This window comes from Saccharospirillum salsuginis (genome assembly GCF_014651855.1).
GTDB lineage: Bacteria > Pseudomonadota > Gammaproteobacteria > Pseudomonadales > Natronospirillaceae > Saccharospirillum > Saccharospirillum salsuginis.
Genome location: NZ_BMXR01000003.1, coordinates 112434 through 170104 on the forward strand (window position 1 = coordinate 112434; position 57671 = coordinate 170104).

Genomic DNA, 57671 nt, shown 5'->3' on the forward strand with positions numbered 1-57671 from the left:
CTGACCCGGGCCAGCTGATCCAGGCGCATCACCTGATCGTCCAGAGTCAGACTCTGCCGCGCCAGGCTGTCCGCTTGTTGAGCCTCGTTACGGACCCGAATCTGACTCTGATAGCTCTGGTCGCCGGTGATGCCGGCGGGACGATTCACATTCTGGCCGGCCAGCTGTTGACCGAGTGCGGACAGGGACTGGTCGGTGGACAGGTAATCGACCAGATTCAACCGCGCCTCTAACGAGCGCTCCGGCAGGCCGTTCAGGTCCACCTTGGCGATGCCGGCGGCTTTCAGGCTTTTTTCCGCGGTCTCGGCCCAGACCTGCAACTCGTCCAGCGACTGATCCCCGTAGAGCAGCACCTCGGCCACGGGTTCGTAAAACGTCTGTTGCTGGACGCTGGGTTCATCGGCCCCTTCGGGCAGGTTGACCGGTTCGATCGCCTTCTCGACGTCCGAAATGGCCTGGTCGACATCATCGACCGACTCCTTGAAGGTAATCGTCATGAAGGCGGCGCCTTCGATGGTGGTGCTGGTCAGGCGGTCGACCTCGGTCAATTGCAAAATCGACTGTTCCAGCGGAATGGTGACACCCTGCTGCACGTCCTCGGCGCTGGCCCCGGGCCAGTCGGTGTTCACCGTGGCGATCTTCAATTCGAAGTCCGGCAGGAACTGGGTGTTGAGCCGATCGAGCGCGATCAGCCCCAGAAAGATGACGATGAACATCAGGGCATTGGGCGCGATCCGGTGCCGGGCGAAGGCGGCGAGAATGGACATCATGGTTGGGCCACCTTGACGGCCAGACCCTGGGCCGCATCCTTGAGGCGCGTGGCCAGCAGGGCATCGTCGGCAGACAGGTCACCCTGCACAAGTCGCCACAGACGCCCGTCCTGATAGCGCTCACCCATCACCTGCACTGGTATCCGCCGCAGGCGGTTATCATCCAGTCGGTACACAAAGGCGTTGGAATAGACGCTGGCATCCGGCACGGCCCAGGCCGAAACCCGGGGCAGATCGAGCCAGAGCCGATAGTAGCGGTTGAGAACCAGGCCAGACCCTGTATCGGCCGGCTTGAAATAGAGTTGCAGACTGCCGCCGTCGGCCGCCGGATCATAGCCATTCAAGGTCACCGGGACGGATCCGTCGGGGCCGTCCAGGTAGCCGTCCAGTCGGGTCAGGTCGGCCACCCGATCCAGAGCCGGCGCCGCCGCCCAGGCCAGCAATTCGGTCTCGCGGTCGTCGATCAGCCGCAACAGCGGAGCGCCGGTGCTCACCCGTCCGCCGGTCTCGGCCTGTACATCCGACACTCGTCCGGCAAAGGGGGCTGTCACTGTGGCATCGTCCAGAGTGGCGCGGGCCTGGTCCAGTTGGCTGTCCAGCTCCGCGAGCTGGGCCTGGAGTTGCTGCTGCACGTTCTCGTACCGGGCGATCGCCAGTTCGCGCTGCTGCAACGCCAACAACTGGTTCTGATAGGTGCGTTCGGCCGCTTCCAGATCGGACGCGGAACTGAGATTGCGCTGCGCCAGGTTGCGCAGTCGCTCGACGCTGCGCCGGGCGATGTCGAGCAGATTGCGCTCCACCGCTACGGCCTGCTGGTCGGCCTCGTGTTGCTTGGCTTCCAGCGCCTGCCGGGCCAGAAGGTCTTGGCGACGGGCTTCCAGCTGGTTGACTTGCCTTTGCAACTCCATGCCGTCCAGCCGGACCAGCACCTGACCGGCCTCCACCCGATCTCCGACCCGGACCGGTACCGAGTCGACCTCGGTCGTGATCGGACTGGTGATCTCGATCGACCGGCGGCTCTGATAGCGCGCATAAAGTTGCAGCTGGGGGGCATGGGGACCGGCCAGGGGCGACACCGTGGTCACGGTGGCAGCGTCGGCCAGCGGGTCGGGCGTGGGCGCATCGGGGTCGGCCAGGCTGCTGGCCGGGTTGCTCACCATCAGGAAGGCGCCCCCGATGCCGGCGGAAAGCACCAGCACGGGCAGCGACCAGCGAACGATTCGGGTCATGGTATCCATACGACTGTTAGACATTGTGTCGTTACAGTACGTGGACGGGAACGATTTGGGTCAGGAACCGGCGCGGTAGCGAAAGGATTCAAAGCCTTCCGCGCGCAGGCGTTGGCGCTGTCGCGCCAATTCCGGCGACGACAGCGGCCCCAGCAGGACCCGGTGTCCGTCCTCCTGGTCGTCGAACCAGTAGCGCACATCACCGGCCCAGGCCTTGCCGGCGATTTGCCGTTTGAACCGGGCCACCGATTCGGCGGATTCAAAAAACGCCAGCTGCAAGTACTCTCCGGCGGGCAATCCCTTGTTGTCCGTCGCAGGGGTGACGGGATCCTGCGCCACCGGCATATCGGGCACCACCGGTGTGGGTTCGGCCGGGGCCCCGGATTCCTCGGCCGGGGCGGGTTCTTCCGTTTCCTCCGGCCAATCCAGCTCAATCACGACGGGTTCGTCGGACTCCATCGGTATCGCACCTTCGGGCGGGATCGGCTCGCTGGCCTGGGGACCTTCCGCATGCGCAACGGCACTGGCGAGGACCATCGCCAGAACCCACCCGCAACGGTCACCCCGGTCGCTCACTTCAACTGACCCCGCAACTCCTTGAGCACGGACTCCGGTTCCGGTTGCACGCCGCGCCAGATCTCGAAACTGACCGCCGCCTGGCCGACCAGCATGCCCAGCCCGTCGGCACACTCTTTGGCGCCCTGTTCGCGCGCCCAGCGGTTGAAGGCGGTCTCGCCCTTGCCGTACATCATGTCGTAACAGCGGGTCTCGGAGGTGATCAACCCTTCCGGCAACGGCGGCAAATGCCCGGACAGGCTGGCCGAAGTGCCGTTGATGATGATGTCGAAATGACCTTCGAGTTCGTCGAACGAGGAGGGCGCGATTTCGGGAAAATCGTCGGTCAGGTCTTCGGCCTTGGCCAGGGTTCGGTTGGCCAGCACCACCTGGGCCGGGTTGCTCTCCAGCAGGGACTCGAGGATGCCGCGCACGGCGCCGCCGGCGCCCAGAATCAGGATGTGGCTGTTTTCCAGCGACCAGCCCAGCTGTTCCTCCAGGTCGAACACGAGGCCAGCACCGTCGGTGGTGTCGCCCAGAATGCGGCCGTCTTCCAGCTGCACCAGGGTATTGACCGCCCGCGCCCGCTTGGCGCGTTCGGTCAGTTCGTCGGCGAAATCGTGGGCATCTTTCTTGAACGGTACGGTCACGTTGAAGCCACGAAAGCCGTCCCTGAACATCTGCCAGACGCGCGTCTCGAAACTGGTGACGGGCAATTCGATGGCCTCGTATTCCAGATCCTGACCGGTTTGCCTGGCAAATGCCGTATGAATCTCGGGAGACAGACTGTGCTTGATCGGATGACCTAATACCGCATAACGGTCCATGACGGATCCTTTTCTGGTTGCATGACGAAATGGCGAACGCCCGCATTGGCGGGTGGGCGATTGGCCGGCCAGATTGAATCGACTCTCACCTGAAAAAACAATAGTTGGGACCGGGGTTTTTGTCCAAGGCACCGATGACAGGGTGTGACCTGATCGGCCCCGGATTCGTATGGCGAATCCGGGTTCAGGCGTTACAGGCGTTGACCACTGCGGCTGTCGAACAGATGCCAGGCATCCTCCGGCCAGCTCAAACCCAATTGAGGCTCATCATGCCGTTCGAACTTGGGCAGATTCAACACCACCTCGGCGTCGGCCACCTGGCCATGCAGCAACTGGCTGACCCCGAGTTCCTCGCCCATGCCCACGTCGAACGTCACCAGCCCGTCCCGCACCGTCTCGGTGACCGCGATCTGCTCGGGACGAACCCCGAGCGTGATGTCCGTGACCCCATTCAATGCGGGTCGCTGTTCAGCCGGCAAGGTCAGTCGCTGGCCATCGGTCAACACCAGATCGCCGCCATCGACGCGTGTACTGAAAAAATTCATCGCCGGCGCGCCCATGAAACTCGCCACAAACAGACTGGCCGGCCGATGGTAGACATCGCGCGGTGTGCCCACCTGTTCGATCTCGCCACCGTTCAACACCACGATGCGGTCGGCGAGCGTCATCGCCTCGACCTGATCGTGGGTGACGAAGATCGACGTCGCGCTCAACTTACGCTGCAGTTTCTTGATCTCCAGGCGCATGTGGGCGCGCAACTTGGCGTCCAGATTCGACAGCGGTTCGTCGAACAGAAACAGTTGCGGGTCGCGCACGATGGCGCGGCCCATGGCCACGCGTTGGCGCTGGCCGCCGGAGAGTTGCTGCGGTTTGCGATCGAGGTAGTCGTTGATCTGCAGCAGATCCGCTGCTTCGCGCACCTTGCGATCGATTTCGGTCGCCTCGACACCCCGGTTTTTCAGCCCGTAGGCCAGGTTTTTATAGACCGTCATGTGCGGGTAGAGGGCGTAATTCTGGAACACCATGGCAATGTCGCGCTTGGCCGGCGGTTCGGTGTCCACCCGCCGATCACCGATGTGGATCTCGCCCCCCGTCAGGCTTTCCAGCCCGGCGATGGACCGCAGAATGGTGGACTTGCCGCACCCGGAGGGACCGACCAGAACAACGAATTCTCCCGGTTCGATGTCCAGCGACAGGCCTTTCACCGCCCGGTGGCCGTTGGGGTAGGTTTTCTCGATGGAAGTGAGGGTCAATGCACCCATGACTGCGTTTACTCCGTTATTTTTCCGATTCCACCAGTCCCTGGATAAACCAGCGCTGGAACAAGACGACCACCGCAACCGGCGGCAGCATGGCGAGGATGACCAGGGCGAAGGCGACGTTGTATTCCGGCACCCGGCCTTCGCGAACCACGCTCAGAATGTGCTTCAGGCCCATGACGATGGTGTAGTACCCCTCTTCGGTCGTCATGATCAGCGGCCACAGATACTGGTTCCAGCCGACCACGAACATGATGATGAAGATGGCGGCCATCATGGTGCGCGACAGCGGCACCAGGATGTCCTTGAAGAAGCGCCAGGGGCCGGCGTTGTCCAGCGTGGCCGCTTCGAGCAGTTCATTGGGCACCGTCTTGTAGAACTGGCGGAAGTAGAAGGTGGCGGTGGCCGAGGCGATCAGCGGTACGATCAAACCGGTGTAGCTGTTCAACAGGTTCAGGTCGCTGACCACTTCGTAGGACGGCACGATGCGCACCTCCAGCGGCAGCAACAGCGTGCAGAAAATCGCCCAGAACAGGAACGTCGCCAGCGGAAACCGGAAATACACCAGGGCATAGGCGGCCGCCATCGAGACGATGATTTTGCCCACGGCGAAACCGACGCCCATGATCATCGAATTGATCAGCATGCGCAGGCCGGTGGCGGTATCGGTAAAGCCGGACGCCGTGGTCAGCGCCTGGCCATAGGGCGCCAGCCCTTCGCCTCCGGGCAACCACTGCAGCCCTTCGCGAATCAGGGTGTCGACGGAATGGGTGGAGCTGGCGAACAGCAACCACAGGGGCGTCAGCAGGAAGAGCACGCCGACGATCAGAATCAGGTGATCGCTCCAATGGTCTTTGGTCACGCGCGGTCCCTCCTAGTAGTGAATCTTGCGTTCGATGAAACGGAACTGGACCACGGTCAATGCCAGTACCAACAGCATCAGCACCACGGACTGGGCCGAACTGAGCCCCAGGTCCGCGCCGAGGAAACCGTCCTGATAGACCTTGTACACCAGCGTCGTGGTCGAGCCGCCCGGACGTCCCTGGGTCAGGGTATCGATCAGGCCGAAGGTTTCGAAAAAGGCGTAGGTCACATTGATGACCAGCAGGAAAAACGCGGTCGGCGCCAGCAGCGGGAAGGTGATGGTCCAGAAGCGGCGCTGCGGGTTTTCGCAATCGATGTGCGCGGCTTCGCGAATCGATTTGGGAATGCCCTGCAAACCGGCCAGGAAGAAGACGAAATTGACCGGGATCTGTTTCCACACCGACACCAGAATCAGCATGACACTGGCGTCGAAACCGTCGGTTTCAGGGGCGAAATCCCAACCCAGGTCGTTGAACAACCCGGACAGAACACCCACCTGGCGATTGAAAATAAAATAGGCCGTAATGCCGGCGACCGCCGGCGCGATGGCATACACCCAGGTCAGCAATACCCGGTAAGGCGACTGGCCACGAACAATGTTGTTGGCCTTCACGGCCAGCAGCAGGGCAATGGCCAGTGAGAAGAACGACACCAGGGCCGAATACACCATCGTAAAAACGAAGGTTCCCAGATACTCGGGGTCGTTGAACAGGATCCGGTAATTTTCGAACCCGACGAATTGACTGGACAGGCCCCAGGGATCCTCCAGCATGAACGACAGGTAAAGTGCCTGCGCCGCCGGCCAGAAGAAAAAGATCAGCACGATCAGTATTTGCGGGGCGATGAACAGATAGGGTACCGGGCTGTGCGGTAACCGTTGACGTTTATCACTCACGGAACAATCCTTTCAGATACAACGCGAACGGGGAAACCGTACAACGATTTCCCCGTCGGGTGTCGGTGTTCGCCGGCCTGCGAAACCGGCGACGCATCAACCCGGATTACTGAACAGTGCGAGCAAAACGCTTGAGGTTTTTCTCGCCGTCCTGTTCGATGGTGTACAGCGCCTCTTCGACGCTGACATCACCGGCCATCAGACGGTCCATTTCGCGGTAAATGGTTTCGCGGGTCTGCACATAGAAGCCCATGCGGTAGCCCTTGGCCCACTCGCCACCGTCCAGGCTCAGCTGCTGGATGCCGACTTCGGCGTCCGGGTTGTCCTGGTAGTAACCGTCCTGTTTGGCCAGGTCATAGGCGGCCGTGGTGATCGGCACATAGCCGGTTTCACGGTGCCAGAAGTACTGGGTTTCCGGTTGGGTCAGGTACTCGAAAAAAGCGGCGACGGCTTCGTATTCCTCGTCACTGTGACCGCTCATCGAAAACAGGGCCGCACCGCCGATAAAGGTGGTGCCGGCGTTTTCGTTGACGCTTTCCCAATAGGGCAGGTAGGTGGTGCCGAAATTGAAATCGACGGATTGCTTGAGGCCGCCGAAGGAGCCGGAGGAACCCAGCCACATGGACACGTCGCCTTTTTCGAAAGCCGACTGGTTATCGCCCCAGGCGGAACCGTAATAGCCGTAGTAGCCCGCGTCTTTCCAGTCCTTGACTTCGGACAGGTGCATGGCCAAGGCCTCGTTGTCGTACATCAGTTCGCTGGGCAGACCGGAGAAGCCATTGTCGGCATCGGTCAGTTGCAGGTTGTGACGACTGTGGAAGTTCTCGAAGAAAATCCACGGCGTGTGCGACTGGGACAAGGCGGTGTAACCCTGCTCTTTCAGTTTGGGTGCGATGCGCTCGAACTCTTCCCAGGTTTTCGGCGGTTGCACGCCGGCCTCGGCCAGGTGCTCTTTGTTGTAGTACAGCACCGGCGTGGAACTGTTGAACGGCATACCGATCATCGTGCCGTCGGCATCGGCGTAAAAGTAACGCACACCCGGAATGTAATCGTTGATGTCGAAGGCGGTGCCATACTCGTTCATCAAATCTTCCACCGGTTTGGTGGCGCCCGGTGCGTTGATGATGGTCGCGGCCCCGGCATCGAAGATCTGGATGATGTGTGGCGCTTCACCGGCACGGAATGCGGAAATGCCGGCGGTCATGGTTTCTTCGTAGCTGCCCTTGAACACCGGCGTCAGGATGTAGTCGTCCTGGCTGGCGTTAAAGTCGGTGGCGATCTGATTGACGGTTTCACCGAGGGCGCCGCCCATGGCGTGCCACCATTCGATCTCGGTGGCAGCCAAAGCGGGGGCGCTGATAACCGTTGCGGCGAATGCGGTCGTAGTCAGGAGGTGCTTCAACATGGGTCCGTCCTTTCGTTACTTGGGGTTTTTATTGAATGACTATTCAAGAATTTCCAAGACTAGCGACGAAGGATGACCGTTCGATGAAAACCAAATGGCGGCTCAATGACAGTCGATGACTTGAACCGCGCTTTGGCACAAACTTTGAGGTTTGGCACAAACCCTGTCGTTTGGCACAAACACTGCAAATAGTTTTGCTGTCGCCGGTTTACCGGGACTTAATGAGCACAAACTGCACAACTTAGGTGCACTTGTTACCGTATGAAACAGGATCTGATTTTCTTGAACAACTTCTTCCATGAAGGCTTTGCGTTGAGCGAGTGGTTCGACGAATAGCCCCTGCCTCTTCGACCGATCCTTCCATCGGTCAATCCGCGATGTGTCCTGGCCCGGGCATGTCGGCTGTCGGAATAAACGGCCAAACCTAAAACAACACTGATAACACACGTCGCCCCGGACGGGCGCTTTGCTGTCTGCGTTACATCGCGGACGGAAAGCCTGTGTCTGTCCGATTCCGGGCGACTGAATGCGAGGAGTTTTTTCCATGGCACAACATCCAGTTAAAGCCACCTTGATCGGCCTGGTTATGGCCGGAACCACCCTATCGGCACAGGCCGGTGATCCGACCCTGATGTTGATCGGTGGATCGCTGAACGAGAACGCCGACATCGTCGGCCGCCTGGTCAATCTGGCCGGCGGCAACAATGGCCGCATCGGTGTCATCACCGCCGGCAGTTATCCGTACCAAAGCGATTGCGATCAGTACGGCACCAGCACCGATGGCGGCTGCAACGACCCCACCGTCAGCAACTCCAAGATGAACGGCCAGTACTATGTGGACCTGTTCCAGTCCTGGGGCATCGACGCCGAGTGGATCCCGATCGACACCGACTGGGCGGCCAACGCCAACGATCCGGCCGTACTGGATCAGATGCAGGGCATGACCGGCTTCTTCTTCGGCGGCGGCGATCAGCGGCGCTATCTGGAATCTATGATGAGCGGCACCCAGGACAGTGACGCCCTGGCTTACATTCGTCAGGAATTCACCGCCGGCGACGCCGTTGTGGCGGGCACTTCGGCCGGCGCGGCGGTGATGTCGGATGTCATGATCACCGGCGGTACCAGCTACAATGCGCTGCAATACGGCGCCTATCTGGAAGGTCAACAGGTTGATCCGGACGATCTGGCCTACACCCAACCCGGGTTCAATTTCTTCCCTTACGGCCTGGTGGACACCCACTTCTCGGCCCGGGGTCGGGCCGGGCGGATCATCGAGCTGGCACTGGCCACGAATGTACCGGTGGCGTATGGCATGGACGAGGAAACGGCCCTGTTGATCGAAGGGGTCGGGTCCACCGGGATCGATATGGAAGTGCTGGGACTGAACGGCGTGCACCGTTTTGATACGACCGACGCACGCTGGGGCGGTGGCAGCCGTTACGAACTCTACGACGTCCAGTGGAGCCATGCCACGCGCGATGAAACGCTCAATTCGGCGAACGGTGCGCTGACATCCACACGCGGTGGCACCTACGAATCCGGTTCGGCCTCCGGCAGTCGCGATGTCTTTTCGGTGAGAACGCCGCGTGAGCTGGCCAACATGGGCATCGACCTGGCCTTGAGCTCGGATACGAGCGTCACCGGCCGAACCGACCAAAACCGGCCACGCTATGAAGTGCGGCTGTACAAGGACAGCGATTTCCAGAGCTTCGGTTCCGGCTTCCCGGGCTTCGAAAGCCTGCGGCTGGACATCTTCAACAGCCGGATCAATCCGGAATACCTGCCCTAAATCCGGTGGGTAACAACGAACGGGCGCGGGCTTTTGCGCGCGCTCGTTCTTCACAGCGGGCGGTCAATTCCGGTTTTCTGCCACGACCGCCAGCTTTTTTCGATACACGCTGATCTTATGATCGGCGAGAAAATGCCGCCAGGGCAATTTCTTGATGATGAAGGCCTTCAATCGATAGACCAGGCTGACCGAGTACAGCAATCGCACTGTGCGATAATCGCCCGGCGGACAATTGGTGAGAAAGCGCATGTTGCCGGCGTGCAAATAGCCGCCAAACCGTTTCAACAACCATTGACGTGCCGGTTGCCCTACGCCCGGAATCCACCGCACCAGCCACCCCAGAAAAGACACAACCTCGGTTCCCGGCGGCAGCATGGTCACGCAGTCGGCCGAGTTGACCAGTCGGTACATCGGCGTCTTCAGGTCCGACACCCACTCCTCATCACCCACTCGCGGCGCACCGAAGGTATAGCAGGCGGCCAGGCCACCGGGATGGTTGAGATCGCGCGCGGCCAGTGTGGCCAGGGCGCCGCCCAGACTGTGGCCGGTCAGAACCAAGGGTTGATCCGGGTAGTTCGCCAGCGCCGCCTTGATGTCCATATAAATCGACTGGAACGCCTGCTGAAAACCTCGATGCACCCGTCCGCCATTGTCGGCATGGGTGGACACGGCATCCGCATCGGCCTTGATGTCCTTGATACTGGTCGCCTCGGTACCGCGAAACGCCAACACCAACCCCAGCTTGAGCTTCACCAGAATGGCCTGGGTTCCGGCTCGATCGAAAGTGGCCACCAGTTCGCCATCGAGCAACGTCAACTCCTGGATCAGTTCCTGTCGTTCTTCGTCCGGGTCATAACCCAGTTTTTCCACGAGCGCCAACAGAGCCGCCTGACGGGGTTTGTCCAGCAACCGGTCGACCTTTTGCAGCAAGGCGATTCGCTGGGTTTCGGTCATCAAAGGATTGAAGCGCAGATACGCCAGTTCGGAGAGGCAGGCCATCAACCAGGCGGTGCGGTCGCTGTAGGCCAGGCGGTAGTGGGGTGTCCCCTTGGCGAGCAGGGTAGCAAGTTGTTGCTGTTCGGTATCGGTGGTTATGAGTGGCATAAGAGCTTCCTTTGCTTGGCGGCCATCCGGTCGCTCGGCGGACCTCATCCAGCGTTATCTAACGGTAGCAGATGACACCGGTCCTGCCACACTCGGCTAATCGGCCGATCTCCACCGAAAGCCGATTCGCTGTCGATCCTGACCTGGCCGACTTACACCAGGGTGCGCAAATCCAGCCCACCGGTTTCCAGCGGGAAATCCGCATTGAATTCTTCCACACCGGCCCAGTAGCGCAGCAGTTGCTGCAGATGGGCCGGCAGAATGATCCCGGCCGAGCTGTCGTTCGGATCCGGATTCAGACTCAGATCGCTGTTGAGGCCTAGCGACTCAAACGCGTCCGTTGTACCGCCTACCCGGTTCGTCGAAAAGCCGCCGTCACGCATCAAAATGGCGCTGCCCAGCGGCCAGTGATCCTTGCCTTCACCGTCGTTGTACCAGGGCGTGCGGCCAAAGTCCGAGGCGACGACCACGCGCAGCCGACCGACCAGATTGGTGCCGAACTGCTGGTCCATGCGTGCGGCTTCCTCCCACAGGTACACCAGGCCGTCGGTCAGTTGGGTCAGGGCGCGTCCCTGATCGACATCGTGGGTGGCGTGGGTGTCGAACCCCCATTGCACCAGATCGGCCGAGACGGTCAGGCCTGCCGCCGCGGACACCAGGGCGAGTTGGATCTGCCGCAGCAACGGGTGCCAGTTACCGTCGACATCCGTGGTCGGTGCCAGTTCCTCCGGCATGTAATCGTTCAGGGCGGCCAGTTGGTCGCGGCCTGCCCGGCTGCTTTCCAGAAAGCCGGCGGCTTGTGTCAGGCGGCGGGTCAGGGCGGTGCGTGCCTGCAGCCGGTCCATTCGCGCCTGGCGCGCCTGTTCGATCAGATCCAGGCTGTCGGCGCGATGAAACCGGGTGTCGATCCAGCTCGGGTGAAACCGGTTCGGGTCGATCAGGTCGCGCAGCGCGTTCGGGTCCTGCATCAGCGTGAACTGGGTCAGGCCGGCCGTCTCGCGGTAACCGCCGTTGCTCAGAAACGCCAGCGGCAGGCCTTGCCCGTGTTGCGCGGCGGCCAGGGCCGTCAAGGCCGGGTAGCCGTCGGCGAAGCGACCGCTGAAGGTGTGGCGCACACCGGCGCTGTGGGCGTTGGTCTGGGCGTCGATGCCGTTGATCACCAGCATGCGGTCGCCCAGGGTGTCGAACAGGCGGGCGTTGTCGGCGAAGGGAGCGTAGTTCAGGCCACTGTTCGACGTTTGAACGGTGCCACCCTGTTCGGCCCAGGTGTTGATCCAGACCGACTCGCCGGTATTCGGGTTCTGCCGGGTGCCGGCCTTGGGGTCGCACAGACTGGTGACGTCCCAGCCGCCCTCGGCGAACACCGTGAAATAGATCGGCCCCTCGTAGCGGGTGCTTTCGGCCCGGGCCGGTCGGCCGAAACCGGCGGCTGTGGGCAACAGGCCGGCGGCGATCATGGCTTTCAACAGGTCGCGTCGCTGCATGGCCTCACTCCGTCAGGAACTGGATGTCGGTGAGCAGGTAGACCAGTACGCCCACCCAGGGGCGCAGTGTCTGCTCGGGGTTGTAGAAGCTGCCCAGGTTCTGGCGCGCGGTTTCCGGGGTTGACCAGTCGATGTTGTCCCAATTGATGGCGACCGTGATGCCATCGTCAGGGTTCAGATCGTGTTCTGGGCAATACTCCTGTTCATCGGTCTCGGCCCCGTTCCATTCCGTCGTCCACGACAGCCTATCCTGCGACTCGTCCCAGCTCATTCGCTGATCGTAGAGCGCTTTGTACAGTGACCAAGCCGCATTGATCTCAGTCTCGTCGGTGACGCCCCAAAACCGCCAGAGCAGATCGCGAATCGTCGATCGAATGGCCGTTTCTCCCATCTCGGTGGTCGGATCGGTGGTGATGGTGACGCCCTTGAACAACTTCGGAGAGACGCCCGGCCAGAATTCGTTCAGCACGATGCCGCAGGCCATCTCATTGGCCATCCGCATCGAGACCGAGGTCATCAAACTGTTCAGATCGGCCGGACGCTCGGTGATGCCGTCGGAGTCGATACCGCCGTAAAAGAGGTAGTAGTTTTCCAGCAATTGCGCGTCGTCCTGCCAGTCCAGCTTCCAGGTGTAACCGGTAGTGGCGGTGAACTTGCGATTCAGTTGTTCCGGCGTCAGCAACCGTCCGACCCCCAGCGTATCCAGCGCCGCCTGACGGCCACCATCCACGGTCGCGAAGGTCTCGGCCCGGAACAGCGGCGACATCATCATCTCGACTAGGAGGGTTTTCAGATCGTAATCGGCATTGCGGAAGGTCTCGGCCCAGCTCTCGATCAGGACCTGTTCGGACTGCCAGGCGACCAAGCGTTCGTTGTAATCGGCGTCGCTCGTCTCCAGCGGCTGCAGCAAGGGATCGCGTCCGAACACGCCCTGGAACCAGAACGTCACCGTCCCCTCGGCGAACCGCGGGTCGGCCACGATGCGTTCGGCCAGCCAGGTCAGGCCGTCGTCGTACCCATTGACCGGCCCGTAAGGGGATAAAGCCGGCATCGACTCGCCGTTGAACCCGGGCGCCAATTGACCCCGGTACCAGCGGTCGCCACTCTGGTAGTCCTCGGTATCGACATAGGTCTGGGGCAGGGCATCGTAGCCGAGCCGATCGAGGTAATGGCCGTCATTGCCCCAGTTCTGGAAGGCACCCGCCACCGGATCCATGATCGAATGACAGCCGAAACAGCTGCTGCCCGGCGCGCCCGGGTTGGTGACCGACTGCAGCTCCTCGGGGTCCATCGCCCGCACCGCCAGACGCTCGATATCGACACCGAGGAAGAAATAATAGGTCCAGCGCGCCCGGGCCCGGTTGCGGTTGGTGTCGGTCGACGGGAAACGCAATTGGAACACCGGAGAGGTCAGAATACCGGCGCTCGGCAGATAGTCCCGACCGGTGCGGTCCGACAAGGACACCCCCCAATCGACCCGGTAACGCCGAATCTGACCCGGCCGCCAATCGGTCGGATCCATATCATCGTAAGGCGCGATCCAGGTCTCCCCGTCCAGCACCTCGTAGGTGAACGGGTTCATCATCCGGTAGTCCGCGGTCAGCACCTCGGAATAGGGCCGATCGTTTGTCACCACATGGCGAATCAGTTCCAGCGGCTCCTCGGCGATGGCCCGCTGGGTTTCGCGGTAGATCGTTCCGGCGATCCGCTGCAGCGCCTCGGCCTCGTCGCAGTCCGCCGAATCAGGGTCACCCGATGCCTCACACGCCACCCGCGCCTGATCCGTCGCCTCGAATGCCGCGGACGTCCGGTCGTACAACCCCTCGTAATAGGTGCCGCCCAACGCCTCCTGCGCCTCGGTCATCCCGGTCAGATACTTCCGGGTCAGCAGGTGATCGTTCGCGCTGTTCTTCAGCCAGGCCTCGAACACCGGCCCCGCCATCAGATCGCGCAACGCCGCCTTCAAAGCCGCATCGTCGTCCCGAACCGCATCCACCGACGCCGCATCCGGCATTTCACCGGCCAACAGCAAGGACGCCTTGCGCAGCGTCCGCGCCCGATTGATCAGATTGACATCGTCATATCCCGGCTCACGGCTCTCAACCGTCTCATCCCCGGCGCACTGAGGCGCATCCGCCTCGAACCGCAGCACCGCCTCAGCCAGCGCCCCGGCCTGCTCGCTGTCGGTATCGAAAAAACCGCCACCGGCATGCTCCACCCGATACTCCGTCGGCTTTTGCACCAACCGCTCGCCCGCCAAGCGCACATACTCCCGCACCGCCGTCAGGCTGCTGTCGGCACTGAGCGGATCCAACACCAACCGCGCCCCCTGAGCTGGCGCAGACCCACCCGACTGATGACACGCCGTGCACTGAGACAGCACCGGCCACACCGTCGCCTCGAAAAACTCCGCATCGGTCTGCTCACAATTCACCTTCACCGACGCCAACGGATCCGACTTCGGCGGAGCCGAACCGAAATCCTGACTGCACCCCGCCAGCAATACGGCCGTGATGATTAAAAAGACGTAAACACGCATACCCGATACCCACAAAGACTGACTTCATTATCCGTCAACTCACTGTCAATCAATGTGAGACAACCCACACTTTCTGTAGGGATTTAGTATCAAACCCTCTCGAATTCGCCAAAAATCCGGTGCATTTGCCATTATTTTCCGTCAATACCGGAGGTGTTGGATTTTCACTGATTCTGCCAACGAGTGAGTGCGGGGTGGCGGTGTGGGTCTGAGGGGATGTCGGCCGCAGGGATGCGGCCGCCAAGCCCCCATGGACGGGTTCACGGCGACCCCTCAAACCCACACCGCCACCCCTCACGGACCACAGCCACAATTACAGCCCCAACCACAGTTCCAATCTTTAGCCGCCCGACCCCGCCTGATACAATCCGCCCTCATCCGAGGAAGCCACCCCATGTCCCGACTGAACCCCCGACAACAGGAATCCGTCAACTACATCAGTGGTCCCCTGTTGGTTTTGGCCGGCGCCGGCAGTGGCAAAACCTCTGTCATCACCCGCAAGATCGCCTACCTGATCAACGAATGCGGCATCAAGGCCCACAACATCGCCGCCGTCACCTTTACCAACAAGGCCGCGCGTGAAATGAAGGCCCGGGTCGGCAAGCTGGTCAAGGGCCGCGCCGCCCACGGCCTCATCGTCTCCACCTTCCACAACCTCGGCCTCAACATCCTGCGCAAGGACGGCAAGGTCCTGAACCTGAAGAACGGCTTCACCCTGTTCGACGACCACGACACCAAAGCCCTGATCAAAGACATCGTGCTGCGGGAAGTGCCGAACGCCGTCGAAGAAGTCGACTACTTCCGCAACATGATCAGCCTGTGGAAAAACGACCTGACCGAACCCGACGACCTGCGCGGCAAAATGGAAGACGCCCGCCACGCCCTCGCCGTCGAAATCTACGAGCAGTACATCCGGATGCTCAGCGCCTACAACGCCGTCGACTTCGACGACCTGATCCGGCTGCCGGCCCTGCTCTTCCTGCGCCACCCCGACGTGCTGGCCAAGTGGCAACGGCGCATCCGTTACCTGCTGGTCGACGAATACCAGGACACCAACACCTCCCAGTACCTGCTGGTGAAACTGCTGGTCGGCGACCAGCCGCGTTTTACCGTGGTCGGCGACGACGACCAGTCGATCTACTCCTGGCGCGGCGCCCGGCCGGAAAACCTGGTCCAGCTGCAAACCGATTTTCCCGGCCTCAAGGTGGTGAAACTCGAACAGAACTACCGCTCCACCAGCCTGATCCTCAAGGCCGCCAACACCGTCATCGACAACAACCCGCACGTCTTCAAGAAGACGCTGTGGAGCGAAATGGGTTTCGGCGACCCGATCCGCATCATCCGCACGCCCAACGACGAAGCCGAGGCCGAGCGCATCGCCAACGAAATCCTGCACCAGCACCTGGTGCGCCGTTGCGAATACCGGGACTTCGCCGTGCTCTACCGGGGCAACCACCAGGCGCGCATCCTGGAAATCAAGCTCCAGCAGAACCGCATCCCGTACAAGATCAACGGCGGCACCTCCTTCTTCGCCAAGGCGGAGATCAAGGACATCATGAGTTACCTGCGCCTGCTGGTGAACCCGGACGACGACGCTGCCTTCCTGCGCATCATCAACACCCCGCGCCGCGAGATCGGCCCGGCGACGCTGGAGAAACTGAACGACTATGCCGCCCAGCGCGGCGTGAGCCTGAGTTCGGCCTGCCAGGAAATCGGCCTGAAACAGCATCTGCAGGAACGAGCCGCCGAGCGGCTGGAACGCTTCACCGACTGGCTGCAGCGTACCATCCGCAAACTGCACACCGACGACGACCCGGTCATGGTCATCCGCGAGGTCGTCACCGACATCAATTACGAAGCCTGGTTGCGCCAGGACAGCACCTCCGACCTGCAGGCCGAAAAGCGACTGGCCAACGTCTACATCCTGATCGACGGCCTCAAGGCCATGCTCGAGAAAGGCGACGAGGACGACGACTCGGACATCCAGGTGCAGGACGCCATCGGCAAACTGGTGTTGCGCGATATCATGGACCGCCAGGAGGAAGAGGACGACTCCGACGCCGTCCAGTTGATGACGCTGCACGCCTCCAAGGGCCTCGAATTCCCGCACGTCTTCGTCATGGGGCTGGAAGAGGAGCTGTTGCCGCACCGCAACTCCATCGAAAACGGCGACATCGAGGAAGAACGCCGCCTGATGTACGTCGGCATCACCCGGGCCCAACGCACCCTGGCGCTGACCTACGCCGCCCGGCGCAAGCAGTTCGGCGAGATCATCGACTGTACGCCGAGCCGTTTTCTGGACGAACTGCCCCCGGACGACCTGGTCTGGGAAGGCCAGGAACAAAAAGACCCCAAGGACGTGCCCGCCAAACAGACCTTTGACAACCTGCGTGCCATGCTCAATTCATAATCTGGTGCATTTCTGTCCGCCCATGGTCTATGCTGATAGGAAGACCCGGGCACAGACTGAAGGCATTCGTGTCGAAACCTGAAAACGTCACCATCGGAACGGCCAAACTCCTGCTGGACAACTCCTATCGCCTGCTGCATCTGGGAGACAGCGGCGATGTCCTGTCCGATCACGACCTCGAAACCGGGGCGGACTTGCGTCGCCAGTGGCGGGGGTTCGATCGCTGGCTCGAGCGCTATCACCGCGACCCCGGCGACCGAAACAATTTCAGCGACTGCGTGCCCGGTACGCTGGCCAGCCTGACGCGGCTTGGCCGACAACAGCAATTGCTGCATGTATGGCGCCAGCTCGATGTCCTCAAAAGCAGCCTGGCGCTGGTCCGGTTCAACGCCCTGATCTTCGACCGCGACCGACGCCTGGTCTTCAGCAATCAGGCCGCCGAGGATTTCCGCAAGAATCTCGCCTTCGACTCCTGGCGCCCCCTGCTGCCCGATGAATTCGACGAACGGTTCGATGCCTGGCTGGCCGGTCCGCAGGTCGCCGAACTCGAGAAAGAGGCCAGGGGTCAGTACCTGCGCTGGGAAATCAGCAACGATCCGAGCCACCATTATCTGGTCATGGTGTGCCACCCGATGCTGGATCGGGAAAACTACCGCCGTATCCTCGAGTACTCGGTCGACGGCATTTACCAGACCAGCCGCGACGGCGAACTGATCTACGCCAACCACTCCCTGGCCCAGCTGTTCGGTTACGACTCGCCCATGGAGATGAAGAACGAAGTCAGCGAAGTCAGCCGGGATATCTACAGTTACGCCGAGGATCGCCGACGTTTCGTCGACCAGTTGCGACGCGATCAGGAAGTGGTCGGGTTCGAGTGCGAAATGAGACGCAAGGACGGAACCCCGGTCTGGGTTCGCCAGAACGCCCGCTCGGTGAACGACGGCGACGGGCAAATGGAGCACATCATCGGAACCGTGGCGGATGTCACCGCCTTCAAACACTCCGAAATGGCGCGCCTTAAAGCGGAAAAAGACTACCAGCGCCTGTTCGAATCGGCTCAGGCGGGTCTGTTCCAATCGACGGGACAGGGCCGCTTCCTGCGCGTCAACCGGATGCTGGCCGGCTTGCTGGGCTTCGATACACCCGAGGCCTGTGTCGATTTTTACCAGGATCTCGGTCGGGACTTGTACGTCGACGGCCAGTTGCGTGAACGTCTGCTCAGCCGACTCCAGTTACAGAAAAAAATCGCCCATGCGCGGGTGCAGTTCAAGCGCCGCAACGGCGACCACATCTGGGGACTGCTCAACGCCCAGATCGTGCGCAGTCCGGACAGCGACCGGGAGATCATCGAAGGCTCCATCCTGGACATCACCGAACAGGTCGCCGCCGAGAACGAGATCCGCTATCTGGCCGAACACGATGCGCTGACCGGCCTGCCCAACCGCAGTCGCTTCCAGACTCACCTGGAAGACATCTATCAGCACTGGATCGGGCATCATTTTCACGATTTCATCGTCATCTTCCTCGACCTGGACCATTTCAAGGACATCAATGACACCCTCGGCCACCTGGTCGGCGACGCCTTGCTGAACGACATCGCCCAGCGCCTGCAACAACCGCTGAACGCCGTCTACCAGACGTTTCGACTGGGCGGTGACGAGTTCGCCATCGTCATCGACGGCGACTTGAGCGACACCGATCTGAACACCTTCTGCATCCAGGTGTGCCAGCGTGTCAGTCGCGAGTTCGTCCATCAGGACAACCACCTCAAGGTCACCGCCAGCCTGGGTGTGGTTCGCAGCACCCAGCTCGACCTCGACAACCCCGAGACCATGCTCGAGGACATCATGCGCGCCGCGGACCTGGCGCTTTACAGCTGCAAACGCAGCGGCCGGGCCGGTTACCGGTTGTACGAGGAAGCCATGCGGGTGCGGTTGCAGTCCGAGAAGGCGCTGGAAAAACAACTGGCCGAAGCCCTGGAACGGGATGAACTGACGCTCTATTTCCAGCCGGTTTTCGATACCCGACAAACCCGCATCATCGGCGCCGAAGCCCTGATCCGCTGGCCGACCGAAACGGGCATGATCAGTCCCGGTCAGTTCATTCCACTGGCCGAACGTTGCGGGCTGATCGCCGACGTCGATGCCTGGGTTATCCGGCGCGTCACCGACAGCTGCGAACGCCTGGCCGAGCATTACCCCCACCTTAAACTGAGCTTCAACCTCTCGGCGCATCACTTCAACTACGACACCTTCGATCAGCTCCTGGCCCCGGTGCAGGACCGCGTGCGTCTGTGGGGTGCCAACATGGCGGTGGAATTGACCGAACGGGTGATGTTCGAGAACACCGACAAGGTCATCAGTTCGCTGAACGAACTGCGTCGTCACGGTGTGACCATCTCGCTGGATGACTTCGGCACCGGGTATTCATCGCTCAGCTATCTCACCCAGTTCCCGGTCGACAAGATCAAGATCGACCAGAGCTTCATTCGCGACATGCTGAACAACACCACAGCCATGGCTGTGGTTCAGGCGGCCGCCGAAATCGGCCGGACCCTGAAACTCGCGATCAACGCCGAGGGCATCGAAACGGCCGAGCAACTGGCTTTCGTGCAGGGATTGAACATCAACGAGGTGCAGGGGTTCTATCTGGGCCGGCCGATGCCGATGGAAGATTTCATGGCTTTGCTGGAATCGGACTCGGACTGATCAGCCCAGGGCGAGCCAGACGCCGACCGCCATCATCAGGGTGCCGGCCACCCGATTGATCAGGCGGACATTACTTCCCCGGGCCAAAATCCGGCTCAACGTCTTGCCCCCGCTGGCGTAGAGAATCAGCGACAACCACTCGATCATTAATAGAACCGTCACCAGCACCGCCAACTGCGGCGCCAACGGCCGGCTGTCGTCCAGAAACGGCGGCAACAACACCATGAAAAAGGCCCAGCCCTTGGGGTTCGCCACCGCCGTGACAAAACCCTGAACGGCCAACTGCATGCGGCTGGCACCGGCATGCGCCGAATCCCCGGTTTCGGGAATCGCCAGCTTGCCCTTGGACTGCCACATCTGAATGCCCAGCCACATCAGATAAGCGCCGCCGGCCCATTTGAAAGCCGTGAACACCATCGGCGACCCCAGCATGATGGCCGCCACCCCGATCACCGCCATGACAGCGACCAGACCCACACCAACCAGTTCCCCGGCCATCATCCAGAAGGTGCGACGCACCCCGATGGTGATGCCCAGACTCATCGACAGCGTCATGCACATGCCGGGAGTCAGGGAGACCAGGATGAAGGTGGGAATAAAAGCGGCGAGCAGAGCGGTATTGATCATGTAAGGGCCTCGGCAACCCCGTCAATCTGGAGTGTGGACGGGATTGCCTGTTCATGGGACTAATTGCGTTGCAATTCAATGCACTCGGTAATGGAGGACAGCATATATCTGTCGGCAAGCTGACCGCTGTCACTGATCGGCTTGCTGTACGCGTAGAAACGGACGCCAGCACCCTGCTTATTGTAATCACTGAACTGAGAATCGGAATAGGCCACATCCGACCACAACAAACTCAGTGAGTTGCTGCCGTTGTTGACCAACGTGCCTGTCGCTTCCTGAAAATGCGATCCATGGTTGTCATAGCCACCGTCTGCGTCGGGGGCGCACATCACGGAATAGAATGATTCGATGCGCGTGTCATCCAAATTAAAGTTCAGCGTAATGGTTTGACCCAGTGTATCAATCGAACCTGATACAAATTCTGTATCACTGAGAGCCGCATATCCACTGGATTTGTCACTGCCGGTGTACGAATCGGAATATATAAAATCGGCTGAGTCCAAGGCATTCGATTCCGGCAGAGTCACATGGAATTGACGACTGGATACGTTCCCGTCTCGGTCCACGACCCGCAAAGTAAAATTGGTCAGGTTGGACGAATGATGCAGATTGGTGCTGTTGTACCAATAGGAAGTGGTCAACAAACCGTTTTCGTCGATCTGATCGTTGTCCGCTCCCGCCCGAGTATCGTGCAATATTTCGAAACAATCACAATCACTGTATTCCACTTCCACCAGAACAATATCGTCAGGCCCTTTGTCATCCGACAAGTGGGCGACGTACTGGGTCGATAACGTATAGTTCGCAGAGGCATTGGCACTGTATTCCAGAGTATTGGTTCTGATATGCGTGCCAACATCCTTGATCTGCGGGTTTGGATTATCTTCTGATCCTGAGTCGGAGCTTTCGCTGTTACATCCTGTAAACACCAGTCCACTGATCATGCACAAGGCAACGGCCTTCAGTCGAGACATAGTATTTAACCTTTCTTGTTGTGGTTTAAGGGGACGAGCGATGGAGGGGAGGGCCTACCTCAAGGGAGAAGCACTTCTACAACCCTGCGAACCGCAGAACCGAACGACGTGACCGCCTTCCGTTCATCGCATCACGTCATTGGTACACGAACAAGAGCCATACCTCAAGCTGAAGGTGTCGTTTGTGTCCGCCCCTGATGCCGGCCGACCCAGAGCACCATCCCGAAAGCCACCACAGCCAACAGTGCGCAACTGAGGAACACCCAGTCGAACCCGCCGACCTGTGCGATCACGCCGCCGAGGGCTGAACCGGTCAGGCTGCCGATCTTGATGGCATTGGTATAGAGGGTGGAGGCCATGCCGAGGCGGTCTTTCATCAGCGACTGGAAAATGCTGATGCCAAGCCCGGCTGCAAGTCCCACCAAGCCAGCGTTGAACACCTGCAGGACGAGCATGGCGGTGAAACTGTCGAACCACCAGACGCCCAGGTAAAACACCACGCCGCACATCGCCGCCACTTTCAACGGCGCGAACAACGGCCAGCGATGCGCCCGGGCGCCGCCGCCGATCATGATCGGGATTTCCAGCCCGGCCGCCAGACCCATCAGCAGGCCGGGGGCAATGCCCAGCAGACCGAGCACCTCCCGGACATAGATCGGCATATAGACGATGTACATCGAGTTGGCGGCGAACAGCGCGATGATCACGCCCATCAGACCGAGAATCCGCGGGTCGGTCACCGTCACCGATTGGGCCGACTGGGTCAGCCGGGTGTCTTTCAAGCCCGGCAGCATCAACAGGCAGAGCGCGAACAGGCCCGCGGTTATCAGCATCAGGTTGCGAAAGCCGATCTGCTCGAACAACAGATACGCCAGCGGCGGCCCGGCGATCCAGCTCAGCGAAATGGTCGCCCGCAACACCGACTGGAACAGGGCCGCCTGGCGGTCATCGACCTGTTCCCGCGCCAGGGCGAAGAGCTGCGGCTGAGCCGTGGACGACAAACCGAACCAGACCATGCCGGCCATCATCAGTCCCGGATACCATTGAATAAAGCCGAGTCCGACCGACCCCAACATGGAGACGCTGATCGCCACATACAGAATCCGCATCCGGCTCATGCCGGCGTCGGAGCGTTTCGCCAACCATTGGCTGACGCCAATGCCGGCCAGGGTGTTGGCGCCGAAGAAGACACCGATCCACAGCGGCTGAATGCCGAGGTTTTCGGCCAGATGGGTGCTGAGCACCGGAAATACCGATGCGCCCGCCGTACCCAGAAGCAGGCACAGCGTCAGCAGTCGAAGGATGGTCGGTTGTAACCAAAATTGTAGATTCACGGAGTTCCTGTTCGCAGTCTGAGGCAGAGAATGGTGGTCTGTGGTTTCTTCAGCGTTGGCTGGGTTTGATACTGTGGCATAAACTCGCATCGGCTACCCGAGATGCTCACCTGAGGCCGCCGTGAACCCATCCATGGGGGCTTAACTTCGGCATCCATGCCTCAGATATCCTCAGGTGAGCATCCCGGGCATCCGCTGCTAGTCGACAGTGGCACCGAATGCCAGCACCGGGAGGCGGGGTATGCCCTGGAGGGGACATCTGAGGCATGGACTGGTGCGCCAGCCCGGACCGAAGTTAAGCATACATGGATGTATTCACTGCGGTTCCCGGAAGGGCATACCCCGCCTCCCGGTGCGGGTTTTTGCCACTTTAACAAACCCAGCCACGATAGCCTGGGGCCACCCAAGTGCTCCCAAGGCTACTGCCCAAAACGTTCCGGACCGGTCGGGGTATTGCCCAGAATGTGCTCGATGCGTTCCATGACAGCCGCATCGACCCGGTCCAGAATGTCCAGAGTGCGCAGGTTGTCCTGCAACTGGCTCAGGCGGGACGCCCCCAGAATGACGGTGCTGACGTTCGGGTTGTTCAGGCACCAGGCCAGGGCCAGATGGGTCAGACTGATGTCCAGTTCGTCCGCGACCGGCTTCAACTGACGCACCTTCTCCAGACGGGCCTGACCTTCCTCGCTCAACAGCGCATCCTTCAGCCACTCATAGCCCGGCAGGTTCATGCGGCTGTCCTCGGGAATGCCGTCCAGATACTTGCCGGTCAGAATGCCGGACGCCAGCGGCGACCAGATGGTTGTGCCCAGACCGTAGTGTTCGTAGAGCGGGCGGTATTCAGCCTCGAACCGGTCGCGATGGAACATGTTGTATTGCGGCTGCTCCATCGTCGGCGGGGTCAGATGTTCGCGGCGGGCCACGGCGTGCGCTTCGGTGATCTGCTGGGCGCTCCACTCCGACGTGCCCCAGTACATCACCTTACCCTGCTGCACCAGGTTGTGCATGGCGCGGACCGTTTCCTCGACCGGGGTGTCGACGTCCGGCCGGTGACAGAAGAAGAGGTCCAGATAGTCCACTTTCAGGCGTTTCAGGGCCGCGTCGCAGGCGTCGCGTACGTGCTTGGCGGACAGCCCCAGCTGGGTCGGTTTGTCGCCGCCCCAGAACACCTTGGAGGAGACCGCAAAGGTGTCCCGCGGCAGTCCCAGGGCGTTGATGGCGTCGCCCATGATCTTCTCGGATTCGCCGGCCTCGTAGCCTTCGGCGTTGTCGAAAAAGTTGATGCCGGCGTCATAGGCGGTCTGCAACAGTGACTTGGCATCGTTCAGGTCGACCTGCTTACCGAAGGTGACCCAGGACCCCAGCGACAGCGCCGAGACCTTCAAACCGGATTTTCCCAATCGACGATATTCCATGCTGTTTCCTCGTGATTTGCGGTGTAATGATGCGTTTTAGCGTAATTTTCGGGCGGTGCCAGACCTATCGGGACCTTACCAGGGCAACAATTGGCGCCCTTCGTCGGTGAAGCCGTCCCAAAAGGCTTCCAGCTGTTGTCGGTCGGCCGGGTCGAGTCGTCGGCCGTCGGCGGCGAAGTTGGTGTCCAGCTGCGCCATCGAGCGCAGGCCGGGAATCACGCAGCTGACCTCGTCGTAACTGAGCAAATAGGCGAGTGCTTGCTCGGCCAGTGGCCGGCCGCCGTCGGTCAGCCAGTTCAACTGTTCGACCAGTTCGGCCCGGCGCTCGATGTCGGCTCGGCTCCAGCGTGCGCGCACGCCCTCGAATACGGATCGGGCGTTGTATTTGCCGGTCAGCCAACCGCTGTCCAGCGGCACCTTGGTGATGACGCCGACGTCGTTGTCGCGAACGCGGTCGAAGGCCAGGCGAACGTCCTGGTGCAACACATTGAACAACAACTCCAATACCTGGGCGTCGGTGGTGTCGAGCACCTCCCGAACCTGGCAAGCGTAGTCGATGCTGGCGCCGTAGTGGCGCACCTTGCCCTGTTGTTGGGCTTCCTTCATGGCGGCCCAGATCGGGTCCCGGCCGTTCAGATGGTGCAACGGCGGGCTGTGGATCAGCACGACGTCGAGGTAGTCGGTCTGCAATCGCGTCAGAGAGTCGTGCAGACTCCGCCAGAAATGATCCACGCTGTAGTCGGGTTCGCCATCGGGTCGATGACCGAATTTGCTGACCAGCACGACATCCTGGCGATGGCCCGTGAGGCTTTCTCCGAGCAGGCTTTCGCTGCGGGTTTTGGCGTAGTTCGGCGCGGTGTCGAACAGGTTGCAGCCCCGGTCGAGCGCGGTGCGCACCAATTGGTGGGCGGTCTCAGTGCTCATGCCGCCCCATTGGTCGTCGTTGCCCAGTTGCCAGGCGCCGAAGCCGATTTCGGAGACTTCGAGGTCGGTTTTACCCAATCGACGACGGTGCATCAGATGGCCCCCCGAATGTGCGGACGAACCCGGTCGTGATAAAAGCGGGACAGCCGCTCATGCACTTCGGCCTCCAGCGGCGGCAAGGCGGAGACGGTAGCATTATCGGCGATCTGCTCCGGCCGGCTGGCCCCGGTGATAACGCTGCTGACCGCCGGCTGGTCGAGCAGCCAGCGCAGAGCCAGGTGCGGCAGGGTGAGTCCGGGCGGGCAGAACTGTTTCAGCTCTTCGGCCAGGTCGACTCCGGTTTCGAACGGCAGCCCGGCAAAGGTCTCGCCGACAAAGAAGGCGTCGCCGTCGCGGTTGAAGTTGCGATGATCCTCTTCGGCGAATGCGCGGTCTTTGGTCATCTTGCCGGACAACAACCCGCTGGCCAGGCCCAATCGGACGATGACGCCGACCTGACGCTCCAGCGCTCGCGGCAGAACCTGTTCGGCCATGTCCTGGCGCAGCAGGTTGACGATCAATTGCAGGCTGGCGACCTCGGTGTGGTCCAGGCAGTAGAGCGCTTCCTCGACGGTTTCGACGCTGGCGCCGTAGTGTTTGATCAGCCCGTCCTGGCGGAATTCATCCAGCCATTCGAATACCTGGCCACGCTGGATTTCCTCGAACGGGATGCAGTGCAGTTGAACCAGATCCAGCCGGTCGACCTGCAGTCGTTCACGCGAGGCTTCGATGGCGGCTTTCAGGGTATCGCGGCGGTAGCCGTCCGGGTACAGCTCAGGCGTCCGGCCGGCTTTGGTCACGATGACCCGCTTTTCATCGGGGTGGGCGGCATTGTAAGTACCCACTAACCGTTCGCTCTCGCCACCGCCGTAAACGTCGGCGGTGTCCCAGAAGGTGACGCCGTGTTCGGCGGCCGAGTGCAGAATCGCATCGGCCCGGCCTTCCGGAAGCGCGCCCCAATCGCCGCCCAGTTGCCAGCAGCCGAGGCCTATTTCGGACACCGAATACCCGGTTGTCCCCAGGGGGCGTTGTTTTATCGTTGCGGTCATGGCGAAGCTCCTCCCGACAGACTCACATTCAATGGACGGCGGCAGTCTAGTCGCTTTTCAAGACCGGATAATCCTGTAAAAATTAACCATATTCGTTAGCCAGGCTAATCAATGGATCGTTTTTCCGAAATACAGGCCTTCCTGGCTGTCTGCGAGACGGGCAGCTTTACCCGGGCGGCCGAGTCCCTGTCGCTGTCGCGCAGCCGCATCAGCCAGTTGGTCGCCGAACTGGAGGACCGGTTGGGCGTGACCCTGCTGCACCGCACCACCCGGGTGGTGCAGTTGACGCCGGAGGGCGAGCATTTCCGGGTGCGCTGTCAGTCGGGCATTCGCCAGCTGGAATCGGCGGAAGTCAGCCTGAAGCTGATGTCCGAGCGCCTGTCGGGGCCGGTACGGATCAATTCGGTCGGCGGTTTGATCGGGGAATACTATGTGGCGCGGGTGTTGACCGAGGTCGCCGCCCAGCATCCTTCACTGAATATTCATCTTGAGTATTCGAGCCAGCGGGTGGATCTGAACCAGGATCCGGTCGATCTGGTGATTCGCGGCGGCGACGATCCCGGCCCGCATGTGGAGGCCGAGCGCATTGGTCAGTTGGAGTTCATGCTGTGTGCCAGCCCGCGCTATCTGAACCAGGTGGGCTTTCCCCGGCACCCGGATGAGTTGTCGAATTTCAACTGTCTGCGCGGTACGCCCCGGGTATGGCGATTCCATAAAGGCAATGAGACGGTCGAGCATCAGCCGGAGGGCAATTGGTTTTCGCCCAGCAGTCAGGCTCAGTTGTTGGCCGCCGAGCAGGGGTTGGGCATTGCCCGGCTGTCGAATCTGGTGCTGCGGGAGCCATTGCAGCAAGGGCGGGTGATTCAGGTGCTCAATGACTGGCGGATCGCCAATACGTCGCTCTGGCTGGTTTGGGCGGAGCGCACCGAACTGCCCAAACGGGTGCGGACGGTGCGCGATCACTTGATTCGCCGGTTTCACAGTTTTGATCTGGGGAGTCTATAAGTGGCAAAACACGCGAAGGCGGCCGGGTTGTCCTATTCGGGGTCGCGGGGTGTGCTGCCCACTCAATACATCCATGTAGACTAGGTGGCAATCGGTAGGTTGGATTAGCCGAAGGCGTAATCCAACAGGTTTATCGTTGGCACGGTCTGCTTTACGGGCACGGTTTGGATGTTGGATTACGCGCTCACGCGCTAATTCAACCTACTCGTTAGTTGAGTTGACTAGCGTTGGATGCCGGGGATGCCCCTGTGGGGAAGTCCGCAGCAGGGATGCTGCGGTCTAGGCTCCATGGACGGATCTACGCCGACCCCACAGGGGCATCCCCGGCAGCCGACGCGGACCATTGCCTCACGGCCGACCCTAAGTTCTGGAGTATTCAAACCAGTTCACTGGTCGGTCTCGATCGCTGTGATACACTGCCCGAATCGCGATAAGGAGACTTCCCATGCGCCGTTTGCCTCGCTTGTTTCTGTCCTCCGCCGTAATGGCGTGTACCGCTCCCCTGACGCTCGCCGATCCGGGTGCCCTTGACCGGTTCGATTGCCACGATGATGCCGAGACCGGTGAATACCATTGCCATGGTGACGAAGCCCTGGCGGATCTGGGTGGCCTGGCCGTTGGTCTTGGCGGGCGGGCGACAACCTGGATTTACGATGGGGAGGAGACGTACAACCTCTTTATGGGTCCGTCGATCGATGTCGAGGCGGGGCTGGGTATCTTCGCCATTCAGGGCAGTTACCATTACAAATCGCTGGTGAACAGCGATGATGAAATCTATCTGGCGGGCTGGGATATCGGTGCCAAGGTGGGCCGTGGTGTGGCGCGGTATGGCAGTAAGTATTATGTGGCCGCCGGTTATTTCGCCGAGTCGCTGCGCCGTCCTGATGAGGATGATTACAGCATCAGTGGTTTCTACGCCGGTGGCGGCGGTGGGTATAACTGGGATCAGTTCGGGTTCGATGTCCAGGTCGACTGGCACAGCAATTCGGGCTATGAGGAGTACTGGGACGTTCAGGGCGAGCCGGCCGATCTGTTGGTCTTTGCCATCCGTTCCAGTCTGACCTACCGCTTCTGATTTCTTCCGATGAACGGACCGGGTGTTCTTCCCGGTCCGCTTTCTTTATTGCAGACAGCAGTGCTTGTATTTCTTGCCGCTTCCGCACGGGCAGGGGTCGTTGCGACCGACTTTGGATGTTGAGGTCGATGCTTCGCGGACGGCGGCCTGGGCCACCTGGCCGACGGAGATCGACAGTCGGGCGTGCAGGTCGACCGCTTTCGGAAACTGGGCCAGGACCTGATCGGCCAGTTGTTCCGGCCGCATGTCGGTGTCACGTTGGGCGAGGAACTGGCGCGCTTTGTCGGGTGTGGAGAAGAACGTCAGCGCGAACCATTGGCTGTCCAGTTCGGACTTCAGTTCCTGCGGAATCAGTTTCTGCCAGAGCTCACGAACATGCTCGAATCCGGCTTCGAAGCCCAGGCTCCAGTCGTTCAGCGGTTGTCCCGGCTGAATCTGGGCGACGGCGTCCATACCGGTGGTGTTCGGGACGGGGTAGTCCTGTTTCTCGCAGCGCCGTTCGATGTGGCGCTGCAACGACAGCAAGGCGTTCAACGCTTCAGACGGTGATTCGACGTCGGGGAACAGGGGCAATAAGTCTCCTACCCAATCACTCGCCGAGGCCGGAACCGGTGCCTGGCTTACGGCGAACAGGAAACCGTCGACGGCGGCCAGGCTCGGTGGAACCGGGCTGGCCACCCGGGTTTCGGCGTTGGGCAAATGTGCCTGGAGCCATTGTCGGGCCTGGTCGAAATCCAGGCTTTTGATATCGGTGCGTTCAGTCATGCTTGTGCTGTTCAAAGGCGGCTTGTTGATCCGCGGTGGCTTCGGTCTGGTAGTTGGCTTTCCACTCGGCGTAGGGCATGCCGTAGACGATTTCGCGTGCCGACTCTTTGTCGAGTTCGATGCCGCGTTCGGAGGCGGCCTCGGCGTACCAGCGCGACAGGCAGTTACGGCAGAAGCCGGCCAGGTTCATCATGTCGATGTTCTGGACGTCCTTGCGTTCGTCCAGGTGTTGCAGCAAACGGCGAAACGCCGCCGCTTCGATGTCGGTTCGGGTGCTGTCGTCCATTGTTGTCTCCTCAGCCACCGGCTTTCTTGACCGTGTAACCCTGTTTTTGCAGTTCAGCAACCAGCAGGTCGCGCTGGTCACCCTGAATCTCGATGACGCCCGCCTTGACGGTACCCCCGGTACCGCACTTGGCCTTCAGTGTCTTGGCCAGCGCCTTCAGTTCTTTCTCGGCCAGCGGCACTCCGGTGACCAGCGTCACGCCCTTGCCCTTGCGGCCTTTGGTTTCCCGGCTGACGCGAACAATACCGTCACCCGCAGGTACCGTATCGGTTTTCGTTTTGCACCGGCATTCGGTTTTCAATTCGCCGCAGTCCGGGCAATGCCGCCCCGTTTCGGTGCTGTAAACCAGACCCATCACGAACCTCGTTTAGTCGGATTGAGGGCGGCGCAGTTTATCACAGCAGCGGGGCATCACGCCTCGGCCGTGTTCATCTCCCGGGCAATGTCGCGCAATGCTTGTTCGAAGACTTCGGTGGGTTGACCGCCGGTGATCGCGTACTTGCCATTAACCACGAAGGTCGGCACCGACTGGACACCCATCCGCTGCCAATGCTGTTCCTCTTCGCGCACCTCGGCCGCATAGTCGTCGCTGTCCAGTACGCGCCGCGCTTCTTCGCCATCGAGACCGGCATCTTCGACCGCTTTCATCAGTACGTCCGGGTCGTTCACGTCGGACCGGTCGGTGAAGTAGGCCTGGAACAACCGCAGCTTTAGGTCGGTCTGGTGGCCCGAGGCCTTTGCCCAGGCCAAGAGTCGATGGCAGTTGAAGGTGTTCTGTACCTTCATATCGTCGGTGAAATTGAAGGTGAAACCCACAGCCTGACCGGCCTCGCTGATGCGCTGGCGACTGGCTTCACTCTGTTCACGGGTCATCCCGTATTTCTGCATGATGTGTTCGCGCCAGTTCTCGCCTTCAAGCGGCGACTCCGGCCGCAATTCGAAGGCATGCCAGCTCAGGTCGACCTCCAGTTCGCCGTTCAGACGAGCCAGTGCTTCTTCCAGGTGTTTGTAGCCAATGACGCACCAGGGGCAGGCGACATCCGAGACCACGTCGACGGTTAAGGTTTGCATCACTCTTCCTGTTCAATCGGGGGTAGGGTTGGAAACACGGTTTCATTTTGTAAAGGCCTGAAAGGCCGATGAATCATTGGATGGGGGCGGTTCGGGCGATGAAAAAGCCGGGGAGTGTTGCATTATGTAGTCGACACCGCGTCAATCTACGACTTTAGTCTATAGGATCCATGTCGAAGCCAGGCAAACCAAGGAGGCCTTATGCATCCCATGCCCGAAGGCCGGCCAGCCGGCCAACCGCACTCCAAAGGCATCATCGCCGTCGGCATTGTCCAGGGCTTGCTGTTAACCGCCACGCTCTTTCTGCTGGCGCTCTGAGAGCCAGTCGGACCGGGGAGCCCGTTTCGGGCTCCTCACCCCTCACAGCCTCTATTGCCAGACCTCGATCACCTCGTGAGCCAGATTCACCGCGCTCTGCCAGGCATCCTCCAGGCGGTCGCCCAATATCCAGTCACCCGCCAGTCCGATGCGCAGGCGTTCATCCCACTGCGGGATCTCGATCCGGGCCGGGCCCGACCGGGCGTAGAGCCAGCGGTGCTTGAAACTGCCCGCCAATTCCGGCAGGTCCCGGGGCGCCAGTTTGCGCAACAACGTCAGACACTGTTGCTGCAAAAGACTGTCCGGCGCATCGAGGTGATTGCCCGTCCAGGTCGGCGAGAAATGCATGACCCAGACTTCGGGCGATGGTTCGCGACCGGGCTTGCTGCTGTCGCGCGCCGCCCAGTTGATCACGCCCTCCTGGACGAAGTAGCCGTCGGACTCGATGCCGGTGTCGTCTTCGAACGCCAGTGCCATCGACCAGGTCGGCAGCATGGTCGCACCGCGCAACGGCACTTCGGCACGCGAACCCGAGGGCAGCAAGGCCAGGCTCTGCGCCAGGGGCGCGGTCAGAAAGACGGCGTCGAATTGCCCATAGTGTTCACCGGCGTCATCCCAGAGCCGCCATTGATGGTCGACCCGTTCGAGGCGGTCGACCCGTGTCTGCAGGAACAGGTCGATGCCTTCGCTCATACCGAGCACCATGGCGTTCATCGACGGGGTACCGACGTATCGAATCGACGTTTCCTCGGCCGGGTGAAACCCGTCCCGGTCGTATACCAGAGGCTCGATCGCCCAGGGCTGAACCCAACCGTTGGCCTCCCAGTCATCGACCACCTTCTGAAAGGCGTTGTCGCGAACGGTGAAGAATTGCGCGCCGTGGTCCGCCTGCCATCCCTCTCGCCGTCGGGTGGCCAAGCGACCGCCGCGGCCGCGGCTCTTCTCGAACACCTGACAATGGTGGCCGGCGGCGGTCAGTTCACGGGCGAGGGTCATGCCCGACAAGCCGGCCCCTACGATTGCAAAGACTGCCATGAGATGGCTCCTCCCCATTCAGTCGGTATCGTTACTTGCTCGTCTTTACTCTACTCCGTTCGCCGCGTCTTGCCAGCCGGCGAACGCCCCACTGTATTCGGTACTCGATGCCTCCGCCCGGATGCGACCGGGTTGTCCACCTGGACCGGAAAAACACATTCTCGGTTCAACCCCTTGCGGGACACGACCCGGACGCTGAGAATACCGGTCGAACCGTCGAACAGATCACCTTTTAATATGGGCTGCCGGCCTTATTAACCAAGGCAGACCCCGTTTTCAGAGACCAAGATGACAGTCACTCAACGCGCCAGTGTCACGATCCCGCTGGGCGAAGCCGCCGTGTCCACCCGCTTCGTCAGTTTCGACCACCTCAGCGATCATAAAGAACACATCGCCATTCTGTACGGTGAACCGGAATCCCAGGACGCCCCGCTGGTTCGGCTGCACAGCGAATGCCTGACCGGGGACGTGTTCGGCTCGCAACGCTGCGATTGTGGTGAACAACTGCACGAAGCCCAGCGCCTGTTGTCGGAGCAGGGCGGTATCCTGCTTTATCTGCGCCAGGAAGGGCGCGGCATCGGCCTGTACAACAAGCTCGATGCCTATGCGCTGCAGGACAACGGCATCGACACCTACACCGCCAACGAGATGCTCGGCTTCGCTCACGACCTGCGCGATTTCCGCCCCGCCGCCGAGATGCTGAAAGGCCTCGGCATCACTCGCATTCGGTTGTTATCGAACAATCCTCACAAGTCGACCCAACTGGAGGAATTCGGCATCGAAGTGGTGGACCGGATGGAGACCGGCGTCTACGTCAACCGCCACAACGCCGCCTACCTCAAGGCCAAGGTCGACCAGCAGGCGCACAGCATCCGGCTCGACAAGGAGCACTTCAAGAAGCTGTGAATAAACTGCCCCTAGGATAGTTCATCGCGACCACCGTCGTGGCCGGGAAGGCCAAATTCCAATGTAAAGGTGACCGGTGGTCGTCAACGGTTTGTGGATAACTGCGGGGATAACGCCTGAACAGACTGTGCATGATCCGCACGGATCAGGCGGGTCGGGCGATACACGACAACAGGTGCTCCCACACCTCCGAGGCGTTGATCTCATTGACCAGTTCGTGGCGCCCGCCCTCGAACAAACGCGTCGATCCGACGGTCACTCCCGCCGCGCGAATCGCCTCGATGTGCTTGGCGATGCCCTTACCCATCTCCCCGACCGGATCGTCGGTGCCGGACATCACATGCACCGGCAAATCCTTGCGCCATCGGGTCGGATCGATGGTCATCATGCCGCCGATAAAATCGCTCCACAGCTGCGTCGTGCAACCGAACCCGCAATAGGCGTCCTCCAGATACTCATCCACCTGGACCGGATCCCGGCTCAACCAGTCGTGACTGGTCCGATTCGGCTTGAACTGCTTGTTGAAGGCACCGAACGTCATGCCCTCGATCAAATCGCTGACATGGCGAGGACCGCGCACCGCCTTGATCGCATCGACCATCCATTTGGACACCCGCAACTGCGGCTTATTGATACGATTGGTCGCACTCAGCACCAACGCATCCAATCGATCGCCAAACCGTTGCGCATAACTCTGGGCGATAAACGATCCCATACTGTGACCGAACAGCGTCACCGGCCGACCCGGCTCCAGCGACTTCGCATAGCTCACCACATCATCGAGATCCGTCACCACCATGTTCCAGCCGTCGCTGTCCGCGTAATGACCTAGATCCTTGTCGTCGCAGTGATCACTGTGCCCGCGATGCTCGACGGCCACCACAGCCACATCGCGCTCCGTCAGCCACTCCGCCAAAGGGGCATAGCGACTGGCGTGTTCCGCCATACCGTGGGAAATAACCAAGACTGAATTCGGCTCACGCGGGCGCCAGACCTTGACCGGAATCTCATGGTCATCGCTTGCGGGCAACAGTTCTTCGAGGTATTGCATGAGAGGGAGTCCTGTCCGAGGTTTGACGCAAGACTGTCACCTGGCATCCCGCAGGTCCAGCCTGATTAACCGATTGTTGGAATAGGGGAATGGTTGGGGGTTGTTCAAGGAGATTCTCAGTGGGAAGAGTGGTTAATCAAAGAAATACATAGCCAATGGTTAGCTGGTTTCTGAGTTCGACTAGGCTCAGTGGCATTGGTCCGCGTCGGCTACCGGGTATGCCCCTGTGGGGTCGGCGTAGATCCATCCATGGAGCCTAGACCGCAGCATCCCTGCTGCGGACTTCCCCACAGGGGCATACCCGGCATCCGCCGCTGGTCTACTCGGCGAACTCAGAAACCAGAGTATTTGTATTCATCGACACCCCATTGGTGTTTCCCCCTAGAAGGGATTCCTCAATATCCCATGGCTATTCCATATCTCCGACTACAGTTCGACGATCAACTTGCCCTTGTTCTCGCCGGTGAAGAAGAGGTTCAGACCGGTCATGGCCGAATCCAGTCCTTTCAATGTGTGGGACCGATACTGGATCCGGCCCGACTGAACATGGGGCATTAATTTACCCAGAATCGTGGGAGCCTCATGCAGGTGATCCGGCATGGTGAACCCCTGGATCGTGAGGCGCTTCTTGATCACCGGAATCCAGTTCGGGCCGGGCTTCGGCTTACCGGTGTAGTCCGCGATCATGCCGCAGACCACGATGCGACCGTGTGCGTTCATGCGCTCGACGATCAACGGCTGAATATCCCCGCCGGTATTCTCGAAGAAGACATCGATACCGTCGGGCGCCAGCTCATCCAACCGGGCCGCCAGATCGTCCGTCCGGTAATTGATCGCCCCATCGAACCCCAGAGTGTTCACAATCCAATCGCACTTCTCATCGGAGCCGGCGACACCAATGACGTTCAAGCCTTCCGCCTTGGCCAACTGACCGACAATCGAGCCGACGGAACCCGCGGCCCCGGTCACGATCAGCGTCTCGCCCGAACGGGGATGACCGAAATCGTACAGCCCCTTGGTCGCCGTCAATCCCGGCAGGGCCATGACGGACAGGACCGCCTCCGGCGACAGATCGGCATCCAGACGATTAACGCCGCTGCCGTCGCTCAAGGCATATTCCTGCCAACCGAACATACCCATCACGCGGTCCCCCTCCTGAAAATCCGGATGACGGGAAGAGACCACTTCGCCCAGGCCGGAAGAGCGCATGACGGTGCCCAGCTCCACCGGCGGCACATAGCTGTCCGTATCCGGAGACATCCAGCCCAGCATCGCGGGGTCCAGCGACATATGGGTCTGGCGCACCAGGAATTCGCCGTCTGCCGGCTCCGGGATGGTTTTTTCAACTTTCTCGAACAGGTCCGGGCCGATCGGGCCGCCTGTGGGTCGTTTTACCAGATTGATCGCGGTGTAGGTCGACATAGTGGTTGCTCCTCGTTTTTCGGCACACTGTGTAGTGACACACCGCAATATTGAGACACCATTACAGATAAAACAGTCCTGAATCTGCTAAAGTTCTTTGTCTTTCCGACAACAATGAAACTTATGGATAAACTGCGCGCACTTCAGTATTACGTCCGGGTCGTCGAGGAAGGCAACTTCAGTCGGGCCGCACGCCACTTTTCGGTACCGCCCTCGTCGCTGTCCCGCCGGGTGGCCGATCTGGAGGCTCATTTGGGCGCCACCCTTTTGAAGCGTTCCACCCGACACGTTCAGCCGACCGAAGTCGGTCTGTTGTATTACGACAACGCCCGGGACATTCTCGAACGCCTGGCCGCCAGTGACGAGGCCGTCAGCCACTATCAGTCCCGACCGATGGGTCGGCTGCGCGTCAGCGCCACCGTAGGCTTCGGCGAAACCATCCTGTTGCCGGTACTGGACCGATTCACCCGGCAGTATCCGGACATCACCCTGGACGTGCGGCTGAGCGATGAGCTCAGTGTGCTCGACCGCGACGACATCGACCTGGCGATTCGTGGCGGCTACGCCCCGGACGAACGCGTGATCGGCATCAAGCTGATGGACAACACCTTCGTGCCGGTCGCCTCACCCGCTTATCTGGATCGGGCCGGGTATCCCCGGCACCCGCTGGACTTGCGCCAACACTCGGGCCTGTATTTTCAGACGCCACAAGGTCCCACCCCCTGGCTTTGCCGGATCGACGGCCACTGGCAGGACGTCTCGGGGCCGCCGGCCGTGATCAGTAACGCCGGTCGCTGGCTGCTGGATCAGGCGGTGGCCGGAAAAGGCATCCTGATGATGCCCCGCTGGGCGCTGCAGCCCTCGCTCGACACCGGTGAACTGGTGCAACTCGACCTCACGCCGACGCCGGTGATAACCCGAAACCCGGACATCGGCATCTATTTGCTTTACCAGAAACTGCGTTACCGGGTGCCCAAGGTCCGCGCCGCGGTGGATTTTCTGACGGCGCACTTCGATCAACCGTCCTGATTCAATGGCCTCGAAGGTCATCAAAGGAACCATGGATCTGGACGGGGCCTGTGGGTAACTGGCTTGAAGAGCTGTGAATAAGCTGAGGGAAGGGTGTTTATTTGCCGATGCAAAAACTGGAAAAGATGCGTCCCAGCAGGTCGTCGGAGGTGAACTCACCGGTGATTTCATTCAGCGACTGCTGCGCCTGACGCAAGTCTTCGGCCAGCAATTCGCCGGCGGCGGCGCCGAGCAGTTGATCCCGCCCGGAGCGCAGTGACTGGTCTGCGCGAGTCAGTGCGTCCAGATGTCGGCGACGGGCGATGAAGCCGCCTTCGTGGTTGCCTTCGAACCCCATCAGCTGTTTCAGGTGCTCGCGCAGGGCGTCGATGCCCGCCTCGCCCTTGGCCGAGAGGCGAATGACCGGCGGTTCGGAAGCTGTGGATAATCCTGGGGATTCTTCGCTGAGATCGATCTTGTTGCGCACCACGGTCAGGGGCGCATGTTCCGGCAGGCGATGCACAAAATCCGGCCAGATGGTTTCCGGATCCACCGCATCGGTCTCGGTGGCATCCACCATCAGCAGGATGCGATCGGCCTGTTCGATTTCCTGCCAGGCCCGTTCGACGCCGATGCGCTCGACTTCGTCCGGCGAATCCCGCAGACCGGCTGTGTCGATGATGTGCAGCGGCATACCGTCGATGTGGATATGTTCGCGCAAGACGTCCCGCGTGGTCCCGGCAATGTCGGTGACAATGGCGCGGTCCTGACCGGCCAGGGCATTCAGCAGGCTGCTCTTGCCGGCGTTGGGTCGCCCGGCGATGACCACCCGCATGCCTTCGCGCATCAAACTGCCCTGGTTCGCGGTTTTCAGCACGGTACCGAGCTGATCGATGATGCGATCGAGATCCGCCTGGACCTTGCCGTCGGACAGGAAATCGATCTCTTCCTCGGGAAAATCGATGGCCGCCTCGACGTAGATGCGCAGCTCAATCAGTTGCTCCACCAGCTTGTGGATTTCCTGTGAAAAAGCTCCCTGAAGCGAACGCACGGCGGAACGGGCCGCCTCGGTTGAACTGGCGTCGATCAGGTCGGCGATGGCTTCGGCCTGGGCCAGGTCCAGTTTATCGTTCAGAAAAGCGCGCTCGGAAAACTCACCCGGACGGGCCAGCCGGGCCCCGAGGGCCAGAATACGCTGAATCAGCAGATCCAGGATGACCGGGCCGCCATGGCCGTGCAGTTCCAGCACGTCTTCGCCGGTAAAGGAATGTGGATTGGGAAAGTAGAGCGCGATGCCTTCGTCCAGCACCTGGCCGGCGTCATCGTAGAAGGGGCCATAGTGGGCGTAACGGGGTTTGGGCGTATGGCCGAGCAGGGCGGCGGCGATGGTCGCCGCCTGGTCACCGGATACCCGGACAATGCCGACACCGCCACGTCCGGGCGGTGTCGCCAATGCACAGATGGTATCGCGGTCGCCGATCACGCTTTCTCTTTCTGTTGTTCCGCTTTTTCGAACTGGCGGTTCACGATCCACTGCTGAACGATGGTGGAAACGTTGTTGACGAACCAGTACAGCGTCAGACCGGCCGGGAACCAGAGGAACATGAAGGTGAACACCAGCGGCATCATCTTCATCATGCGGGCCTGCATCGGGTCCATGTTCGGCTGCTGCTGCATCTGCATTTGCAGGAACATGGAGCCGCCCATCAACAACGGCAGTACGAAGAAGGGATCCTTGATCGACAAATCCTGAATCCAGAAAATGAACGGCGACTGGCGCAGTTCAACCGACTCCATCAACACCCAGTAGAGGGCGATGAAGACCGGCATCTGAATCAGGATCGGCAGGCAGCCGCCCATCGGGTTCAGCTTTTCCTTCTTGTACAGCTTCATCATTTCCTGACCGAGGCGCTGGCGGTCGTCGCCGTACTGTTCGCGAAGCTGCGTCATCTTCGGCGCGAACTTGCGCATCTTGGCCATGGAGCGGTAGCTGGAGGCGGTCAGCGGATAGAGCACTGTCTTGACCGTCAGGGTCATCAGCACGATGGCCCAGCCCCAGTTGCCGGTCAGGCTGTGCATAAACTGCAGCAGCTTGAACAACGGCTGGGCGGCCCACCAGAGCCAGCCGTAATCGACGGTCAGTTCCAGGTGCGGGGAAATCTCGGCCAGGCGATCCTGGTCTTTCGGGCCGACGTACAATTGGGAACCGGTGGAGGCGGTCTCGCCCGGTGCCACGGTGATAGACGGCGACTGGAAGCCGGCGTAGTAGTAGCTGTTGGGCAACTGGCGGGCGTAGTAGTTGTGGCGCTGTTCTTCGGCCGGCACCCAGGCCGACAGGAAGTAGTGCTGCAGGATCGCGACCCAGCCGCCTTGCTGCTCGACGCGGAAGGTTTCGTCTTCCATGTCTCCGAAGGAGACTTTCTTGTAGCGGTCGTCCGGGGTGGTCAGGGCCGCACCCAGGTAGGAGGCCATGCCGATAGCGCCGCCGGCACTCGGATCGTCGGAGCCGTCCCGCTTGAGCTGGCCGAACATGTTGGCGGTGATTGAAGCATCGGTGTTGTTGCGGATGTCGTAGCGTACGTCGATGAGGTAGCTGCCCCGGGTCACGGTGATGACCTTGTCGACGATCAGGCCGGCGTCCGTGGTGTGGGTCAGGGTGACTTCGAGCTGCTCCTGGGATTCATCCAGTTCGTAGCGGTTTTGCTCGGCCTGGTAACGGGCCCGGGTCTCGGTGTCGATGCCGTCGGGGCCAACCAGGCCGCTCATGGCGGTGTAGGTGCGTTGGCCGCTCTCCAGCAGGGTGAAGGGGATCTCCGGTGTGTCGACGCGGAACGGGTATTTCGGCAGGCTGGCGTGGGTAATGTCGCCGCCGTTCAGGTTGATGCGCAGGTTGAGCGCGTCGGTGCTGACTTCGATCTGGTCGCCGTCGGCGCCGCCCTGGGTGGCCGGGGTTTCGGTCCGATTGCCGGTGTCCGCTGGCGCGGCGGCCGGGACGTCGGAGGAGGAGGCGGTCGATTGCGGTGCCTCGGATGTGGGCACGTCGACGCCGGCTTCGCTGCTCAGGCTGCTGGTCGGTTGCTCGGGCGGAGCTTCGGCGTAGTCCTGGGACCACTGCAGTACCAATAGATATGAGACCACGGCCAAGCCCGCGATCAAGACGATACGACGCACATCCATAATCTTGTTCCAGTCAGATCATTGACCCTGGATGGGGAAGCCGCTGACGTCCGGTTGGGAGGCCAGAAACAAGCGGATAAAGGGGTTTGCTTCCCGAAGTCCAGGCTGGGTAAAAAAGCGCCGAAATGGTACCTGTCCAGGCGCATTTTTGCCAGCCAAACTGGGGGTTGTTTGGGTTTTGTGGTTGGAACCCGTGTGCGGGGTGGGGTATGTCCTTCCAGGGACCGCTGTGAACCCGTCCATGGGCGCTTAGCTTCGCCATCCATGGCTCAGATGTCCCCTCCAGGACAAACCCCACCCCGCCCACTAGCCTTGTGTGCAAAAATCCGATCAACTCATTGATATTGACTGGGTTTGCTAACTCTCAGACTTTTCCACAGAGCCTTCCTGTTCCTTCAGCCAACGCCGGGATACTTTTCGAAACTGTTTGGCGAACGTCTTGTGGAGTTCTTCGTTGGACAGGCCGTCGAGGCCCTTGCGTCCGAGCAGGATGATGTCGATCGGGGGCAGGGTGTCGTAGTTCAGGCGGAAGACTTCGCGGGCGATGCGTTTGATGCGGTTACGGCCGACGGCGGTGCGGACGTTTTTCTTGGAGATGATGAACCCGAGACGGGCCTGGCCGGTCTGGGAACGGCGTGCCAGGAGCAGGCACTGAGGGAAGGCGGCTTTGGCTTCGACCTGGTCGAAGACCGAACGGAAATCCCCGGCGGTGAGCAGACGATGCGTGCGGGGATGTCCGTTGGCAGACACGAAATCGGCAGCGAGTGCCGATTAAACGGTCAGGGCGGCGCGGCCGCGAGCGCGACGACGGGCCAGGACCTTACGGCCGTTCTTGGTGGCCATGCGGGCACGGAAACCGTGAGTGCGCTTGCGCTTCAGTACGCTGGGCTGAAAAGTACGTTTCATAGTCGGATCTCACACCAGGATGGGAAGCGGGGCTTCCGGTTATGCGTTTTTACCACTCCGGTTCGGAGCAGTGCTCTGAATTTGGACGGCGGATTCTAAAGAGTTTCTGCCGGTAGATCAATGACGGATTTTTGAACAACACAAACGAGTTCGCATTGGATCGCTCGGAACGTGAAAAAGAAAAGAATTAAGTATGTATGTGTGTTTTTTAGGATAGTACGTAGTTATTCATTACTTGTGTCGGCGGTTTTCTGTGCAAAAGAGTAAAAAATCTATATAAAACAATGAGTTACCGGTTTAGTAACTGCTTGGCATCCTGGTGGGGGACTGGTTGGAACCGGTGGGGAAGCGGTGTATGAAACACCGGTTTATCCACCGCTATTCGGTCCCCGACTTGTTCATCCGGTTACACACAGGGTTGCGCGCCCGCTTACACACAAGGTTTTAAACAGGGGGTCGGCCGCTGAATGGCGACGACATTCTGTTCCGGTGTCGCCTCTATCGGCGCTAACAGAAGGGAGCCCCCCCGGACAGTGGATAAGTCATTGTTTTTCTATATAAAGAAGGCGGTTTTTTGCCGGGCTGGTAACTGGCATGGAGGCTGTGGGCAAGTTAGAATGTCCGGCTCACTGAAACCCACATTCCGCCGGAGTCTTTGTGCCCGAGTCAGCCTGGCAACAGTGCCTGGATCTGTTGCGCGGCGAGGTGCCCTCGCATCAGTTCAATACCTGGATTCGCCCGCTCAGCCATCGGCTGGACGGGGAGGACCTGGTATTGCTGGCGCCCAATCGTTTTGTCGGCAATTGGGTGCGGGATAAGTACCTGCATCGGATTCAGGAATTGATGGGGCAGTTCGGCGCACCGGAAACCGAAGTCATGGTGGAGGTCAAGGCCCGTTCCGAGCGTCGTCGTCCGGCGCGGCGTCCGCGCGAGGCCCCCACCGTCGAATCGCCCGCGCGGCCGAACGGGTCGACTACCGAGGCGGTTACCGAAGAGACGCCGGCACCGCGTGCCGAACCGGCTCCGGTCGTCGCCGAGCGCCTGGGTAATGAACCGGTGCAGGTGCAAACCACCGGTTCCCAACGGGGCAAGGGCAAGTTTCAGAGTTATCTGAACCCGGGCTTTACGTTCGCCTCCTTCGTCGAGGGCAAGTCGAACCAGCTCGCGCTGGCGGCGAGCCAGCAGGTGGCCGAGAACGCCGGTGGCGCCTATAACCCATTGTTCATCTACGGCGGTGTCGGTCTGGGTAAGACCCACTTGATGCAGGCCATCGGTAACCACATTGTCGAGCAGAACCCCGGCGCCAAAGTGGTGTATCTGCATTCCGAGCGGTTTGTGGCGGACATGGTGAAGGCGTTGCAGCTGAACGCCATGGCCGAGTTCAAGCGGTTTTATCGCAGCCTGGATGCCCTGCTGATCGACGACATCCAGTTCTTCGCCAAGAAAGACCGCTCTCAGGAAGAGTTTTTCCACACCTTCAACGCCTTGCTGGAAGGCAATCAACAGGTGATCCTGACCTGTGATCGTTATCCCAAGGAGATCGAAGGCCTGGAGGACCGGTTGAAGAGTCGCTTTGGCTGGGGGCTGACGGTGGCGGTGGAGCCGCCGGATCTGGAAACCCGGGTGGCGATTCTGATGAAGAAGGCTGAAAAAGCCCGGGTAAAATTACCGGCCGACGCGGCTTTTTTCATCGCCCAGCGCATCCGCTCCAATGTGCGGGAGCTCGAAGGCGCCCTGAAACGCGTCGTGGCCAATGCCCAGTTCACCGGTGCGGCCATCAATACGGCTTTTGTGAAAGAGTCGCTCAAGGACCTCTTGGCCTTGCAGGACAAACAAGTCAGTATTGAGAACATCCAGCGCACCGTCGCCGAATACTACAAGATCAAGATATCCGATTTGCATTCCAAGCGCCGCAGTCGCAGCATCGCCCGGCCACGCCAGGTCGCCATGGCGCTGGCCAAGGAACTGACCCAGCACAGCCTGCCGGAAATCGGCGAGGCGTTCGGCGGTCGGGACCACACCACGGTGCTGCACGCCTGTCGCAAGGTGAAGGAACTGCGCGAGACAACTCAGGATATCAACGAAGATTACAACAACCTCTTACGAACGCTGACCACCTGATAAAGGGATGGAAACGGACTCATGATTCAATTCACTCTGTCACGTGATACTTTGCTCAAACCTCTGCAACTGGTGGGAGGCGTTGTCGAGAAGCGTCAAACCCTGCCGGTCCTGTCCAATGTCCTGCTCGAGGTGGAAGGCAATCAATTGTCCCTGACCGGGACCGATCTGGAAGTGGAGATCGTCGGTCGGGTCGAGCTCGCCGAAGCCGCCGCCGACGGGGCCATCACCGTACCGGCGCGCAAGTTGCTCGATATCGTCAAGTCGCTGCCGGACGATGCGCCGATCAGCCTGAAGCAAAACGAAGACCGGGTGATGGTGACCAGTGGTCGCAGCCGCTTCACCTTGTCGACGTTGCCGGCGTCGGACTTCCCGAACATCGAGGAAGACGAGAACACCCTCAACCTGACGTTGCCGCAAAAGACACTCAAGCACCTGGTCGACGCGACTGCGTTCGCCATGGCCCAGCAGGACGTTCGCTATTACCTGAACGGCATGCTGCTGGAACTGAGCCCGAACATGGTCCGCACCGTGACCACCGACGGTCACCGTCTGGCCACAAGCAGCCAGCCGGTCGACGGCCTGAGCGTCGAAGAGCGCAAGCAGGTCATCGTGCCGCGCAAGGGCATTCTCGAACTGAACCGCCTGATGGGCGACGGGGACGAAACCGTCGATCTGTCGCTGAGCGCCAATCACATCCGTGCCAATACCGCGGCCTTCACCTTCACCTCCAAGCTGGTCGACGGCAAATTCCCGGACTATGAGCGGGTGATCCCGCGTGGCGGCGACAAGGAAGTGATCGGTGACCGGCAGGCTTTGCGGTCCATCTTCAGCCGGGCGGCCATCCTGTCGAACGAGAAGTACCGGGGCGTGCGCTTGCTGCTCAGCGAGAACAACCTGATGGTCAAGGCGAACAACCCGGAGCAGGAAGAGGCCGAGGTGAATCAGGAAATCGATTATCAGGGTCCGGAGCTGGAAGTCGGTTTCAATGTGAATTACCTGCTGGACGTGCTTAACGTCACCGACGGCGAACAGGTGCGCATGGTGCTCGCCGACGCCAACTCCAGTGCCTTGCTGAGTGATTTCGACGACGATTCCTCGCTGTACGTCATCATGCCGATGCGTCTCTAGTCCGCACGGGTTCGCCCCTCAGGGATGTCGATTGTCCGTTTGTCCATCCAGGGTGTTCGAAACATCGCGAACACCCAATTTCACCCCGGCCCCGGCGTCAATGTGTTGCACGGCGATAACGGGGCGGGGAAGTCCTCTGTTCTGGAGGCCATTCACCTGCTGGCGCTGGCCCGCTCCTTCAAAGTCTCCCGCACCCGCACCCTGATTCGGGACGGTGACGATCAGGCCGTCGTCTTCGCGGAACTCGACTCCGGCACCCGAATCGGCGTGCAACGCTCACGCAACGGCCAGCACGGTATTCGCGTGAATGGTGAGCCGGTGGCCGCCGTTTCCGAACTCGCACACCGACTTCCGTTGCAGCTGATACACAGCGATTCCTTCCTGTTGCTTGAAGGCTCTCCGGGGCATCGACGCCAGTTTCTGGACTGGGGCGTCTTCCATCAGGATACCGCCTTTCACGCCGCCTGGCAGAATGCCCAAAAAAGCCTGAAAAACCGGAACTCTCTGCTGCGATCTGGTAGAATAGACCGGTCCCAGTTGGCCGTCTGGCAGCGGGAATTTCTGCTGGCGGCGGAACACATCGACGCCTTGCGCAAGCATTATCTGGAAGGTTTTGTCCCCCTGTTTCACCAGGTGCTCGATCAGTTGATCGAATTGCCGGATTTGCGCATTCATTATTACCGCGGATGGGACAAGAGCCGGACCTTGGCCGATGTTCTGGACAACCAATGGGATCGGGACATCAAGCTGGGATACACCCAGTCCGGCCCGCAGCGCGCCGACATGCGCATCAAGGTGCGCAGTCAGGCGGCCAGCGATGTGCTGTCACGCGGCCAGCAAAAACTGGTGGTCTGTGCGCTCAAGGTGGCGCAAAGCCTGCACCTCCAGGCCGAACACAATCGACCCACCACCTTTTTGGTGGACGACTTGCCGGCGGAACTCGACCGGCACCACATTCGAAAATTGGGGTCGCTGATGGAAGGGTTGACCGGTCAGGTATTCATGACCAGTGTCGACCCGGCGCCCTTACACGATTTTTGGCAATCGCCGGACCGGATCCGAATGTTCCACGTGGAACAGGGTCAGGTTTTCCCGGCGGATGATTTGGAGCAACCCGATGAGTAACAGTTACGATTCTTCCAGTATCAAGGTGCTGAAAGGCCTGGATGCCGTCCGTAAGCGCCCCGGCATGTACATCGGGGACACCGACGACGGCACCGGTCTGCATCACATGGTGTTCGAGGTGGTGGACAACTCCATCGATGAAGCTTTGGCCGGATACTGCACGGACATCAGGGTCACCATTCATCCGGACGAATCGATATCCGTTGAAGACAACGGTCGCGGAATACCCACCGACATGCATTCGGAAGAGGGCAAGTCCGCCGCCGAAGTGATCATGACGGTACTGCACGCCGGCGGTAAGTTCGACGACAACAGCTACAAGGTATCCGGCGGTCTCCACGGTGTTGGCGTATCGGTGGTGAACGCACTGTCTTCCGAGCTGATACTGACGGTGCGACGCGCCGGCAAGGTGCATGAGCAAACCTACATCCACGGCGTCCCCAAGGCGCCTCTGGCGGTCGTCGGCGATGCCGATCACTCCGGCACCACCATTCATTTCAAACCCTCGCCCGAGACTTTCAACAACATCGAATTCTCCTACGACATTCTGGCCAAACGGTTGCGCGAATTGAGCTTCCTGAACTCGGGTGTCGGCATCTACCTGAAGGACGAGCGTTCCGGGAAAGAGGAATACTTCAAGTACGAGGGCGGCCTGAAAGCCTTCGTCGAATACCTGAACAAGAACAAGCAGACGCTGAACCAGGTGTTTCACTTCTCCTACCAGCGGGAAGAAGACGGCATCGGCGTCGAAGTGGCGATGCAGTGGAACGACAGCTATCAGGAAAACATTCTCTGCTACACCAACAACATTCCCCAGCGTGACGGCGGTACGCATCTGGCCGGTTTCCGGGCCGCACTGACGCGCACGCTGAACAACTACATTCAGAATGAAAACCTGCAGAAGAAGCACAAGGTTCAGACCACGGGCGATGATGCCCGGGAAGGCCTGACCGCCATCATTTCGGTCAAGGTGCCGGATCCGAAATTCAGCTCCCAGACCAAGGACAAGCTGGTCTCCAGCGAAGTGAAGCCGGCGGTCGAGCAGGAGATGGGTAAGACCCTGAACGATTACCTGCTGGAAAACCCGAACGAAGCCAAGGTACTGGTCGGCAAGATGATCGATGCCGCCCGTGCCCGGGAAGCGGCCCGCAAGGCCCGCGACATGACCCGGCGCAAGGGGGCTCTCGACATCGCCGGTCTGCCCGGCAAACTGGCGGACTGTCAGGAAAAAGACCCGGCGCTGTCCGAACTCTACCTGGTGGAGGGTGACTCGGCCGGCGGGTCCGCCAAACAGGGTCGGGACCGCCGGACCCAGGCGATCCTTCCGCTCAAGGGTAAGATCCTGAACGTCGAGAAAGCCCGATTCGACAAGATGCTGCAATCCGCCGAGGTCGGCACCCTGATCACCGCTCTGGGTTGCGGCATCGGCCGTGAAGAATTCAACATCGAAAAACTGCGTTACCACTCCATCATTATCATGACGGATGCGGACGTCGACGGTTCTCACATCCGCACCCTGCTGCTGACCTTCTTCTTCCGGCAAATGCCGGAACTGATCGAGAACGGTCATGTCTTCATCGCCCAGCCGCCGCTGTTCAAGTTGAAGAAGGGCAAGCAGGAACAGTACATCAAGGACGAGAAGACACTGGAACAGTATCTGTTGTCCCAGGCGCTCGACGGTACCGAGCTTTACGTCAACGAAAACGCGCCCGCGATTCGCGATGCGCACCTGGAAGGGCTGGTTAACCAGTTCAAGGACGTGATGAGCCGCATCGACCGGATGAGCCGTGTGTATCCCAAGGCGGTGCTGGAGCAGATGATCTACATGCCGGAGCTGACACCGGACATGCTCGCCGACCAGAATCAGGTCAGTGAATGGGTCGATCGACTCAGTGACCTGTTGATGGACACCCTGGCCGGCAGCACCGTCTACCAGCTGTCGCTGACCGAGGACCATGAACGTCATCTGTTTGTGCCCAAGGTACAGGCCATTGCCCACGGACTGGCCACCGATTATCAGTTCTCCCACGCCTTCTTCGAAAGCAAGGAGTACCAGGCGATTGTTGAACTGAACAAGGTGCTGGACGGCCTGATCGAAGAGGGCGCCTACCTGCAACGGGGTGACAAGAAACATCCGGTCGCCAACTTTGAAGAAGTCATCGATTGGATGATGGGCGAAGCCAAGCGGGGTTACTCGATTCAACGCTACAAGGGGCTGGGTGAAATGAACCCCGAACAGCTGTGGGAAACGACGATGGATCCGGAATCCCGCCGCATGCTGCGCGTTTCCATCGAGGATGCCATCGCAGCCGACCAGATCTTCAACACCCTGATGGGCGATGAAGTCGAACCGCGCCGGGCATTCATTGAAAGCAACGCCTTGCTGGTCACCAACCTCGACTACTGATATACCGCTTCAAGCAGACGTAAAAAAGGGAAAGGCCGTTCGGCCTTTCCCTTTTTTTATGCCGGTTCCGCACGGTACGGGTTGTCATGTTCCACGTGGAACATGGTTAGAGATCAGTCCAGGCAGTCGGGCCAGAAGCGATCCTTGGGAAAGCGGCCGTTCTTATCCGGCAATAACCCTTCGAACGCCAGATTGTTGTACTGAGTCGCCGCGCCTTCGTGTTCGGTGATTTTGCGCTGACTGTTGATGATGCGAAACCAGGGCAGGCTGGTATCCCGAGGTAGGGTTCTTAACCAGGCTTGTATTTGACGAACATGGACGCCGCATAGTTCGGCGATGCGACCATAGCTGGTGTAATAGCCCTCCGGAATGGAGGACAACGTCTGGTAGAAAACGATCTTGGGATCGGGTTCAGTAGTCATAATGAACGAGGGTCCATTCGTTGTTTGACAAAAGTGTAGCAGGCATGGAGTAGGGGAGGGAGTGGATGAGTTGTGGGTGGGGGCGGTACAGGACGGTCGTAAAAGGTTCCACGTGGAACCTTTTACGCACACGTTTACCCGATCATTGCTCCAGAGCTTCCAATACCGCTTCAGCCGAACTCTTCTCGAACTGACCGGGCTCTTCCACCGCCAGCCAGGTCACGACGCCGTTGTCGGCCATTAAGGCAAAGCGTTTCGACCGAATACCCATGCCGCGTTGGCGCACGTCCATCTCCAAACCCAGAGCGGTGACAAAATCGGCATTGCCGTCGGCCAGCATATCGATGGCCTCCGCGTTGTGGGCCTGACCCCAGGCGTCCATGACAAAGGCATCGTTTACGCTCAAACAGCAGATCCGATCTACTCCCAGTGCCTTGATCCGGTCCGCGTTCACCACGAAACCCGGCAGATGCGACTGACTGCAGGTCGGGGTAAAAGCACCGGGTACCGCGAACAGCACGACTTTTTGGTTGGCGAACAGGGAATCAAAACTCTCACTGACCGGGCCGCCCTGCGCCATACGGTAGACTGTGAACTGGGGCAGGGTTTCGCCGACTTGTATGGACATGATGATGGTCTCTCCTTCGGGTTAGAGGCACAATAAGGGCTATGGTAACCCATTAGTTACGTCGACCCGACCGGTTTAGACCGTTTACGGAAACCCCGTGTTTGTCCAGACGCGAGCCAGACCCGACCGGGATACCGCGCCGCACTGGACAGGCTGTTTTCCCAATCAGAGAACCAAGGCAGTGACGCCATGACATCGGGCAAGACCGCCCCCACACGATTATTGTCCAACACCGGTTGGAGCCGGCTGGTCTATCTGTGCCTGCTGTTTGTGTTGGCCGTGCCTCTCGAAGCGGCGCAAACCAACCTCCAGAACGATGGTGTCCACAACATCGCGCCCAACATCGAGATATATGAGGACCCGAGTGGGCGGCGATCCCCGTTCGAGATACTGAGTCCGGAGGAGGCCGATCAGTGGTATCGCAACGACCAGGATGCGTTGAACCGGGGTTACGACAACACCGTAGTCTGGCTTCGATTCACACTGGACGCTTCCCGCTCAATCCACAAGCAATGGGATCTGGTCCTGGCCAACCCACTGCTGGACTACATCGACCTCTATCAGATATTCGACGATTCCGGCCCTCGACTGTTGTATCGCAGCGGTATGGCACGGCCATTCGACAATCGCCTGGAAGATCACCGGTTTTTTATCTTTCCGCTGGAGGTCTATGGGTCGACCACCTACCTGATGCGCATCGAGGCGCAAGCCACATCGATCATCCCTGTACACGCCTATCCCGAGAATGAATTCTGGTCGCCTCTGTTGAAGGCGGACATTCTGAACTGGCTCTACTTCGGCGTGATTCTGGCCATGGCGACCTACAACCTCTTCCTGTTCGTCACCGTTCGCGATACCAGCTACCTGTTTTATGTGCTGTTTATTTCGACATTCGGGCTGCTGCAGCTCTCTCTGGACGGCTATTTCTACCAATACCTCTGGTGGAATGATCGGGGATTCGACTACCGGATCAATTTCTGGCTGGCCGCCCTGGCGGTCATCTTCGCCGCGCTGTTCATCCTTCGTTTCCTGAGCCTGCGCCAGTTGTCCGGTCGGATCGCCCGAGTGATGGGGGCGGTCATCGTGGTTCAGTTGATCTATGTCGGGCTGACCTTCCAGCTGGAAATGGATACCTTCGCCCGACTGTTCGCCCCGAATCTGATCCTGTTTATGCTGTTGGCGATTGCCCTGGCGATTTACAGCTGGCGGCGGGGCATATACGCCGCCAAGTACTTCTGCCTGGCCTGGACCTTGTTCGGCATCGGCAACCTGCTGTTTTTGGGCGCGCGCAGCGGCTGGATCACCCTGCCGTTCCCACCGATGTTCGCTTCCAAACTCGGTTCCTTCCTGGAGACCATGCTGTTGAGTTTCGCGCTGGCGCATCGCATTCGGTCGCTGCGCGATGAACGGGAGAGGGAACGGATGCGGGCCGAGGCCCAGAGCCAGTTTCTGGCGCAAATCAGTCATGAGATTCGCACCCCGCTGAATGGCGTTCTGGGCATGACCGATGTCCTGGCGCGCACCCCGCTGACCGATGAACAGAAAACCTACGTCGACACCATTCAGGGATCGGGCGCGTCCCTGCTGACCCTGATCAACGACATTCTGGATTTTTCCAAAATCGAAGCGGGCAAGATGGAGCTGCACCGGGAAAAGGTGACCCTACCGATCCTGGCACGACAGCAGCTGCAATTGTTCCGTTCGCAGGCGGAGGAGAAGCAGCTGACGCTGGATCTGGATATCGCCGCAGCGGTGCCGGAGGACGTGATCATCGATGTACAGCGCTTGCGTCAGATCCTCGCCAACCTGATCAGTAACGCCATCAAGTTTACCGATAGTGGAAGCATCACCTTGTCCCTGGCACTCGACACGAGCGGTCCGCGTCCGCAACTGGTCTTTCGGGTTCGTGACACCGGCATCGGGATTCCGCTGAAGGCACAGGAAAATCTGTTCAGCCTTTATCATCAGGTCGATCCGCGCCGTCAGTTCGGCTCCGGCACCGGTTTGGGACTGGCCATCTGCCAACAGTTGGTGACCCTGATGGGGGGCTCGATCGAAGTCAGGAGTGAACCCGACCGGGGGTCCGAATTCACGGTTCGGGTGCCCTTCGATCCGGTATCCGGCCATACACCAATCGAGGTGAAATCCATGACGGAAGCGGCGCGCACGGGACTGAAGGTTCTCGTGGCCGAAGACAATATGGTCAACCAGCGGGTGATCGAAGGCCTGTTATCCAAACTGGGTCACGAGGTCACGCTGGTGCGCAACGGCAACGAGGCGGTGACCGAACGGTGTAAGTCCGATTTCGATTGCGACCTGGTGTTGATGGATTGTGAAATGCCCGATGTCGATGGCTACAAAGCCACGCGCTTCATCCGGGAATACGAACAATCCCAGGGCAAACCGGCGATTCCCATTGTGGCTTTGACGGCTCATGCCCTGGAGGACGTTCGCAACCGGTGCCTGTCGGCCGGTATGGACGACTTCCTGACCAAGCCGATCAACACACGTCTGTTGACCCGTGTCCTGGCTCGGCTAGTCTGAGCTGTTCGTCGTGACATCGCGAGCGGTGTCGGTGGGGGTAATCTGAGCCAGGGTGGTTCGGTTTCGACCCTCATCCTTGCTCCGGTAGAGGGCTTCGTCGGCGCGATGCATCCAGGTCTCCAGCCCCTCGTCCGTCTGGTACTCGGTCACGCCCATCGAAACCGTGATCTGGACCGGTTTGCCCTGGAAATTGAACGGGCACTCACTGATGTGCTGTCGCACCTTTTCCACCGCGACAAAGGCGTCTTCCTGAGCGGTCTGGGGTAACAACAGGATGAATTCCTCGCCGCCGAAACGCGCCAGATAGTCCGTCTCGCGTATCTGATCGTCCATCTGCTTGGCCAGAATTTTCAGCACCTTGTCGCCGGCCAGGTGGCCGAACTGATCGTTGATGCGTTTGAAATGGTCCACATCGATCAGTGCCAGACTCACCGGATGTCCGTACCGGCTGTTGCGTGCCATTTCATCGCGCAGGCGCAACTCGAAACCGTGGCGATTGGGCAGCTGGGTGAGCGGGTCGCGCATCGACAGTTCACGTTCATGCGTAACCTGCTGGATCAGCCGATGGTTGTCTTCCTGCAGCGCCTGTAATTGTTCATTCAACTCGTCCTGCCGCTGGGTCATGTCCTGGAGGCTCTTGCCGGTTCGCGACTGGAAATCGTTCAGCAGCGTTAACAGTCCATCCAGCGAATGATTCAGCGACTCACGCAACTGCTCCAGATTGGACGCATCGGAGATTTCCTGGCGGGCCCGGTTCAGTTGCGCATCGACATTGCGGCCGAGATCCTCGTTCAGTTCATTGAGGGCGCTCATCGACTGGCCGCCTTCGCTGATCAAGGCGTTGATGCGCTCGAGTTTCGAGTTCAACTCATTCAGATAGTGTTCGAACTGGCCTTTCTCGGCGTCCAACCGCTGTTGAATCAGCGATATGGTTTCGGCGGCCAGGTGGTCCAGTGTCGACCAGTCGGGCAGCGGCTCCAGGCGGGAGGCCAGGGACCGCAGGGCGCCGTCCTCGTCGCCCAGTATCGCGAGGGTGCGCAGCAGGGTGATGAACCGGGAACAGAGTTTTTGGCGAAGGCGTATGAGGGTGCTGTCGTCGTCGCCATCATTCGGCAGATCGCTGGGCAACTCACTGGGCAAAACATGCCGGACGTTTTCGAGCAGACCCAGGGCGTCGAACAAATATTGGCTTTGGGATTCGACTTCCTGCCGCAAGTCTGCGGGCGCGCTGTCAGCCAGTTTCAGTAAATCCCGGTAGAGCAGGTAGAGTTGCTGGGTGCCACGCTCGGCGACGTTCTCGATGCGATCGAAGCAGTCGTCGGTATGCTCCAGAGCCTGCCGAAAGGCATCGACATCCATGGACTCCCGCTCTCTCAGCGTTTGCTTCAGGGATTCCAGACCTGTGTCGAGATCCGCATCGATGCCGCGCAGCATAATGGACAAATCCAGGACGCCCCGACGCAACCATTCCTGTATTTCGTTCATTCCATCCTCAAATCACTGACCAGACAGGGTGTCTGGTTACCGCAAAACGACGCCAGGCGGGAGCCGAAACTCGGGCTGACCGCACTGGAATACCGGCCTGGTTTTCGTCAATCCAGGCGCTAAATGGTCAATTGACGCCAGTATAGCTGAATGAGGCCGATGGCGCCCCGGGTCGAGGGGGGTACGCGGAACAGAGCATGCACGATCCTATCCGGACGATCAGTGCAGTGGAGTGTCTCCGGGCAGCTCGATCTCCAGCGCCACCGGCAGATGATCCGACAGCGGAAAATCGAGAACCCCCATTTTGACGATCTGGAGATGCTGACTGACCAGGATATGGTCCAGGCAGCGTTGTGGTTGCCAGCTGGGGAAGGTGGCCCGCGCGTGCGCGGATTTGAGTCCGCAATCCTTCAACGGCGAGTCGTAGAGCAAACGCAGACTGTGGGTGTTCATATCGCCCATCAGGATAACGTGGTGGTATTGCTGGATCAGGTTGCGAATAAACCGTAATTGCTGGTCCTGGGTCCGCTTGCCGAGCGCCAGGTGCATCATGACGACCAGCAACGGATCCTCGTCACCGAGCTGGCAGGCGATGGCGCCGCGCCCGCGCGGGCCGGGCAGGGTGTGCATGTCGATGGTGTGCGGCTCGAAACGGCTGATCACACCGTTGCTGTGCTGGGCGAAGCGACCGAGATTGCGGTTGAGTTGCTGAAACCAGTAGGGCTGTCCGGAATGCTCGGCCAGGTATTCGACCTGGTTGACGAAGCCGCTGCGAAAACTGCCACCGTCGACTTCCTGCAGAGCGACGACATCGAAGTGGCGGACCAGGTCACTGATTTTATTGAGATTGTCGAGACGGGACCGGCAGGGCCAGACGTGTTGCCAGGATTTGAACAGGTAATCCTGGTAGCGGCGGGTATGGATGCCGACCTGGATGTTGTAACTGAGCAGACTCAGGTGATTGGGGCTGCGCTTTTGGAAAAAATCATCGGGAGCGCTGAGTTGGACCGGAAACTGACTGGGCGCAACAGCGCTTTTCATGGAATAACCCTCATCTGAACCCCATGGACCCGGCATTGCGGGGAGCGATGCCGGGATGCCCGCCGGATAGCGAACATCCCCAAGTGTAGCTCAAACGGCCCGGCTATGAAGGTTTACTCGGACGCGTCCCGGCGAATCAGCCAGACGGCGACGTCGAACATTTTCTCGTTTCCGCCGGCGGTGCGCCCGGTCACCAGGTACTTGCCGTTGACCACCAGGCTGGGTGTGCCCTGGACTTGGCTCATTTGTGTGACCTTCTGGGCCTGGTTGACCTTGACGTTGACCGCGAAGGAGTTGGCCATGTTCAGGTACTCGTCTTCGGATACACCAAAGCGGGTGTAGAACTCGGCGAAATCCTCGTCGCTGGACAGTCGATTGCGATTGATGTGAATCTCGTTGTAAGTCGCTTGGTGGCTTTCGTCCAGTATTTCCAGAAGCTCAGCCGCGTAGTAAGCCTTCACTTCCGCAGTTTGGCGGGGGTTGAACAATACCGGTACCGGCGTGAACCGGATGTCTTCCGGCTTGGACTGTTTCCACGATTGTACGAAGGGTTCGAGGTTAAAGCAGTGGATGCAGCTGTAGCTGAAGATCTCCATGATCTCACCGGCTTCGGAGCCCCGGTAGTTGGTCGGAATCTTTTCCGGCAGTACCTCAAAATGCTGACCAGCCTTGTATTCTTCAGCCTGGGCGAATCCCAGTGTCGCGCAGACGACAAGCGCGGCGCCAAGCAGTCGTTTGATCATCGATGACCGTCTCCATTCAGGATGTAATAAAGGAAGCAGGCTAAACTTTGCCTGAACCCCCGACACAAAAAAAGCGAAGGCCCGCACGGAGCCTTCGCTTTTCATTCTCTTTACCCCGTTTGAACCGGAGCTGAACGGCTGTACTTTACTGGTGCAGACCGTTGATGTAGCTGGCCAGCGCTTCGATCTCGAAGTCCTTCAGGCGGAAAGCGGTGGTCTGCATCATGCCGGAGTCACCGTCGTTCATCCGGGCGTCGTCGGACGGCTCTTCGGCGCGGTAGCCGCGGGCGAACTTGTTCAACTGGCTGGCGACGTAGTCGGCATGCTGACCGGCCAGGCGCGGGAAGGCGGCGGCTTCGATACCCTGGCCGGCCGGGTTGTGGCAGCCGGAGCAGGCCGGGACGCCGGTCTCGGGGTTACCACCGCGATACAGTTGTTCGCCGAGTTCGACCAGGCTGGGGTCGGCTTCGCCGGTGGTCATGGTTTGTTCGGCGTAGTAGGCGGCGATGTCTTCCAGCTGTTGCTGATCGTAACCGTCGAGCAGGCCGGTCATCTGGGTGACGACGCGGGCGCCGCTCTTGATGTCTTCCAGCTGTTTCAGCAGGTAGGGTTCGCCCTGGCCGGCCAGTTTGGGAAAGCTGGCGGCCGCGCTGTTGCCATCCGCACCGTGGCAGCCAGCGCAGGTGGCTGTGAGCTGTTCGCCGCGTTCGGCGTTACCTTCGGCTGAGGCCAGACCGGTGAACCCGGCAAGCATTACAAGGCCTACGATCAGTTTCTTCATGTCGCGTCCCGCAAGTCAAAATGAATGTGACATTTCGCCGCCGGTCCCCTCTGTCATAACCGGTTTGCAGCGACGTCGTTGGCAAAATATCGGGGCATTATATAGACAGGGACCTGTCATGAGAAGAAACCCCTTGATTTGGATGGATATTTTTCCACCAATCGTTGGTTCAGTGGCTGGGTTGGCTTCGGCTGGGTTTGCCTGGGAGGTCGGAACCCGCGCCCGACACCAGGGGATGCTCTTCCGGGGGCCGCTGTGGACGGGTTTACGGCGGTCCCTGGAAGAGCGCGCCCTGGCCCCGGCCGCGGGTTAATGGCACCCAATACAACCGTGAAAGGCGTAACCGAGGCACAATAAGGTACAATGGCGGTTTTGGAAGCCTAAGCACATTCCTATGTCTGCCATACGTTTTGATTCAGCCCGGTTTCTGACCAGTGCCCAGATGTTGTCACAGTGCCCCGAGGATGAGGGGTTTGAAGTGGCGTTCGCCGGGCGATCCAACGCCGGGAAGAGCAGTGCGCTGAATACGCTGACCCGTAACTCCAAGCTGGCGCGGACGTCGAAGACGCCAGGTCGGACCCAGTTGATCAACTTCTTTACCCTCTCCGACGGCCAGAGCCGGTTGGTGGATCTGCCCGGCTACGGGTACGCCAAGGTGAACCGGGAAATGAAGCAGGACTGGGAGAACTACATCGGCGAGTATTTGGCCGAGCGCCGCAGTCTGACCGGTTTGATCCTGCTGATGGACATTCGTCATCCGATGACAGAGTTCGACGAGATGATGGTGCGCTGGAGCATCGAGACCGAGATGCCGCTGCGGGTGCTGTTGACCAAAAGCGACAAATTGAAGAAGGGACCGGCGAAAAACGCCTTCCTGACCGTGCGGAACCAGCTGGAGTCCCAGGCCAACTGGCTGTCGGTGCAGATGTTCAGTTCCCTGAAGAAAGAAGGGGTTCAGGAGCTCGAAGCCTGGCTCAGATCGCGACTGGCTGACGAGTCCTGACCGCCTGGTCCAGTATGACGATCCACGGTCCGGTCGTTATAATGCCCGTTTTATAGAGAGGCCCTATGTCGATTCGATTTATTGCCGGTGCCGTCTGCCCGCGATGCGGTGAGATGGATACGCTCAAAGCCGGTACCGAAGACGACGGAAACACCCTGGTGCGCGAATGCGTCGATTGCGGTTACATCGATCGCATCAGCCAGGGGATCAACACGCCGAAGGAAGTGGACACCCGGGTGACTCCGAAACAACCGGAACCCGATGACACCGACGCCATCCCTGTAAAAATCATCGATCCCAACGCTCGAGAGGAATAATCGCAGTGTCCGACGCTCAGTCCGCGGCCATCAAGGTCGGTATTATTATGGGTTCCCAGTCCGACTGGGCCACTATGAGCCACACCGCCGATACCCTGAAGTCTCTGGGTATCCCGTTCGAAAGCCGCGTGGTGTCGGCCCACCGGACACCGGATTTGCTGTTCGAGTACGCCGAAGCGGCGGCCGGTCGGGGTCTGGAGGTGATCATCGCCGGGGCCGGCGGTGCGGCCCACCTGCCCGGGATGTGTGCGGCGAAGACGCATTTACCGGTACTGGGCGTGCCCGTTCAGAGCAGCATGCTCAGCGGTGTCGATTCACTGCTCAGTATCGTGCAGATGCCGGCCGGCGTACCGACGGCGACCCTGGCCATCGGTAAGGCCGGTGCGATCAACGCGGCCTTGCTGGCGGCGAGCATCCTGTCCAATCACGATGATAACGTCCGCGCGGCGCTGCTCGACTTTCGCCAGCAGCAGACCGACCGCGTTCTGGCCAACCCCATTCCCGGAGAATAACGATGCGCATCGGAGTGATCGGTGGCGGCCAGTTGGGTCGCATGATGGCGATGGCGGCGACGCCGCTGGGTATTCACATGGCGTTTCTGGACCCGAACAAGGGCGCCTGTGCCGGCGATGTCGGTTTGCTGGTGGAAGGCGCCTACGACGACCATTACGAGATCCGCGAGCTGATCAAGCATTCCGATCGCATCACTTTCGAGTTCGAGAACGTGCCGCCGGAGACGGTGGCGTTTATCGCTGACCAGGTGCCGGTTTATCCGTCGGCTCTGGCGCTGGAGACGGCGCGTGACCGTTGGCTGGAAAAGAACCTGTTTCAACGGCTGGACATCGCCACGGCGCCGGTCGCCGACATCGGCAGCCAGGACGATCTGGATCGTGCCGTCGAACGCATCGGGCTACCGGCCGTACTGAAAACCCGGACGATGGGCTACGACGGCAAGGGCCAGAAAATCCTCCGTACGACCGACGACGCAGCCGGTGCGTTCGAAGAGCTGGGCTCGGTACCGATGATTCTGGAAGGCTTTATCGATTTCGACTACGAAGTCTCCTGCATCGGCGTGCGTTCGGCCAATGGGGATTTGGCGTTCTATCCGCTGACGCGCAACGAACACCGCAACGCCATTTTGCACCGCAGCGAGCCGGTGGCCGATCATCCGTTGCAGGCCACGGCCGAAACCGCGGTCGGTCAGGTGATGGCGGCGCTGGATTATGTCGGCGTGCTGGCTTTCGAATTTTTCGTGGTCGGTGATCGCTTGCTGGCCAACGAAATTGCCCCGCGTGTGCACAATTCCGGTCACTGGACCATCGAGGGCAGCACCTGCAGTCAGTTCGAAAACCACATCCGCGCCGTCGCCGACCTGCCGCTGGGTCATACCGGTCGGATCACGCCGTCGGTGATGTACAACCTGGTCGGTGCCCTGCCGTCGCGCGAGGCCGTGTTAGCCATCCCCGGCACCCATTGGCACGATTATAGGAAAGACCCGCGACCGGGGCGGAAGATCGGGCACATCACGGTAACGGCGGCCACGCCGGCCGAGCTCGAAGAGCGTTGCGCTCAGCTCGACCCCCTGTTGTGTAACGACCTGGGGTGAAACGGGTAGGGCAGAAGAGGCTACGCCGACATCTGCCGTGGGTAGGATGCGGTGCTAATGGTTAATCCAGTGGCTGGTTATCTTAAGGTCGG

The 57671-nt window shown here is 60.1% G+C and carries 50 protein-coding genes (1 of these 50 only partly in view); 16 read left to right on the top strand and 34 right to left on the bottom strand.

The window, feature by feature from the left end:
* The 8 genes from IE111_RS06695 to IE111_RS06730 form a co-directional block, all read right to left on the bottom strand.
* Positions 1-770: the start of an efflux RND transporter permease subunit gene (locus tag IE111_RS06695; protein ID WP_189607748.1), read on the bottom strand. 2320 nt of this gene lie to the left of the window's left edge; the window shows 770 of its 3090 coding nt (coding positions 1-770); the start codon lies at positions 768-770; the stop codon falls past the left edge of the window.
* Positions 767-1999 carry an efflux RND transporter periplasmic adaptor subunit gene (locus tag IE111_RS06700; protein ID WP_189607749.1) on the bottom strand — a complete coding sequence of 411 codons (1233 nt, stop codon included), beginning with the start codon at positions 1997-1999 and terminating at the stop codon, positions 767-769. Before IE111_RS06700 ends, IE111_RS06695 begins: the two co-directional genes overlap by 4 nt.
* Positions 2000-2059: 60 nt before the next feature.
* The gene (locus IE111_RS06705) at positions 2060-2536 is read right to left on the bottom strand and encodes an SPOR domain-containing protein (protein ID WP_189607750.1); all 477 of its coding nucleotides are present in this window, start codon (positions 2534-2536) and stop codon (positions 2060-2062) included.
* A gap of 35 nt (positions 2537-2571) precedes the next feature.
* On the bottom strand, positions 2572-3381 hold the full coding sequence (gene aroE, locus IE111_RS06710) for a shikimate dehydrogenase (RefSeq protein WP_189607751.1): 810 nt from the start codon (positions 3379-3381) through the stop codon (positions 2572-2574).
* A gap of 191 nt (positions 3382-3572) precedes the next feature.
* Positions 3573-4643, bottom strand: coding sequence for a sn-glycerol-3-phosphate ABC transporter ATP-binding protein UgpC (gene ugpC, locus IE111_RS06715; RefSeq protein WP_189607752.1), 1071 nt, complete (start codon positions 4641-4643; stop codon positions 3573-3575).
* Positions 4644-4659: 16 nt separating this feature from the next.
* Positions 4660-5502 (bottom strand): ABC transporter permease subunit, encoded by an 843-nt coding sequence (locus IE111_RS06720; protein WP_189607753.1) that lies wholly within the window; start codon positions 5500-5502, stop codon positions 4660-4662.
* A 12-nt stretch (positions 5503-5514) separates the two neighbouring features.
* Positions 5515-6399, bottom strand: a complete 885-nt coding sequence (locus IE111_RS06725) for an ABC transporter permease subunit (RefSeq protein WP_189607754.1) — start codon at positions 6397-6399, stop codon at positions 5515-5517.
* A 106-nt stretch (positions 6400-6505) separates the two neighbouring features.
* Complete coding sequence (locus IE111_RS06730; protein WP_189607755.1) at positions 6506-7804, bottom strand: extracellular solute-binding protein; 1299 nt, start codon at positions 7802-7804, stop codon at positions 6506-6508.
* A gap of 544 nt (positions 7805-8348) precedes the next feature.
* On the opposite strand from IE111_RS06730, the gene IE111_RS06735 reads away from it, so the two are divergent.
* Positions 8349-9593 carry a cyanophycinase gene (locus IE111_RS06735; RefSeq protein WP_189607756.1) on the top strand — a complete coding sequence of 415 codons (1245 nt, stop codon included), beginning with the start codon at positions 8349-8351 and terminating at the stop codon, positions 9591-9593.
* A 63-nt stretch (positions 9594-9656) separates the two neighbouring features.
* On the opposite strand, the gene IE111_RS06740 is transcribed toward IE111_RS06735, so the two are convergent.
* From IE111_RS06740 to IE111_RS06750, 3 genes are all read right to left on the bottom strand, one after another.
* A complete protein-coding gene (locus IE111_RS06740; protein ID WP_189607757.1) occupies positions 9657-10697 on the bottom strand; it encodes a lipase family protein in 1041 nt (346 codons plus the stop codon).
* Between the two features lie 152 nt (positions 10698-10849).
* On the bottom strand, positions 10850-12181 hold the full coding sequence (locus IE111_RS06745) for a DUF1501 domain-containing protein (protein ID WP_189607758.1): 1332 nt from the start codon (positions 12179-12181) through the stop codon (positions 10850-10852).
* Positions 12182-12185: 4 nt separating this feature from the next.
* The gene (locus IE111_RS06750; protein WP_189607759.1) at positions 12186-14720 is read right to left on the bottom strand and encodes a hypothetical protein; all 2535 of its coding nucleotides are present in this window, start codon (positions 14718-14720) and stop codon (positions 12186-12188) included.
* Between the two features lie 394 nt (positions 14721-15114).
* Here IE111_RS06750 and rep point away from each other — a divergent pair, with 394 nt between their 5' ends.
* On the top strand, positions 15115-17130 hold the full coding sequence (gene rep, locus IE111_RS06755) for a DNA helicase Rep (RefSeq protein ID WP_189607760.1): 2016 nt from the start codon (positions 15115-15117) through the stop codon (positions 17128-17130).
* Positions 17131-17198: 68 nt separating this feature from the next.
* Positions 17199-19838, top strand: a complete 2640-nt coding sequence (locus IE111_RS06760; RefSeq protein WP_189607761.1) for a sensor domain-containing protein — start codon at positions 17199-17201, stop codon at positions 19836-19838.
* Here the strand turns inward: IE111_RS06760 and IE111_RS06765 are convergent, their stop codons facing one another.
* The 6 genes from IE111_RS06765 to IE111_RS06790 all read right to left on the bottom strand — a co-directional run bounded on the left by IE111_RS06765 (position 19839) and on the right by IE111_RS06790 (position 26200).
* On the bottom strand, positions 19839-20465 hold the full coding sequence (locus tag IE111_RS06765) for a LysE family translocator (RefSeq protein WP_189607762.1): 627 nt from the start codon (positions 20463-20465) through the stop codon (positions 19839-19841).
* 59 nt (positions 20466-20524) lie between these two features.
* Positions 20525-21439, bottom strand: coding sequence for a hypothetical protein (locus tag IE111_RS06770; RefSeq protein WP_189607763.1), 915 nt, complete (start codon positions 21437-21439; stop codon positions 20525-20527).
* 164 nt (positions 21440-21603) lie between these two features.
* Positions 21604-22773, bottom strand: a complete 1170-nt coding sequence (locus IE111_RS06775) for a sugar efflux transporter (protein WP_189607764.1) — start codon at positions 22771-22773, stop codon at positions 21604-21606.
* 419 nt (positions 22774-23192) lie between these two features.
* The gene (locus IE111_RS06780; RefSeq protein ID WP_189607765.1) at positions 23193-24188 is read right to left on the bottom strand and encodes a potassium channel beta subunit family protein; all 996 of its coding nucleotides are present in this window, start codon (positions 24186-24188) and stop codon (positions 23193-23195) included.
* A 75-nt stretch (positions 24189-24263) separates the two neighbouring features.
* Positions 24264-25205, bottom strand: a complete 942-nt coding sequence (locus IE111_RS06785; RefSeq protein ID WP_189607766.1) for an aldo/keto reductase — start codon at positions 25203-25205, stop codon at positions 24264-24266.
* Positions 25205-26200 carry an aldo/keto reductase gene (locus IE111_RS06790; RefSeq protein ID WP_229805270.1) on the bottom strand — a complete coding sequence of 332 codons (996 nt, stop codon included), beginning with the start codon at positions 26198-26200 and terminating at the stop codon, positions 25205-25207. Before IE111_RS06790 ends, IE111_RS06785 begins: the two co-directional genes overlap by 1 nt.
* A 111-nt stretch (positions 26201-26311) precedes the next feature.
* On the opposite strand from IE111_RS06790, the gene IE111_RS06795 reads away from it, so the two are divergent.
* Together IE111_RS06795 and IE111_RS06800 are read left to right on the top strand one after the other, a co-directional pair.
* On the top strand, positions 26312-27205 hold the full coding sequence (locus IE111_RS06795; protein ID WP_189607767.1) for a LysR family transcriptional regulator: 894 nt from the start codon (positions 26312-26314) through the stop codon (positions 27203-27205).
* 445 nt (positions 27206-27650) lie between these two features.
* The gene (locus tag IE111_RS06800; protein WP_189607768.1) at positions 27651-28280 is read left to right on the top strand and encodes a hypothetical protein; all 630 of its coding nucleotides are present in this window, start codon (positions 27651-27653) and stop codon (positions 28278-28280) included.
* A 45-nt stretch (positions 28281-28325) separates the two neighbouring features.
* Here IE111_RS06800 and IE111_RS06805 read toward each other — a convergent pair whose 3' ends face one another.
* From IE111_RS06805 to IE111_RS06825, 5 genes are all read right to left on the bottom strand, one after another.
* Positions 28326-29045 (bottom strand): UPF0149 family protein, encoded by a 720-nt coding sequence (locus IE111_RS06805; RefSeq protein WP_189607769.1) that lies wholly within the window; start codon positions 29043-29045, stop codon positions 28326-28328.
* Positions 29038-29331 carry a DUF1244 domain-containing protein gene (locus IE111_RS06810; protein WP_189607770.1) on the bottom strand — a complete coding sequence of 98 codons (294 nt, stop codon included), beginning with the start codon at positions 29329-29331 and terminating at the stop codon, positions 29038-29040. The genes IE111_RS06805 and IE111_RS06810 overlap by 8 nt, the downstream gene beginning before the upstream one ends.
* A gap of 10 nt (positions 29332-29341) precedes the next feature.
* Entirely contained in the window at positions 29342-29686 is a 345-nt protein-coding gene (locus IE111_RS06815; RefSeq protein WP_189607771.1) for a translation initiation factor Sui1, read from the bottom strand.
* Positions 29687-29742: 56 nt separating this feature from the next.
* Positions 29743-30402, bottom strand: a complete 660-nt coding sequence (locus tag IE111_RS06820; RefSeq protein WP_189607772.1) for a DsbA family oxidoreductase — start codon at positions 30400-30402, stop codon at positions 29743-29745.
* Between the two features lie 369 nt (positions 30403-30771).
* The gene (locus IE111_RS06825) at positions 30772-31755 is read right to left on the bottom strand and encodes an NAD(P)/FAD-dependent oxidoreductase (protein WP_189607773.1); all 984 of its coding nucleotides are present in this window, start codon (positions 31753-31755) and stop codon (positions 30772-30774) included.
* A gap of 288 nt (positions 31756-32043) precedes the next feature.
* Here IE111_RS06825 and ribA point away from each other — a divergent pair, with 288 nt between their 5' ends.
* Positions 32044-32661, top strand: a complete 618-nt coding sequence (ribA, locus tag IE111_RS06830) for a GTP cyclohydrolase II (RefSeq protein WP_189607774.1) — start codon at positions 32044-32046, stop codon at positions 32659-32661.
* A gap of 145 nt (positions 32662-32806) precedes the next feature.
* Here the strand turns inward: ribA and IE111_RS06835 are convergent, their stop codons facing one another.
* Together IE111_RS06835 and IE111_RS06840 are read right to left on the bottom strand one after the other, a co-directional pair.
* A complete protein-coding gene (locus IE111_RS06835) occupies positions 32807-33712 on the bottom strand; it encodes an alpha/beta fold hydrolase (RefSeq protein ID WP_189607775.1) in 906 nt (301 codons plus the stop codon).
* Between the two features lie 426 nt (positions 33713-34138).
* Complete coding sequence (locus tag IE111_RS06840; protein WP_189607776.1) at positions 34139-35134, bottom strand: NADP-dependent oxidoreductase; 996 nt, start codon at positions 35132-35134, stop codon at positions 34139-34141.
* A 123-nt stretch (positions 35135-35257) separates the two neighbouring features.
* Between IE111_RS06840 and IE111_RS06845 the strand changes: the two genes are divergently transcribed.
* Complete coding sequence (locus IE111_RS06845; RefSeq protein WP_189607777.1) at positions 35258-36163, top strand: LysR family transcriptional regulator; 906 nt, start codon at positions 35258-35260, stop codon at positions 36161-36163.
* Between the two features lie 97 nt (positions 36164-36260).
* On the opposite strand, the gene mnmE is transcribed toward IE111_RS06845, so the two are convergent.
* From mnmE to rpmH, 4 genes are all read right to left on the bottom strand, one after another.
* Positions 36261-37625, bottom strand: a complete 1365-nt coding sequence (mnmE, locus tag IE111_RS06850; RefSeq protein ID WP_189607778.1) for a tRNA uridine-5-carboxymethylaminomethyl(34) synthesis GTPase MnmE — start codon at positions 37623-37625, stop codon at positions 36261-36263.
* The gene (yidC, locus tag IE111_RS06855) at positions 37622-39319 is read right to left on the bottom strand and encodes a membrane protein insertase YidC (RefSeq protein WP_189607780.1); all 1698 of its coding nucleotides are present in this window, start codon (positions 39317-39319) and stop codon (positions 37622-37624) included. Before yidC ends, mnmE begins: the two co-directional genes overlap by 4 nt.
* Before the next feature lie 357 nt (positions 39320-39676).
* A complete protein-coding gene (gene rnpA, locus IE111_RS06860) occupies positions 39677-40069 on the bottom strand; it encodes a ribonuclease P protein component (RefSeq protein WP_189607782.1) in 393 nt (130 codons plus the stop codon).
* 21 nt (positions 40070-40090) lie between these two features.
* Positions 40091-40225: a 50S ribosomal protein L34 gene (rpmH, locus tag IE111_RS06865; RefSeq protein ID WP_108126598.1), complete on the bottom strand. Its 135-nt coding sequence runs from the start codon at positions 40223-40225 to the stop codon at positions 40091-40093.
* A 657-nt stretch (positions 40226-40882) separates the two neighbouring features.
* Between rpmH and dnaA the strand changes: the two genes are divergently transcribed.
* The 4 genes from dnaA to gyrB are packed head-to-tail and all read left to right on the top strand — an operon-like array spanning position 40883 to position 47009.
* Positions 40883-42346, top strand: coding sequence for a chromosomal replication initiator protein DnaA (gene dnaA, locus IE111_RS06870; protein WP_189607783.1), 1464 nt, complete (start codon positions 40883-40885; stop codon positions 42344-42346).
* 24 nt (positions 42347-42370) lie between these two features.
* Positions 42371-43477 (top strand): DNA polymerase III subunit beta, encoded by a 1107-nt coding sequence (gene dnaN / locus IE111_RS06875; protein WP_189608105.1) that lies wholly within the window; start codon positions 42371-42373, stop codon positions 43475-43477.
* Between the two features lie 24 nt (positions 43478-43501).
* Positions 43502-44602: a DNA replication/repair protein RecF gene (gene recF, locus IE111_RS06880; protein WP_189607784.1), complete on the top strand. Its 1101-nt coding sequence runs from the start codon at positions 43502-43504 to the stop codon at positions 44600-44602.
* Positions 44595-47009 carry a DNA topoisomerase (ATP-hydrolyzing) subunit B gene (gene gyrB / locus IE111_RS06885; protein ID WP_189607786.1) on the top strand — a complete coding sequence of 805 codons (2415 nt, stop codon included), beginning with the start codon at positions 44595-44597 and terminating at the stop codon, positions 47007-47009. The genes recF and gyrB overlap by 8 nt, the downstream gene beginning before the upstream one ends.
* 113 nt (positions 47010-47122) lie before the next feature.
* Here the strand turns inward: gyrB and IE111_RS06890 are convergent, their stop codons facing one another.
* The gene (locus tag IE111_RS06890) at positions 47123-47431 is read right to left on the bottom strand and encodes an MGMT family protein (RefSeq protein ID WP_189607788.1); all 309 of its coding nucleotides are present in this window, start codon (positions 47429-47431) and stop codon (positions 47123-47125) included.
* Positions 47432-47573: 142 nt separating this feature from the next.
* Positions 47574-48059, bottom strand: a complete 486-nt coding sequence (locus tag IE111_RS06895; RefSeq protein ID WP_189607789.1) for a peroxiredoxin — start codon at positions 48057-48059, stop codon at positions 47574-47576.
* A 189-nt stretch (positions 48060-48248) separates the two neighbouring features.
* Between IE111_RS06895 and IE111_RS06900 the strand changes: the two genes are divergently transcribed.
* Positions 48249-50603 carry a hybrid sensor histidine kinase/response regulator gene (locus IE111_RS06900; RefSeq protein WP_189607791.1) on the top strand — a complete coding sequence of 785 codons (2355 nt, stop codon included), beginning with the start codon at positions 48249-48251 and terminating at the stop codon, positions 50601-50603.
* Here IE111_RS06900 and IE111_RS06905 read toward each other — a convergent pair.
* The 4 genes from IE111_RS06905 to IE111_RS06920 all read right to left on the bottom strand — a co-directional run bounded on the left by IE111_RS06905 (position 50595) and on the right by IE111_RS06920 (position 54653).
* Complete coding sequence (locus IE111_RS06905) at positions 50595-52088, bottom strand: GGDEF domain-containing protein (RefSeq protein WP_189607792.1); 1494 nt, start codon at positions 52086-52088, stop codon at positions 50595-50597. The genes IE111_RS06900 and IE111_RS06905 overlap by 9 nt on opposite strands.
* 219 nt (positions 52089-52307) lie before the next feature.
* A complete protein-coding gene (locus tag IE111_RS06910) occupies positions 52308-53129 on the bottom strand; it encodes an endonuclease/exonuclease/phosphatase family protein (RefSeq protein WP_189607794.1) in 822 nt (273 codons plus the stop codon).
* A 113-nt stretch (positions 53130-53242) separates the two neighbouring features.
* Positions 53243-53872 carry a thiol:disulfide interchange protein DsbA/DsbL gene (locus IE111_RS06915; protein WP_189607797.1) on the bottom strand — a complete coding sequence of 210 codons (630 nt, stop codon included), beginning with the start codon at positions 53870-53872 and terminating at the stop codon, positions 53243-53245.
* A 145-nt stretch (positions 53873-54017) separates the two neighbouring features.
* Positions 54018-54653 carry a c-type cytochrome gene (locus IE111_RS06920; protein ID WP_189607799.1) on the bottom strand — a complete coding sequence of 212 codons (636 nt, stop codon included), beginning with the start codon at positions 54651-54653 and terminating at the stop codon, positions 54018-54020.
* A gap of 394 nt (positions 54654-55047) precedes the next feature.
* On the opposite strand from IE111_RS06920, the gene yihA reads away from it, so the two are divergent.
* The 4 genes from yihA to IE111_RS06940 all read left to right on the top strand — a co-directional run bounded on the left by yihA (position 55048) and on the right by IE111_RS06940 (position 57579).
* Entirely contained in the window at positions 55048-55656 is a 609-nt protein-coding gene (gene yihA, locus IE111_RS06925) for a ribosome biogenesis GTP-binding protein YihA/YsxC (protein WP_189607800.1), read from the top strand.
* A gap of 65 nt (positions 55657-55721) precedes the next feature.
* On the top strand, positions 55722-55973 hold the full coding sequence (locus IE111_RS06930) for a YheV family putative zinc ribbon protein (RefSeq protein ID WP_189607801.1): 252 nt from the start codon (positions 55722-55724) through the stop codon (positions 55971-55973).
* A 5-nt stretch (positions 55974-55978) separates the two neighbouring features.
* Entirely contained in the window at positions 55979-56485 is a 507-nt protein-coding gene (purE, locus tag IE111_RS06935) for a 5-(carboxyamino)imidazole ribonucleotide mutase (protein WP_268245019.1), read from the top strand.
* A 2-nt stretch (positions 56486-56487) separates the two neighbouring features.
* Positions 56488-57579 carry a 5-(carboxyamino)imidazole ribonucleotide synthase gene (locus IE111_RS06940; protein ID WP_189607803.1) on the top strand — a complete coding sequence of 364 codons (1092 nt, stop codon included), beginning with the start codon at positions 56488-56490 and terminating at the stop codon, positions 57577-57579.
* Positions 57580-57671 lie beyond the last annotated feature (92 nt).

Bases quoted from the DNA above. Each gene is read 5' to 3' on its own strand.
- IE111_RS06700 (WP_189607749.1), bottom strand. From the start codon at position 1,999: ATGACCCGAATCGTTCGCTGGTCGCTGCCCGTGCTGGTGCTTTCCGCC.
- IE111_RS06705 (WP_189607750.1), bottom strand. From the start codon at position 2,536: ATGGTCCTCGCCAGTGCCGTTGCGCATGCGGAAGGTCCCCAGGCCAGC.
- aroE (WP_189607751.1), bottom strand. From the start codon at position 3,381: ATGGACCGTTATGCGGTATTAGGTCATCCGATCAAGCACAGTCTGTCT.
- ugpC (WP_189607752.1), bottom strand. From the start codon at position 4,643: ATGGGTGCATTGACCCTCACTTCCATCGAGAAAACCTACCCCAACGGC.
- IE111_RS06730 (WP_189607755.1), bottom strand. From the start codon at position 7,804: ATGTTGAAGCACCTCCTGACTACGACCGCATTCGCCGCAACGGTTATC.
- IE111_RS06735 (WP_189607756.1), top strand. From the start codon at position 8,349: ATGGCACAACATCCAGTTAAAGCCACCTTGATCGGCCTGGTTATGGCC.
- IE111_RS06740 (WP_189607757.1), bottom strand. From the start codon at position 10,697: ATGCCACTCATAACCACCGATACCGAACAGCAACAACTTGCTACCCTG.
- IE111_RS06745 (WP_189607758.1), bottom strand. From the start codon at position 12,181: ATGCAGCGACGCGACCTGTTGAAAGCCATGATCGCCGCCGGCCTGTTG.
- IE111_RS06750 (WP_189607759.1), bottom strand. From the start codon at position 14,720: ATGCGTGTTTACGTCTTTTTAATCATCACGGCCGTATTGCTGGCGGGG.
- rep (WP_189607760.1), top strand. From the start codon at position 15,115: ATGTCCCGACTGAACCCCCGACAACAGGAATCCGTCAACTACATCAGT.
- IE111_RS06765 (WP_189607762.1), bottom strand. From the start codon at position 20,465: ATGATCAATACCGCTCTGCTCGCCGCTTTTATTCCCACCTTCATCCTG.
- IE111_RS06770 (WP_189607763.1), bottom strand. From the start codon at position 21,439: ATGTCTCGACTGAAGGCCGTTGCCTTGTGCATGATCAGTGGACTGGTG.
- IE111_RS06780 (WP_189607765.1), bottom strand. From the start codon at position 24,188: ATGGAATATCGTCGATTGGGAAAATCCGGTTTGAAGGTCTCGGCGCTG.
- IE111_RS06785 (WP_189607766.1), bottom strand. From the start codon at position 25,205: ATGCACCGTCGTCGATTGGGTAAAACCGACCTCGAAGTCTCCGAAATC.
- IE111_RS06790 (WP_229805270.1), bottom strand. From the start codon at position 26,200: ATGACCGCAACGATAAAACAACGCCCCCTGGGGACAACCGGGTATTCG.
- IE111_RS06795 (WP_189607767.1), top strand. From the start codon at position 26,312: ATGGATCGTTTTTCCGAAATACAGGCCTTCCTGGCTGTCTGCGAGACG.
- IE111_RS06800 (WP_189607768.1), top strand. From the start codon at position 27,651: ATGCGCCGTTTGCCTCGCTTGTTTCTGTCCTCCGCCGTAATGGCGTGT.
- IE111_RS06805 (WP_189607769.1), bottom strand. From the start codon at position 29,045: ATGACTGAACGCACCGATATCAAAAGCCTGGATTTCGACCAGGCCCGA.
- IE111_RS06810 (WP_189607770.1), bottom strand. From the start codon at position 29,331: ATGGACGACAGCACCCGAACCGACATCGAAGCGGCGGCGTTTCGCCGT.
- IE111_RS06815 (WP_189607771.1), bottom strand. From the start codon at position 29,686: ATGGGTCTGGTTTACAGCACCGAAACGGGGCGGCATTGCCCGGACTGC.
- IE111_RS06820 (WP_189607772.1), bottom strand. From the start codon at position 30,402: ATGCAAACCTTAACCGTCGACGTGGTCTCGGATGTCGCCTGCCCCTGG.
- IE111_RS06825 (WP_189607773.1), bottom strand. From the start codon at position 31,755: ATGGCAGTCTTTGCAATCGTAGGGGCCGGCTTGTCGGGCATGACCCTC.
- ribA (WP_189607774.1), top strand. From the start codon at position 32,044: ATGACAGTCACTCAACGCGCCAGTGTCACGATCCCGCTGGGCGAAGCC.
- IE111_RS06835 (WP_189607775.1), bottom strand. From the start codon at position 33,712: ATGCAATACCTCGAAGAACTGTTGCCCGCAAGCGATGACCATGAGATT.
- IE111_RS06840 (WP_189607776.1), bottom strand. From the start codon at position 35,134: ATGTCGACCTACACCGCGATCAATCTGGTAAAACGACCCACAGGCGGC.
- IE111_RS06845 (WP_189607777.1), top strand. From the start codon at position 35,258: ATGGATAAACTGCGCGCACTTCAGTATTACGTCCGGGTCGTCGAGGAA.
- yidC (WP_189607780.1), bottom strand. From the start codon at position 39,319: ATGGATGTGCGTCGTATCGTCTTGATCGCGGGCTTGGCCGTGGTCTCA.
- rpmH (WP_108126598.1), bottom strand. From the start codon at position 40,225: ATGAAACGTACTTTTCAGCCCAGCGTACTGAAGCGCAAGCGCACTCAC.
- recF (WP_189607784.1), top strand. From the start codon at position 43,502: ATGTCGATTGTCCGTTTGTCCATCCAGGGTGTTCGAAACATCGCGAAC.
- gyrB (WP_189607786.1), top strand. From the start codon at position 44,595: ATGAGTAACAGTTACGATTCTTCCAGTATCAAGGTGCTGAAAGGCCTG.
- IE111_RS06890 (WP_189607788.1), bottom strand. From the start codon at position 47,431: ATGACTACTGAACCCGATCCCAAGATCGTTTTCTACCAGACGTTGTCC.
- IE111_RS06895 (WP_189607789.1), bottom strand. From the start codon at position 48,059: ATGTCCATACAAGTCGGCGAAACCCTGCCCCAGTTCACAGTCTACCGT.
- IE111_RS06900 (WP_189607791.1), top strand. From the start codon at position 48,249: ATGACATCGGGCAAGACCGCCCCCACACGATTATTGTCCAACACCGGT.
- IE111_RS06905 (WP_189607792.1), bottom strand. From the start codon at position 52,088: ATGAACGAAATACAGGAATGGTTGCGTCGGGGCGTCCTGGATTTGTCC.
- IE111_RS06910 (WP_189607794.1), bottom strand. From the start codon at position 53,129: ATGAAAAGCGCTGTTGCGCCCAGTCAGTTTCCGGTCCAACTCAGCGCT.
- IE111_RS06915 (WP_189607797.1), bottom strand. From the start codon at position 53,872: ATGATCAAACGACTGCTTGGCGCCGCGCTTGTCGTCTGCGCGACACTG.
- IE111_RS06920 (WP_189607799.1), bottom strand. From the start codon at position 54,653: ATGAAGAAACTGATCGTAGGCCTTGTAATGCTTGCCGGGTTCACCGGT.
- yihA (WP_189607800.1), top strand. From the start codon at position 55,048: ATGTCTGCCATACGTTTTGATTCAGCCCGGTTTCTGACCAGTGCCCAG.
- IE111_RS06930 (WP_189607801.1), top strand. From the start codon at position 55,722: ATGTCGATTCGATTTATTGCCGGTGCCGTCTGCCCGCGATGCGGTGAG.
- IE111_RS06940 (WP_189607803.1), top strand. From the start codon at position 56,488: ATGCGCATCGGAGTGATCGGTGGCGGCCAGTTGGGTCGCATGATGGCG.